Genomic DNA, 52808 nt, shown 5'->3' on the forward strand with positions numbered 1-52808 from the left:
AGCCCCAGCCACAGCCACAGCCCAAGCCCCAGCCACAGCCACAGCCACAGCCAAAATTATGTACGGAGCGTTAGACACTGCTAACAAGTAGCCTATCAATAGGTAGCTTAATAATACACCAATCAACCAGCCCCAGGGAATAAGTCTAGATGATTTAGTACTTGGTTTACTTGGAATTGGCTCTAATAGCTTGGCTTTGGAACGAACAACTTCTTTTTTATGGACTGAAGCAACAGACGGTGGAGGCGTTGCTTTTGGTGCTTCTAGCATATTCAACCATGCCTGCATCGACTGAGGGCGGTCTTTTGCCTCCAGCGCCATGCCCTTGAGAATTGCTTGATTTAATTGATCGCTGATGCTTGGATTAATTTGTTTAGGTGGAATCAGGAAAGTATTGTCTAGCTTGCGAGCCAGAGAAGTTGTAGGGCGTTGACCTGTCACCCCATAATAGAGTGTGGCAACTAGACAGTAAACATCGACCGTTGGATCTCGACTACCTCTGCTCATCTGCTCATAGGGCGCAAATCCCTCATTACCTGCAATACCCTTTGAACTCAAAGTTTTAGGCACGAGTTCTTTAGCAATGCCAAAGTCAATCAAAACCGCTTTGCCATTACTCCGCAACATGATATTTCCGGGATGAGCATCACGATGTACTAAACCTGCCTGATGCACCACCACTAAAGCTTCCCCAATCTGGCGGATACAGGGTACAATCTCTGCTTCTGGTAACGCCCCTCTACGTTTTACTGCCTCAAACAAATTTTCTCCCGGTACAAAATCCATCACCAAGCAGTGGATAGCACCTTCCTGAAACAAGTCAATCACTCCCACAATGTGAGGATGAGGGTCTTGAGACAAGTATACTAGTGTTCGCCCTTCTTGGATAAATCGGTCTATATACTTGTCATATTCTGGGTCATGGCTGAGATACTCATTGGGTGTCTTGATGACAACTGTCCGGTTTAGCTCAACATGCAATGCCTTATAAGTAATCCCAAATCCCCCTTGTCCAAGGACTTTATCAATTACATATTTGCCACCATGTAATCGTTGTTCTGCTATCCAGGGCATGAATACCTCTAAGTAAAAAATTACTTTAATGCCAGCGTTTTAATGAGAGTTTAGCTAATTCTACGGTGTTTTGCTAGATGACGGACTAGGAGATACTGATGATGGACTATTAGATGTAGGGGATTTTAATTTATCCATCACAGCACCCACCCCTGCAAGTAAGCCTCCTAAAGCTGCGATCGCCGCTATCACCACTCCCCAAAACTGAATTTTTTTATCCCAATTTGAGTTAGGTTTAGAGGGTATTGACGCAGGTATAGGAGTTTCCCCAGTCAGTCCCAAAGAATCGAGCCATTCTCGCATTGACTGCGATCGCCCTTTAGGATCTAGCTTCATACCTGTTAAAATTGCGCGGTTTGTGCGATCGCTAATCTGAGGATTATGTTTTTTCGGTTCCACTAAAGGAGCATTGTCCGCTTTACGTTTGAGCGCACTGACTGGTGTTTTTCCAGTCAAAAGCACATAGAGAGTTGCTGCTAGAGAATAAATATCGCTATATGCTCCAGTTGGTTTAGTATGTTGAGCATAAAGCTCAGGCGGTGTAAATCCTTCAGAAGTTTCCTTAGTTCTACTTGTGGTTAAGATATGGTCGAAATCGAGAGCTAAACCAAAATCTATTAGCACCGCTTCCGGCTGTCCTTCTCGTACTCGTAAAAAGATATTTCCTGGATGCACATCCCGATGAATCAACCGATTTTTATGTACTTCGATCAGCGCTTCTCCAATTTGTTGAATATAGCGTAAAGCCTCTGATTCAAAAAGTATTTGTTGGCGACGGTCAGCTAAACTCACACCATCCACATACTCCATTACTAAACACCAGTGTTCTCCTTCTTTGAACGGTTCTGCAACCTGCACAATATGTTTGTGTTTACATTGAGTAAGTTTGACCGCTTCTTGCCAAAACATTGTTTCCAGTCGTCCGCGTTCCAACTGGTTCAGGGAATTTAGTAAATCGTCATTTAAGGTTTTAATGACTTGGCGATCGCTATTCCTGTTTCTTACCAAATAAGTAATACCAAACCGCCCCCTTCCCAATTCTTTTTCAATAGTATATTTGCCACCTTGCAATTGATTACCTGCTGCCCAAGCCATCTTTGCAACTCCCAAAATATTTGTATTAATTTTCACACAATTGAATCTTGACAACCTAAGTTAGCTTTGAGAAAGAGAGCGATGTCTACGACGCGCTATGCCTACGCTCTTTTCTCCCACAGCGTAAAATTGCTAAAGTGAAGTCTAGAATAGGCTTTCACACTGCATAACTTTTATGACTACTGTCACCTTAGAGCTACCCGAAGAAATATTCTCTGCCCTGCGCCTGTCACCTAATGAGTTTGTCCGTGAATTGCGTTTGGCTGCGGCGATACACTGGTATGGACGCGGTGAAATTTCCCAAGAGAAAGCAGCTAATATCGCCGATTTAGATAGAACAGATTTTCTCTTGGCTCTATCCCGCGAACAAATCGATGCCTTCATTGTTGATTTTGATGACTTACAACGGGAATTAGAACGTGGCTGAACCACCTGTAATTAATGCTTCACCTCTCATATTTTTGTCTAGAAGTAGTTTCCTAGATTTGTTGCAGTTATTGGGTGAAGAAGTTTTAGTTCCATCAACGGTAGCTGTTGAAATTCAGCACAGAGGCACAGAAGACCCGACTGTTACAGCACTTTCACAAACAAACTGGTTAACAGTTGTGGAAGCACCTCCAACACCTGAGATTATCCAATCTTGGGATTTAGGTAAAGGCGAATCATCTGTTTTGACTTGGGCATATACACACCCTGGTACAGAAGCAATTATGGATGATCTTGCGGCTCGTAGATGTGCAGCAGTACTGGGGATTCCTGTGCGAGGAACACTAGGTATAGTTTTGACAGCAAAGCAACGTGGCAAAATAACAACGGCACGACCAATTGTAGAGAATTTACGGTCATCAGGAATGTATCTTTCTGACCGTGTGATCAATCAAGCACTGGCATTAGTTGGCGAGTAGTAAGCGATCGCCCCATCTCCCCTTCCACTGCTAAACTAAAAAACAACCCTTACTCCTGCAAAGGTAGTCTTATGACCTCTGCAACCGATCCATCCACCGCCCTCACCCCGTTCCCAGACCATACACAACTTCCTGAGTCTGACGGTACATTTGTAAGCCAGTCGCTTGCGGGGGTTCCCCCCGTTGTGCGAACTGGCGGGAAAAACTTTCAGGAACATCCTCAAAGCATTCTCCTAACCGACTCGATTAAACCGATATTACAAAAACGTCATCCTGATGGGCAATACTGTATTGGTCAAGATAGCGGTATCTACTGGCGGATAACTGACCCCCCAGAAAAAGGCGCAGAAGCTCCCGACTGGTTTTATGTAGGGAATGTACCACCTACTCTAAATGGGCAAACGCGCAGGTCTTATGTACTCTGGCGAGAGTTTATTGCCCCATTAATTGCATTAGAATTTGTCTCTGGCGATGGTAGTGAGGAGCGAGACAAAACTCCTTGGAAGGGAAAATTTTGGATTTATGAGCAGGTGATTCGTCCTCCCTTCTACGGCATTTATGAAATGAATAAAGCCAGTGTGGAAGTTTATGAATTAATTGGTGGACAATATCAGTTATTAACTGCAAATGAACGGGGACATTATCCCATACATCCTTTAGGAGTTGAGTTAGGTCTCTGGCAAGGAGAATATCACAACATGGAATTACCTTGGCTACGCTGGTGGGATTTGCAAGGTAATTTGTTGTTGACTGGCGAGGAAAGAGCCGATCGCTTGACTGCTCAATTGCGATCGCTCGGCATTGAGCCAGAAGCATAATATTGATCAAAAATCAACTACTTATTCACATCTAAGCTGTCGCGCCTACAAGTTGCATTATCATCTTTTAGGTAAAACCTGCAAACCCTCTCCTCTGCACCTGAAGCCCCTCTTCTGCTTCAAAGTGCAAATTAAAAGCACAACAGCTTATCAACCGCGAAGTTTGTAACCTAATTGGCTAATATTTATAGTAAAGTTATTTGTGATTAATTATCTTCTTTATGAGATTAAGAATATACGAAATAGCTGATACTGAAGAAATTATGAAATTGTTCTACGACACTATTCATGAAGTGAATATTCACGATTACACACAAGAACAAGTAGATGCTTGGGCACCAGCAAATATGGATATTGAAGTTTGGATTAAAAGTTTAGGAAGTAAGTTTACTTATGTAGCAGAAGAACAAAAGAAAATTATTGGTTTTGGAGAATTAGAGGCTAATGGTCATATCGATCGTTTCTATTGTCATTATGATTTTCAAAGGAAAGGTGTTGGTAAAAAAATTTTAGAACAGATTGAATTAAAAGCAAACTCTTTAGGGGTGGAAAAGTTATTTACAGAAGCCAGTATTACAGCTAAACCTTTTTTTGAGAGTCAGGGATTTATTGTTATTAAAAAGCAAGAAGTAGAGCGTAGAGGGCAAAAGCTGATAAATTTTGTCATGGAAAAACACTTCAAAAATTACTAAATTCATCGGATTCAAGCAATCTCAAAAAAGTTTTTCTAGCTTATGCTTTGTAACCTACAGCCAGCATCACAGAAGCGGGAATTTCTACACCATTTTCTGTAACATACTTTGAGGCTTCCTCGATAATTGCGTTTTCAATATTACGCCGTTGCTCATCGCTTTGCATTGCCAATATCGACCCCAGACGCACCGAACTTACAATAATCTTTGGCATCACATCTTCAGGTGTAGAGAAAGTCCACTTGATGGGCAGTTCGGTGACAGATACCTGAGTGAATCCCTCGGCGCTCAAAACCATTTCGCATTCAGTAGGGTCGCCAAAGCGAAACAGGGGTGGCCCAGAAGGTAAGTTTACATCCATGCTGCCATAAGTCTGCACCGAACCCAATATCAGAGCCATAAATGGATTGCGTGTTGGCGGTGTCCAGCAGGTGAAAGCGTAGCGCCCTCCCGGTTTGAGTACGCGAAAGGATTCAGCGATCGCTTTTTCTGGGTTTGGGAAATGGAGGATACCCAAGCTACAAACCACCGCCTCAAACTGGCCCGACTCGAAAGTTAGGTTTTCAGCGTCCCCATGATGGAATGACCCTTGAGGACATCGCACTCTGGCAATGGCCACCATATTCTCTGCAAAGTCTAATCCTGTGACTATAGCTTGCCGCTTTAGCGCTGCGGCACTAAGCCACCCAGTTCCGCAAGCCACGTCTAACAATCGAATACCAGACTTAGCTCCCACGGCATCCAGTATGGCTTCATCTACCTGAGAAGTCACAACAGCGATCGCGCGATCGTATTCTTGAGCTACAAGAGAAAATTTGTCGCGCTCGAATTGCTTGAATGCCTCGTAAGTAATGCTCGAATCATCTGTCATTTATTCACATCCAGCAACCGCGAAGTTTGTAACCGACTCATCCACTTCTCTAAATAAACTCGATTACCTTTTTCCTCATTTGGATCTTTAGTATCTAAAGGATAAGGCATCAGTCCCAAAATCGTTGCTGTCGTCACGCAAAACATTGATTTTTGAAAACTCATGCAAATTTGGACTCGCAAATCATCTTCACCCCGAAGACTGCAACGATAAATTTCGTGCAAATATTCTGGAAGATAATGACGCATATCTTGCATCAACAAGGTAGGAGGAATACCTGCACCACCGATGGGTAAAGGATCGGCATACAATGCACCATATTGAAATCGACTTTGATCTGGGGGAATTTGATATCCTTGGGCGTTGTATGAAACAGTACCGTGGAAAGGAGTTCCTCGGAAGAATACTGCTTCTACATAAGGTATTGCTGTATCTGCTAAGAAGGTCAAACCAACGCTTTTAGGAATTATTTCATAGACCTTACCTCGAATTTTGACAGCGTAGGTAATTGGGTTTGATGCATTTGCCACTAACCCTGCTTTAATATGGTCTACAACTTGAGGAATCGATTTAATTTCGCCTTGGTCATAGCGGTCTGATAAGTTGAGGAACATATCAGCCATGACTCGCCAGAATTGACCTAAACCGGTGTAGTAAGCAGAGACGCGCAACTGTTCTGTTAAGAAATCTGGAAACAGTTGGTTAATACCCAGAATCAAGGGATTATTTTTAAATTTTGCGGCGATAACGGCTTGCGCTCTTTCTTGAAATTCTTGTGTATCTAAATACGTATCTAGTCCGCCGCCACCGTGCCACATCATACCTTTCATGCAGTATTCGGCATATTCAAAATTAATTCGGTCATGCCACCAGTGACGGAGTAATTTCTGAAAAGAAACTTGTCCATTAAAGTATTTAAAAAATGGGAAAAATACTAAAAACTGATGCTCGGCAATATAGTTAAGATTTTTTGAATAGGCATCTAAAACTACCCCATAGCTTTTAAGAATACCAACAACTTCCAGCACATTCTCAGGACTATCGGGGAGTAATGCATCTCCTTTTTGTAGACGTTCAATATACTCAGCTAAGGGATTGCGAGTAGCTTTTTTTTTAATAGTTACCATTGCCATCTCTCCAAAAAGTTTAGGGATTGGGGCATTGGGCATTGGGCATTGGGCATTGGGCATTAGGAAAACTTTTCCCCATTCCCTACTCCCCATTCCTTACTCCCCATTCCCCATTGCTTTATCCAAAGACACTGCTAATACTACGTTTTGGGTATTCACCATTGCTGTAATTGTTGGTTCAGTCCAGCGCACTAACCAACCAGGTTGAATGCCGAAAATCACAATCAGCATAGCTAAAATTGCAGGTGGGATGCGATCGCTCCAATACACACGTGGTAAGTTGGTAACTGATGCAGATAGACGTCCAAAAAAGGCGCGGTTGACGAGTATTAGGAAATAAACTGCTGTTAAACCAGTACCAAGCATACATAACAGAGTTTGCACTGGAAAAACTGGAAAACTTCCTCGATAAACTACAAATTCGGAAATAAACCCTAGCATTCCCGGTATACCTGCGCTGGCCATAACTCCGACAATCATCAAGCTACCGATTACTGGCATACCCCGTTCTGGGTTCAGTAATCCTTGAATAATTGCTAAATCACGGCTTCCGGCTTTTTTATACACAACCCCTACCAACAAAAACAGCATTGCAGAAATCAAGCCGTGGCTAATCATTTGCATCACAGCACCCAATACACTCAAAGGCGTGGCCGCTGCCGCCGCTAAAAGCACGTAACCCATGTGTCCAATGGAGCTGTATGCTACCATTTTTTTCATATCACTTTGGGCGATCGCGCAGGATGAACCATACAGCACACTTACTACTGCCCAAGTTGCCAACCAAGGAGCTAGATAACTCCAAGCTTCTGGTAACAAGTTCATGCCAAAGCGCAGCAAACCGTAAGTTCCTAACTTCAATAGCACCCCAGCCAATAGCACGGAAATCGGTGTGGAAGCTTCAACGTGAGCATCTGGCAACCAAGTATGAAAGGGAACTAAGGGAATTTTAATCCCAAAACCTACCAAAATTCCCGCTAGCAGTAATAGCTGTGTTGCTAGAGGTAAAGTTGTCGTGTTCAAGGTTGCTAGTGCAAAGTTAGAGGAACCACTCAGCCAAACCATGCCGAGGAAACTTGCTAAAATCAGGATTCCTGAAACGGCTGTATAAATGAGAAATTTAGTCGCTGCATAACCCCGCTTCGCACCACCCCAAATGGCTATCAGCAAATACAGCGGAATTAGTTCCAATTCGTAAAACAGGAAAAATAACAGTAAATCCTGTGCTAGAAAGGCTCCTGTCACCCCAGTGCTTAATAATAGTATCAAACAGTAATAAAATTTAGGACGCTGTAGGGATTCATCGCTGCTGTAAATCGCAATACAAGTTAACAATCCATTTAAAACCAGCAACGGCAAAGATAAACCATCTATCCCAAGGTTATAGTTCAACCCTAAAGCATCTACCCAAGGGAGAGACTCAGCAAACTGTTGAGTAATTTCTCCGGGATGGAACTGAGTTACTAATAGGATTGTCCACAAGAAAGCGATACTGGCAAAGACCAAAGCCACCCCACGGGCGAATTTCCCACTGATGCCAGAAGGCGAAAAACCAATTAAAGCTGCGCCGATTAACGGCACTAGAATTAAAACACTAAGCATAGACTTTAGGTAAGGGGAACAGGGGAGCAGGGTAGCAGGGAGAAAATAATAAATTTTTAACTCCTTAACTCAGCACTCAGCACTCTTAAAAAGGCAATTTATCTAGTAAACCCAATGACCAACTGATGAAAAAACCCAGGACGCTGACAACTGCTAGGATGGTCAACATATAACCCTGAGATTGCCCAGAAATGCTGTACTTTAAGGTTTGTCCGCCGAAAATGGTCGCAAACCCAACCAAGTTTACTAAACCGTCAACCAAGTAGCGATCGCTCCAAGCAGAAATTTTAGATAGCAGTGCTACTACACTTACTACGGTTACAAGATAAACTCGGTCAATATAAAAATCATAACCTAACAGGTCTTGCAGAAATCTCCACGCCAAGATTCTGGATCTGGACCAAGCTTTGTGTAGATAAACTGTACACCCTAAACCTACGCCCACCACTGTAGACCCAAACAACGCTAAGGCTACATACCAATTAATACTTTCCCAATCTGGTAGTAAGTACCATTGCTGTAGCATCAGAGGTAGAAGCAGAGTCAGCACTGTCAGAAACACCATTGGCAAGGCCATCTGCCAACCAACTTCTGGGGTGCGACGGGTCTTTTGTTGCGGTTTACCCCAGAAGACTAATCTAAATACTCTCGTCAAATTCAATGCTGTCAAACCATTGACTAATAGTAAAACCCCAATTACCCAAGGGCTAATACTCACGAAACCGTCAGCCCACGCTAGCATTGCCCAGAAACTTCCTAGTGGTAGCAGTGTCACCATCCCGGCTGAACCGACCACAAAGGCTGTGGTAGTGGCTGGCATCCGCGACCACAAACCGCCCATTTCTGTTAAGTCTTGACTTTGGGTAGTCAAGATGACTGAACCTGAACTCATGAATAATAATGCTTTGGCGATCGCATGAGCTAACAGCAACATCAAGGCTACACCCCCTTGCTGTAACCCCACCGCCAAAAACACTAACCCCATGTATGCACTGGTAGAATGAGATAGCGATCGCTTAATGTCAATCTGAGCTATGGAGACTAATGTCGCCCCAATTGCTGTCACTGTACCCATGACTACCAAGGCATTCAAGGCAACTGGCGATAGGGCTAATAATGGTTGAAATCTATACAGTAAATAAGCACCACCAGCTACTACCAGCGAGTTCCGCATTACCGAGGCGGGGTTGGGCCCTTCCATTGCTTCATCTAACCACAAGTGCAGTGGAAATTGAGCACATTTACCAGCAGGCCCAGCAATTAACGCCAACCCTAGTAACGTCGATGTCATTGGGCTTAAATTAGCTGTTTGCGCCCACTCATATAAATCCGAAAAGTTCAAACTCCCAGCTAAGGTAGAAAGTGTCACTACAGCCATCAGCAGCAACAAGTCTCCTACACGTTTAGTCCAAAACGCATCTCGCGCCGCCGTTACTACTAGTGGTTGAGCATACCAGAACCCCACCAGCAAGTAAGTCGAAAGCGTCAGGACTTCTAAAAGGGCATAGCTGAGAAACAAAGAATCACTGATTGCTAGACCACTCAGCGCTGCTTCAAAAAATCCCAGCAGCGCAAAAAAACGTGCCAACGACCAGTCCTTTTCCATGTAACCCAGAGCGTAAACTTGTGCCAGTAAGCTTAACCCTGTAATTAAAACTGTTGCCCCAATGCTGACTGGAGACAGTTCCAAGGAAAAAGATAAGTCTAAATCTGCTGCTTTGAACCAATTGATTAGTAAGTTTACTGGTTCTTTATCCCAGATATTCTTAAATACAAGCAGGCTATGGAAAAAAGCTAAAACGGTCATCAACAAGTTGAGGTATGCCGCAGGTCTTGGCCCTGTTCGCTTAATTATTCCTATTCCCCACGGCAATGTCAAAATTGCGCCTGATAAGCTATACAAAGGCACAAACCAACTTGTTGAAAATAGAAATTGATCCATTTAAATTTCCCTTGATGACTCAGCCTTGATTTTTAAAAAATTCCGAACAATCTTATATTTAATAAAATTAATTTATCAAGATATCGATGTTTTTTTACTATTATTTTAACTACACTTTCAGAAGTACTTTTCCCTAACGCTACTCTATTAAATATAAGTAAAATATAACTTTACATAAGCAAAAGCATTTACTTGCCTTAATATCACCGACCTTTTTACATTTGTATTTCTACTTTAACCAAAGTAATTTATACGATATATTTGAAAAATTTATATGTGTTTCACCTAGTCCTTCTACACTTAGCAATATTTAACTAAAGATAGATACAGCAAAGCATACAGCCGCTGCTTACCCCTCGTCCGATAGGATTAGCCTTGGTTATGAATGTCGTTTTGTAAATGTGATAAAGAAATTATAAAGCATAAGTGGCTGCTCAAGGAATCAGTAAACTTTAATTGCTCAGAAGCCTAGATAAACTTTTGTTAAGTTTTTTAAAACTTTCTTATCATAAACTATTATAGTAATTTATATTGCTAGGAACGCCAAGATTTCCTATGCTTAATTTGGAAGTGTTTTCTTAGCTATAAGATCAGGCTCTCCCCGTCAAAAAATTCAAACGACAGTACAGATTGCATTAATTTTGTAGGAGTTCTGCGATGCCAATTGCAGTTGGAATGATTGAAACGAAGGGCTTTCCAGCAGTGGTGGAAGCTGCTGATGCGATGGTGAAAGCCGCCCGTGTCACCTTAGTAGGGTATGAAAAAATTGGTAGCGCTCGCGTCACCGTGATAGTTAGGGGAGATGTATCGGAAGTGCAAGCTTCTGTAGCAGCTGGAGTTGAAGCGGCAAAAAGAGTCTTTGGTGGTGAAGTGTTATCCACTCACATCATTGCTCGTCCTCACGAAAACCTGGAATACGTCTTGCCGATACGTTACACAGAAGCGGTCGAACAATTCCGTACTTAAAAGCTGTTTAAACAAAGTAATTAAAGCTCTTTATCTGATTGAGCATCACTTTTGTCCAAGACTAAAAACTTTGAAATAGGGATTAAAACTAATGTCAATTGCAGTGGGAATGGTTGAAACGTTAGGCTTTCCAGCAGTCGTAGAAGCTGCTGATGCGATGGTGAAAGCTGCCCGCGTCACTTTAGTAGGTTATGAAAAAATCGGTAGTGGTCGGGTGACGGTAATTGTTCGGGGTGACGTTTCGGAAGTGCAAGCTTCTGTGGCCGCAGGAGTTGAATCTGTAAAACGAGTCAATGGTGGACAAGTTTTGTCTACTCATATCATTGCTCGTCCTCACGAAAACTTAGAATACGTTCTCCCAATTCGTTATACCGAAGATGTAGAGCAATTCCGGGAAAATGTGAATGCAATTCGTCCTTTTGGTAGAAGACCGTAATTTGTAATGCAAGTTGCCAAAGTTCGCGGCACAGTAGTTAGCACCCAAAAAGATCCAAGTCTTAGAGGTGTAAAACTACTGTTGTTACAATTAGTGGATGAAGACGGAAACATCCTGCCACAATATGAGGTAGCAGCAGATAGTGTGGGAGCAGGAGTAGATGAGTGGGTACTTGTCAGTCGTGGCAGTGCTGCTCGTCAAGTGCTTGGAAATGAACAACGTCCATTAGATGCAGTAGTAGTGGCGATTATAGATACCATTCACGTTGAAGATCGCCTCATTTACAGCAAAAAAGATCAATATCGGTAGTCATTGGTCATTTAGTCATTGATCATTAGTCATTAGTCATTAGCTCTCGACAAATGACAAATGACAAATGACAAATGACAACTGACAAATGACAATACAGGAGGAATCTTGCGATGGCAGTCCGCAGCACGGCGGCACCCCCAACCCCGTGGTCAAGGAATTTAGCTGAACCCAAAGTCCATGAAACTGCCTTTGTACATTCATTCTCCAATGTAATTGGGGATGTACGAATAGGTGCAAATGTAATCGTTGCTCCGGGGACTACGATTAGAGCGGATGAAGGCACACCTTTTTATCTGGGTGAAAACACCAATATTCAAGATGGTGTTGTCATTCATGGGTTGGAGCAAGGCCGAGTAATTGGTGATGACCAAAATAAATACTCGGTATGGATTGGTAAAAACACTTGCATTACCCACATGGCTCTAATTCACGGGCCAGCTTATGTAGGTGATAATTCCTTCATTGGCTTTCGCTCTACGGTGTTTAATGCCAGGGTGGGTGCAGGTTGCATCGTGATGATGCACGCTTTGATTCAAGACGTAGAGATTCCCTCTGGTAAGTATGTACCTTCGGGAGCGATAATTACCAGCCAGCAGCAAGCTGACCGTTTGCCAGATGTGCAAGATCAGGATAAAGAATTTGCTCATCATGTGGTTGGAATTAATCAGGCATTACGAGCTGGTTATCTCTGTGCTGCGGATACTAAATGTATAGCACCCATTCGGGATGAGAACGCTAAATCTTATACAGGTAATGGTATTACTGTTTTAGAGTTGGAAAGGAGTAGTGAAGTGTCGAGCAATAGCTTGGGTGCAGAAACAATAGATCAGTTGCGGTATCTATTGGGGCAAGGGTATAAAATTGGTACGGAACATGTAGACCAAAGACGTTTCCGCACAGGTTCTTGGACTAGTTGTCAACCAATCGAAACAAGATCGCTCGATGAAGCGATCGCAGCATTAGAAGGCTGTCTACAAGAGCATAGCGGCGAGTATGTCCGACTATTTGGGATTGATAAAGGTAGACGGCGCGTGTTAGAAGCCATCATCCAACGTCCCGATGATGATCCAAAACCAGCTACCAGCTTTAAAGCGCCAGCTAGTCGTGGTAATAGCAGTTACAGCAGCTACAGTAGTAATGGTAACGGTTCTAGCAGTGGCAAAGTCAATGGCGAAACTCTAGAGCAAATTCGCCAACTCTTGGCAGGTGGTTACAAAATTGGCATGGAACACGTAGATGAGCGTCGTTTCCGCACTGGTTCCTGGACTAGTTGCAAGCCAATTGAAGCAACTTCTACAAATCAAGTCATCTCCGCTTTGGAAGAATGTATAGCAAGTCATCAAGGCGAGTATGTACGTTTAATCGGCATTGACACCAAAGCCAAACGGCGGGTATTAGAGACCATTATCCAACGTCCAAACGGTCAAGTAGCTTCCTCTGATGGTCACAAATCATTTACTAGTAGTGCAGCATTCTCTGGTACGGGAACAGCTAGTAGTAACCACTTGAGTTCTGAAGTAGTAGACCAACTTCGGCACTTATTGGCTGGCGGGTCTAAAATTAGCCTCGAACACGTAGATGAGCGCCGCTTCCGTACAGGTTCCTGGACTAGTACCGGTCAAATTCAAGCCTCCTCAGAAAGAGAAGCGATCGCAGCCATAGAAGCACATCTTGGCGAATACGAAGGGGAATATGTACGCTTAATTGGTATCGATCCTAAAGCCAAACGGCGGGTATTAGAGACTATTATCCAACGTCCAAACGATCAAATAGCCTCCTCTGGTAGTCAGAAATCATTTACTAGCAGTGCATCTTATACTACTGCTACAGCAACAGCTACCAGTACCCGCTTGAGTAGTGAAGTTGTAGACCAACTCCGGCAATTATTGGCTAGCGGCTCAAAAATTAGCATTGAACACGTAGATCAACGGCGATTCCGTACAGGTTCCTGGACTAGTACTGGTCAGATTCAAGCCTCCTCAGAAAGAGAAGCGATCGCAGCCGTAGAAAGACAACTCGGCGAATACCAAGGGGAATATGTGCGCTTAATTGGTGTTGACCCCAAAGCCAAGCGTCGCGTATTAGAAACGATCATTCAAAGACCATAGCAGTGCTGAGTTAAAAGTGCTGAGTGCTGAGTTAACACTTTAAAGACATCAGTCATATCAACTGTAAACTCAGATTTTGAAACATACTAATTATTCAGCACTCAGCGCTCACCACTCACCACTCAGAACTACATCCGGCTTTCGAGGTTAAAATTTCCATGTCTGTGCCGCTACTGCGCCTCAGCAATAACTTTGATACTTACATTAGTGGTGAGGTGACTATTCATCCAAGCGCGGTACTTGCACCTGGGGTGATCCTCCAAGCGGCTGTAAACAGCAAGATCGTCATTGGTCCAGGGGTCTGTATTGGCATGGGAGCAATTCTCCAAGTCCATGAAGGCACCCTAGAGGTAGAAGCAGGTGCAAACCTGGGAGCAGGTTTTTTGATGATTGGCAAGGGCAAAATTGGCGCAAATGCTTGTATTGGTTCTGCGACTACAGTTTTTAACTATTCGGTAGAACCTGGACAAGTAGTAGCGCCTGGTTCAATTTTAGGAGACACCAGTCGGCAGATAGCCCCGATAAAGCAGCCAGAACCATCTACAAATAACTCAACTTCTACTACAAATGCACCATCACTGAAGGAAGAGGAAAATCGCTCAGGTGGAGTTAAAGAAAAGGAAATTTCCTCAACTAATTTCTCAGCTTCGGCTTTTGTAGATTTCAAACAAAACAAGTCGATTTCTTATTTTAAATCTCCCGCGACTCCAGAAAGTCAGCCTCCTCCTGTGGAGGAACCAACGAATTATGCTGACTCCACTTTGGCAAAAGCCGCCCAACCGTCTACAGAACAGAACTCAGACCCCAGTCAGCCAGCCGCAGAATCCCCTAACGGTTTTGGGACTCAAATTTATGGACAAGGAAGCATAAACAGACTGTTGACTACACTGTTTCCTCATAGACAATCCTTGAGCGACCCAAACTCTGACGATTAGTCCGAGTAAGTGTTAATTGTAAGTTGTCGGCTTTTTCCGTATTTTGGAGAATTGATCATGGAAACATATAATCAACAGTCTATTCGCACCATTCAGGGAGTGAGTAATCAAGAAACCTTTCAGGATACTGCTTTGGGTTTAGTTTCTACCCGCAGCTTTCCGGCGATCGTTGGTACAGCAGATATGATGCTGAAATCGGCGGGAGTTCACCTCGTTGGGTATGAAAAAATTGGTGGCGGTCATTGTACTGCGATCATCCGGGGTGGAATTGCTGATGTGCGTCTGGCGGTAGAATCAGGTGTGCAAACGGCTGAACAGTTTGGTCAGTTGGTTTCTAGTTTGGTGATTCCCCGACCTTATCCCAACCTAGATATAGTGCTTCCCATCACAACTCGTTTCACTAAATTAATGCAAGAGGGCAATTCCAGCCGTCTGAGTAACCAAGCAATTGGTTTGGTAGAAACGCGAGGATTTCCCGCGATGGTAGGAGCGTGTGATGCCATGCTCAAAGCTGCTGATGTTCATTTAGCAGCTTATGAAAAAATTGGTGGGGGTTTGTGTACAGCGATTATTCGGGGTTCCGTAGCAAATGTGGCGGTAGCAGTGGAAGCGGGAATGTTTGAAGCAGAACGCATTGGGGAATTGAATGCAGTGATGGTAATTCCCCGACCGCTGGACGAAATGGAGTTAACCTTGCCACTAGCAAGCTGCTGGATAGAAGAACGCGAACCTTTAAACTTGCCAGTGAATATTAAAGAACAAGTTGCGGAACTTGAGGTACTAAGATTACCAGACTTAACCAAGCTACCTACAAAAGTTCAAGAAGAATTATGGAATGATGAATGATGATAGATGAATTTTGAGAAATCATTATTCAACATTCATCGTTTAGATGGAAGGCATCTTACGCTTAAGCTATTCTGAATAATAGCTTTTTCAATCCATAAATAAAATACCTTTATTCCAATAGAAGGTATAGAGTTTTATCTATGATAAACCTCGTAACTTTCTGTGAGCATCACTATATCATTTGCCAGTATTCAGCAATACTAGTTTTATATCTATTAATCGCTATATATAGGAGAATCACCCTTGAACCAAGCGACGCTGCACCAGTTAAAGGTGTTCGAGGCGGCGGCACGGCACAGTAGCTTTACTCGTGCTGCTGAGGAATTGTTTCTCACCCAACCTACCGTTTCTATGCAGATCAAGCAACTTACCAAATCGGTAGGTTTGCCATTATTTGAGCAAGTGGGGAAGCGATTGTATCTGACGGAGGCAGGACGGGAATTATTTGCTACTTGTCGGCAGATTTTTCACAATATAGCCCAGTATGAAATGAAGGTAGCAGATTTAAAAGGGCTAAAACAAGGACAATTACGTTTGGCAGTGATTACAACAGCAAAATATTTTATCCCACGTTTGTTAGGGCCATTTTGCGAACTTTATCCAGGGATTGATATCTCGCTGCAAGTTACAAATCACGAACAAATTTTGGAACGGATGAGTCAGAATCTGGATGACTTATATATTATGAGTCAAATTCCAGACAATATAGATGTGACTTGTGAACCATTTCTAGAAAATCCTTTAATAGTCTTTGCACCGACTAATCATCCTTTATCCAAAGAAAAAAATATTCCTATACAACGTCTGTCTAACCAACCTTTTATTATGCGGGAACCAGGTTCAGGAACTCGTCGCGCCGTCCAAAAGCTATTTGAAGAAGAAGCGGTGACGGTAAAAGTCAAGCTAGAATTGGGAAGTAATGAAGCAATTAAACAAGCGATCGCAGGTGGTTTAGGAATTTCTGTTTTATCTCGTCATACCTTACTATCAGACGCTTCAGAGTTCAGCATTTTAGATGTGCAACACTTCCCCATTCAGCGGTATTGGTACATGGTTTACCCATCTGGCAAGCAGCTATCTATCGTTGCTCGTGCCTATTATGAGTATCTACTAGCTGCGGCAAAGAATTTTGTCGAGCAAAAAGCTGATACTGCTTATAGTACGTTTTAACCAACTCACGGTTAAAATAATTCCTAATTACGAATTACGAATTCCCTAAAGGGGTTGACTGTTAGACCGGTAAACATTGACAATTAACCAGCATAATCATTAAAAATGGGGGAAAACTGGCAGTGGTTAACCCGGAAATACCGTCTTGGCGCAAAACAGTACAAAGCGAGATTGTAGCTGTTACCGTGTATTCTGACAGAGCATTGGTTACACGGCGGGGTGTAGTTGATTTAACAGGAATTGAACAGGAATTAGTAATTACCCCAGTGCCAATGACTCTAGAAACTGAGTCTGTTCGGGTTAGCGGTACAGGTACGGTAGGGGTGCGCTTGGTGGGAGTTAGTAGCGATCGCATCTACACTACTGAACCTGTAGCGGAGCGAGTCGCACATTTGACAAGGCAAATTCAGCAATTAGAAGCAGAAAAACGCCACTTGCAAGCCCAAGTGGACGCTTTAGCATTGCAATCTAGTTTTATCGCCGGCTTACGTGAAAAAACAGAAGAACCCTTTGCACAGAGTTTGTCTCGGAAAAATCTCAGCCTCAGCGAAACTTTGGATTTCCTCAACTTTCTCGGAAGCCAGTATAGTGAATATGCGATCGCATCTGGAGAGTGCAAAACCCAACAGCAGGAATTAGACAAACAACTGCAAGCACTCCACACCTCATTGCAAATAATTCAAACACCCCATCCTAAAGAAAGTTTTAGCTTAGTTGTAGCCGTTGAAGTCGCGGGTGAAGGCAAATTTGAATTAGAGGTGTCTTACATAGTAAATCGCGCTAGTTGGAATCCCCTTTATGACTTGCGCTTTAGCACTACCAGCAATATTGTGCATCTGAGTTACCTTGCAGAAATCACTCAAAGCAGTGGCGAAGATTGGGTTGGTGCAAATCTCACCCTTTCTACTGCTAAACCGGGATTAGGTACACTTCCACCAAAACTTGAACCCTGGTATATTGATACCCCACTTCCCCGAATAGCGCGACAACGACGAGCTCGATTTGCTGCCCAGCCACCACTGCTGCCTAGCATAGCAGAACCGCCTGCTTCTGTTGCCAGAGCAGATTGGCAAGGAGAAGAGGAAGGTGCAGAGGATAGTCTCATCCCAGCAGAAACTGTTATAGCAGAAGTATCTAAAGAAGGGAGTGTAGTTACCTTTAAACTGAATGCTGGTGGTAATATTCCCAGTGATGGCGCACCCCATAAAACTACGATTTTCAATGATGATTATCCTTGTAGCTTCGATTATGTAGCAATGCCGCGCTTGGTAAGCTTCGCTTATCTACAAGCGAATGTGAAAAATAATCCCAACGGCGCGACTTTGTTACCAGGCAAAGCGAATATTTTCCGCGACAACGTTTTTGTCGGTACTACTGGATTAGGGAATATTGCACCAGGGCAAGAATTCAAACTGAACTTAGGAATTGATGAAGGTTTAAAAATTGAGCGGGACTTAGTTGAACGTCTAGTAGACAAAAGATTAATTAGCAACCAGCGCCGGATTACTTATAGTTATCGGTTGATAATTACTAACTTACTCGACAAAGAAGTAAATCTGAAACTAACTGAACAATTGCCAGTTAGCCGCAACGAGCAAATTAAAGTACGTCTCAATCGCAGCAATCCACAAATTCAACTTGGTGAAATGGGGATTTTAGAATGGCTGTTAACTCTTCCAGCCCAAGAACGACAAGAGATATATTACCAGTTTAATGTTGAACATCCGCCCGACTTAATGCTAGTTGGGTTAGATACTTAGGAAATCCTAAAAAATAAATTCTCCAAGTTCCATTTTCTAATTCACCATTTTTTTACCCGTTATGACAATGCGATCGCTATTTTTCCTCTGTCTAGAGTGGTAAAAAATACCTAGAACCGCTTCCCCAAAATCTGCGATCGCTGATAAGTCACCTTTATATTTACCATCAGTCTTTCTTTGTCAAGTACTATTGACGATTTGTAACGAAATTGTTATATTCAGTTACATAAATAAACAAAGAAGAGAAAAAACTATGTACACCACCACTAACGAAGACGGCATTCTCAACAACTACGCAGCAGAACCCAAGATTTACTACGCTGAGTACCCAGCAATTTGGGAACAACGTAAATACGTTTTACAGGGTCTTTTTGCAACTTTAATCGTCACCGCTTTAGTTCTGGTTGGTTTTAGCGTTAGCTAAGATTTTTTGATTTCGTATCGCTGTATCTCATCGTTAATCTCACTTCTCGACTTTACCTCGGCTAATTTAGTCGGGGCTTTTTGTGTTTTAGAGGCTATTTATAAAGTAAATCTAAAGGATAGCCATCAGATAAAAAGGTAGTAATAAGATACTGCTTGGCAGCATATTTACATAGAAAAAATGAGACGGAAGTCTTATTCTACAGAGCTTAGTGACTATCAGTTCTAGGTCTAGTAGCATGACGTTATCGATGATCGCTTTACCATCTTTTGCACCGAAGCCTAGAAAGTTATGGCTATTAACCCAAGCTGCTAGTTAAGCGATCGCTAGCGCTTCGGGGTGGTGTATGGGGTTAATATGTATAATAAAATCCCCTCCAGGAACAAAAACAGACGGGAAGATGTTAAACGAAATAATTGCTATCTATGCTATCACTGATGACTTGTTGAAAGCGATTGGGCATCATGAAGATGGTCGCACAGAGATGATTTATGCAAAAATTATAACAACGGCACTGATTGCAGCAATATTTTTCAGTGGTAATCAGAGCGCGGCTTGTAACTAGATGAAAGACCACAATCTGATTTCTACAATGTTAGAAAAATCACGTTTTAACCGACGATTACATGGAATCTCGATGCTGATGAATGATTTATTCCATCAAATAGGGATGATATTAAAAGAAAGTAGTGATTGTACGGAATATCTTTTAAACTCATTCCCTGTAGCATTCTGCGATAATATTCGCATCTTCAATGTGAAAATGGTCAAATCAGAGGATTACAGAGCAAAGCCAAAGACGCCCCGCCTTCGGGTTACATAGCTTCAAAAAAACGCTATTTCTACGGGGTTCAAGTTCAGTTATTAACAACTAAAAGGTTAATAGCCTATCTCTTTATTCACAAATTACTTTTTGATCTTCGCTAAAACCATACTTTGCTTTGAGTAAAGGTTAATAGATAATCTTAGCAGAAGCAGAGACATAAATTGGTTTGCCTTTAAGATCGGCAAGAAGTTTAATTGCTGAGTTGGGATGTGCAATCAGACACAAGGGTCTTTCTTGAAAATTGCTGTAACTGTAGCTATGGCATTCACGCATTGATGCTATAAATCATAAAGAAATCTACCGTACCCCCATCAACAATTGAGTACCACTGAGAAGCTAGAGACCACTCCGCCTTGATAGTTACATCAGTCTTTGTAAATACCAGTGGCGTAAGCGCAGCCTGTCGTAGACATCGCTTAGTAAAATCCACCGCATTCTGCTTGTGCTATCTAGTTTGTACTAAAGTTAACTTTATTCAACCGAGAATTGCTAGTTGACGGTTGGTTGCTGTTAGTACAAGCAGCAATGACGCTGCTATTAATTCACATAGAAGCTTATTGAATAAAACTATGGTGACTAAGGCAATGAATTGTTGTTGATGAGGATAATAACGGATTCATAAAACAGTATGATGCTCTCTCCTATCTGCCGTTGTAGCTAAATCTAAATGTACATTCTAGAATCAACTTTTGATTCACTAGCGAATAGGGCTGAATTTCTAAAGCACGTTGAAAAGCTCGGATAGCTTGACCATACTCTCCTATTGCTGCATAACATAAGCCCATACCATGAAGCGCCCCAAAATGTATTGGATTTATCTGTACAACCATCTGACAATCTGCCAGAGATTTTTGATAATCGCCAATACTGTAATAGAGGAAAGCTCGACGATTCCAAGCTTCAGCGAAATCTGGCTGGTCTTTAATTAATGCCGTCAGCGCTGTTTCAGCTTCAGCAATTTCACCTGCATCCAGTAACTTTTGACTGCGGTCAATTATTTCCAGCCCATAGATTCCCTTTTGCTGAAACCATATCCGCCAGATTTTTCTGGTTGCGTTGTCGCGCACTGCGGGATCCGGGTTTTTCAACTCTTCAAGTAAGGAATTGATAAATAAAGAATCCATGAATTTGAGATCAGTGAATATACCTTTGTATTAACTTTCTCACAAAATATATCGATTAAATCATTTTTAAAGTCATCTTTAAATTAGCCGTGATTAATTGCCAATTATGAACTTTCTGTATAATTGATTGTGTTCAACAATACGACTAATGCCACACTAGATATTTAAAGTCATAAAAATAAAAACTGATTAGAGGTAGCTAACACATCCCTTTGGCGACATCAATATACCAGAACTGCAAGATGCAGCAAACAAAGGTTATTTGCAGGTAGATGGCAAGATTATGAAACCAGGCGGTAATTTGGTTATTACCAAAGCAGCAGTTGAGCCAGTTCGGTATTTACCAGGAATTACTAAGCGCTTTGACATTGCAGAATCACAGTTGCTTTGCTCGTAAAGAATGTGTTACCAGAGTGGAAGATATGAGCTTCTAAGAATTAATGCCAAATATGTTGTATTGGTTTTTCACAAATTGTCTTAGTGACTAACATAGTCTTTATTAGAACCTAAATTTATCTGCTTACTAGCTGCACCGCAAGGTATAGAAAGTTTTGTAATTTACATTACATTCTGATGTGGTACTATATGTATATGTCATTAATCACTATTTGGATAAACATGACTAATTAAGTATTGGATTGTGAGAGACAGTTACGGTGGGCTACGTCTAAGCTAATTAGCCATGAACAAATGACGTTGAAATCCAGTTATTAACCTAACAGTATACAAATTGTGAGTTACCAAATTTTACTTCATCAAATTTGGTAAGATTCTTAAATAAATACATACTAAATACATCACATTGATACAGGAACTTTATATAAAATAGTAATTAATTTTCTTAGCTATTCTATAATCATTTACTATAATGTTGGATATTCCAATTCCTTGATTATAAAGATAAATATTACATAGTAGCACTAATGATACAACAGACTATAGGACAATTAGAAATAGAAATATCACAGCGAATTAAAAATTTATATAATGATAAACTAGGAAAGTCTCCTAGCCAAATCATTTGTCATTTTTTTGATACTGAAATCGTAATTTCTATAGAAAACTCTGTTACCCAAGCTGAACAAACTCTACTAAAAGGAGGTTATGCTACTTTAGCCGAACAAGTACGATTATATTTAGAGAAAATAATTAAACCAGATTTAAAAAATTTGATTGAGGAAATTATTGGTCAACCTGTCCTCTACCTGATGACAAACACAAATCTAACAACAGGTCGTTCTGGGATTGTTGTAATTCTCAAGGAATTATCTGAAGTTCGTAATCCTGAATCTATTCCCAAGATAAATGTTAGGAATTTAGCTGAGTGATGTGGCGACTGATTACCACTTCTAATTGATTAAAATCATAGGGTTTAGTAATGCAATCATCTGCTGTGAGCATCGTGGAGCGATCATCTTGTACCGTTGTTAGAGGTGTGACTGCAATGATTGGAATGGTAGCAGTTTTTGAGTCATGTTTGAGATCGTCAATGACTTGGTTCGCACTCAAATTAGATAGTTTCATATCTAGCAGGATTAAATCTGGTTGATGAGTTTGTGCCAACATCACAGCCCTCACCCCTTGTTTGGTACAAATACATGAAAAATTTAATATTCCTAGATGAGAATTAAGTAGCTCTAAATCATGTAAACTCTGTTCTACAACCAAAATTAAAGGCTGTCCATTCATAAGCAGTTAGTCCTGTCCAAGAAAAGCTGGGCATAAAAACTCTATCCATCAGGAAAACCTGAAAGTCTTTGTTTATAGTATGTGTTTAATTCAATGTACGAACGACCAACTCAGGCATAAAAATGAATAGGTTAGTGTATAGTTCATTCGGTTATCCATCGGCGCTAAATTTTAGGAAATAACATAGCAAAGCAGTCATAACATCAAGCAAATATTAGCATAAGTGATGCATGGAATTGCCAGGATTGACTATAAAGATCAGTATTTTATGGTAAGTAGGGGATACTTAAAGTACTTAAAGTTGCATAAAGTACTTAAAGTTGCAGATCTACCAGCCTTAGCCAGAAGTGCCAAAATTGCGTAGGCATCGCGTTTGTTACATTACGATAAATTAATTAAGTATATTTAACCATCAATTAACTGACGTGCATAAGCGATCGCCTCTGTTGATGTTGAAACTTTCCCCTCAGCTTGTGCTACGGCAATTTCTGTCAACAGTTGACCGATGATTGGCGAAGCTGGAATATCTAATGCTATAATTAATTCCTTCCCGCTTACTAGTGGAGTGGGATGAGCGATTGCATCATCAGGGTTGAGGTAGCGGTCGATCAAAGGTGCTAAGACTTGGTAGCTCATTGCTTTATTTTCCACTGCTGTGTGTAGTGGCTTGTCACTAGATATTGCCTCTCCCAAATTATTAATTGCTACAGCTAGCACTGCCGTAGCGGGGAACACAATATCTGCGTCATGAAACAAAAAGTATTGTTCTCGCAACGACATATCAACTACTTGAAACTGCGGTAACAGTTTCAGAGCAGTAGTTACACCTCGGATTTCGGCACGACTATAAGTTAGTTCCTGTAACTCTATTTCTGCTAATTCTGGATTTGGGTTGACGAGACAAGCAAGTTTGGCAATACCTAGCCAAGTAGTTTTAATACTATCGCGGACATATTCTTGCAGTTGTACCCCTAGTTGTTGCCACTTTTCTGTGAGTAAAGCGGCGGCTGTGTCAACTGCTGCTAATTTGAGTAAGCTTTCACGGGTGGCATTTTTGAAAAAAGGGGCAAGTAAACCATCTTCCCAAGCCATTGTTATCCAAGGAGTACCCTGAGAATTGCTGAGTAGATAGCCAATTTCTACCCTAACTCTTTCGGTTGCAACTTTGCCAAGATATGATGCCAAAGAACGAATTGCAGCTTGGGTAGCTGGTTCAATAGTAAAACCTAGTTGGGCGGCTTGGCGATAACCTCGCATTAACCGCAAAGGGTCATCTTCTAGGTTCGCGGATGATACCATTCGCAAAATGCCCTGTTGTAAGTCTACATAACCTTGCAGAGGATCGATAATTTCTTGCGTGTGGGGATTATAGGCGATCGCATTTACTGTAAAGTCTCGTCTGTGCAAATCAACTTCTAAACTATCTCCTTCCTGTTGGGCAAAGTCAGCCGTGGCGTGGGGAAAAACCACACGCGCAATTTGTCGTTCTGCATCGAGTAACACAAAACCAGCTTTGTAATGATGAGCGATCGCTCTCGCTACCTTTACCGCCTTGGATGGTATAACAAAATCTAGATCCAGATATTCGCGAGTTCTGCCAAGGATCGCATCTCGGACAGCGCCACCTACCATGTAAGCTGGTTGTGGCAAGAATTCCAAGCTGAAAGGCCAATTATCGGGAGCGAGGGTAGAAGGAATTGATTTATGCATTGTAATAAAAATCAACCCAGCAACTCATGAATAACAGTTGGGCTTAAGTTAGATTAACAATAAAGGCCCCTGGAGTTGGTTCTATTATGTGTATTTGCGTGAATTGCCACTATGTAGACAGCTGTGTTACCTATCATGCCGTAGAAGGGCAGCACCAACAGCCTCACTTGACTGAAACACCAAATTTTGATCCGAATGAACCTTCTATCAATGTCAACATTCGGACTCAAGATGACGTGATTGAAATGGAATGGGATGTTGTTGGTTGTCTGAGTTTTAAGCGGGAAACAGGTAAGTGGTCGAAATTGCGTCCTGGTGAATTAGTGCCGACTTGATAGAAAATGAACAAGAGTGGCAGTACTTAGAACGATGGGCGGCAAAAGAATTTTTAAGCGTCCCATAACTAACAAAAGTTATTGTCACTCAAGCGATCGCAGAAAATAAAAAAGCCAGCCAAAAGACAACAGCATGATCAACACACAACGACTAGACCATGTAGAAGATGAACTTGAAACTGTTAAGCGATTGCTAGTGTCTACTGCTAGCTACGCAGAATCAGCAAACAGGCGGCTTGATGAGTTGACCATAAAACAAGACCTTACTCAATCTCACCTTAATGAGTTGACCATAAAACAAGACCTTACTCAATCTCACCTTAATGAGTTGACCATAAAACAAGACCTTACTCAATCTCACCTCGATCAACTAGGGGCACGTGTTGACCAAGTAGGGGGAAAGGTTGACCAACTTTCTGATAAGGTTGATAGTTTTATCACTCACACACAACGTCTATTTACAAAGACAGGCAGTGAGATAGAGCAAACAAAGGCACGAACTGAGCGATTAGAAGCACTTATGCTAAAGCTTGACCGAAACTTTGAGGAACAAAAATCTCAGTTTCAGGAGTTTCAACTCACTACTGGTGCTGCCTTGGAGCGAATTGACCGAGTTTTGGACTATCTATTGAGACAGCAAGGCGGTTATCAAAATCCCCCATCTTAGCAAGGATTGCACAGATAAAGTGAATAGCAAGCGAACATTTGCGATGCCTGCGGCGGGCTACGCCTACGCGTTCTGATTTTGTTGAAACAGCAAAACGTTTACCCTAATAATTCTGTCCATAACATAAGAAAAGAAGTGTAATCGATTTAATTAAGAACTGCTATGTTATATGCTTGAATAAATTACGTTAACTCTATAAAAATAGATATTTTAAATAACTTTGACAATAGAACTAAAACACCTCACAACCAAAAAATACGCTTTAGCATTGCATACCACCACTCCCGAATTAGGTCTAGCAATTAGTAATTTTGCAGGCGAGACTCGCTCTCAAATTTGGAATTTAGGGCGTGATTTATCTAGTTTAGTTCATCAATATTTAATTGAATTTATCAAACCGCAAACTTGGGCAGATTTATCCTTTATTGCAGTTGCAAAAGGCCCCGGCGGTTTTACTGGAACTCGGATTGGCGTTGTTACTGCTCGTACTTTAGGGCAACAGTTAGAGATTCCTGTATTTGCGATTTCAACTTTGGCTGCCGTAGCTTGGTCAGAAGCAGGCAAAAGTCAAAATATAAAAACTATTGCTGTGGAAATGCCAGCACAACGAGGTCAAATTTTTGCTGCTATTTATCAGTTTGAGCCAGATACTTCTAAATTAAAAGTGTGTTTGTCAGATAGAGTGTTGACACCAGAAGCATGGCAGGAAACTTTAGCGAATTGGAACACTAATTATCAGTTGATTCAAGCTCAATCTGGGCTAGCAGCAACGGTGACAAGTATTTTGGAACTAGCTAATCTCGATTGGCAAGAGGGTAAGTGTCCTAATTGGTCAGAGGCTTTACCATATTATGGGCAACATCCAGTACAGGGTGCGTAATGCTTCTAAACTAGTTATATAATGACTAATTTACTCATTTTGAGTATGGTTTAAGCATTATAATTTAAACAGTGCCAAAACACCCAAAAATAAGGCTCAGAAGGGTCAAATAACAGTCAGACTTGACACTTAATTGCCCTTACTCTGAAATCATTTCCAAAGCCACCTAAACATACCCCTGTAACTGAATTAATATTGACTGAATTTATAAATGCGATCGCGTCACAGTGCATAAATCCAAAATCAAAACAGCCACAGCCAAACTGGGAGAGTAACCAACAATACTATAGCCCCAGCAGCTAAGGCAGTAACTGCCAAATCGCGATCGAGATTGAATGTCTCAGCAATTACCAGTGTGGCGAAAGCTGGAGGCATAGCTGCTTGTAGCACGATTATCTTTGCGATCGCCCCAGTTAATCCAAACAAGGGTAAGATGCTGCCCAATATCAAGGGAACTAGCAGCATTTTGATTCCCAAGCTCATCCCTACTTGTGGTAGGCTACGCCAAGATTTGAGCAGCGCCAGTAGCATTCCAATTAATACCAGCGATAAAGCTACACTACTCCAAGCAAATTTATCCAGGCAAAATTCCACGACTGTGGGAATTGTCACCTGCCGAAACAGCAAGCCAAATCCGAAACCCCACAGCGCAGGATTAATTAAGATAGGACTAGCAATCTGCCAATGATTATGGATACCACCGCCAAAACGCGCTGCTAGTAACACACCCAAGCCATAAGCTCCTGGGAATGAACCTAGCAAATTGTAAAATAACGCCCAAGCAAAGTATTCCTTGCCTACCATTGCTAAGGTAATCGGAAAGCCAAGATAACCAGTATTACCCAACATTGCTGCTAATATCAAGCTAGCCTGAGTTGGTGATTGGGGGACGGTATTTCTAAAATAGGCTTGTGCTTTAATCCCTAAGTAAGCTAAAAATGCTCCTAGAAAAATGGCTAAGTAAGCGATGTCTACGACGGGCTGCGCCTACGCAGGTGCAATCCAAATTTGCCCCGACAAGCTAGATTGACGCAAAAACGATACTATGCTTATGGGTACTCCCACCCAAAAAAGAAACCGTCCTAAACGTGTAGGAACTGTTACAGGTAGTTTGCGTCCCAGAATAAAACCTACCAGGACTAATCCTCCTAGCTTGACGTATAGTTCTAAAAGGTTTGTCAAGGTTGCGCCTAAGAACCACAGATGTAAAATGCTACCTGTTACGTCTACTTTTGTCCAGTGAAAAATCTGTTATGGCTATTCCACAAAAACAGGAGTTTACCCTTGAATAAGGCAGGCTTTTCTGGAAAACCGCAAAACTCATCGAATGACCTTGGCGATGATATTCCAGTGGCTGTACGCGATACCCCTGTTGCAGCACCTAAAATTTGGTTGCAACCCCGAATTATCCTTATTGGGGGAATTACAGGATTTGTCTTGCTGGCTTTAATTAGCGGTTTTTTGTTTTTCGTCACAGCATCCAAAAAAACTGCCGATTCTCAACTTTTACCAGCTACTTCTACTCCTACAACTCCAACAGCATCTAATAATTCCAGCGATACTGTATTAGGGCATTTTCCATACCCAGAAGCCCCTGAGTCAGAACTAGTAACCATCTCCGCAAATAGGGGCATTAGAATGCGAAAAGCTGCTGCCCAAAAGTTTGAGGAGATGGTAGCAGCAGCGCGGAGTTCAGGTGTAATTTTAGTACCAATTTCTGGCTTTCGCTCAGTCAAAGACCAAGAGCAATTGTTTTTTGCTGTCGGTGCCCAACGAAATCAAACGCCAGCAGAACGAGCTGCCCTCAGCGCTCCTCCTGGTCATAGCGAACATCACACAGGTTATGCTGTGGATGTTGGAGACGGAGCAGTACCAGCAACTAATCTTCAAACTAACTTTGACAATACCAAGGCTTATCGGTGGCTGCAAGCAAATGCAGCACGTTTCAGCTTTGAAATGTCTTTTCCTAAAGATAATGTTCAAGGTGTGAGTTATGAGCCTTGGCACTGGCGTTTTGTAGGCGATCGCAATAGTTTGGAAATGTTTTACAAAGCCAGAAACTTGAAACCCGCTAAGATATCGCCATAAAAGACAGCAGTCAAAATAATTCGGTCAGGAGTAATTAGTTTTACTCTCTTTGTGCTAATGGAGGCTGAAGAACTAGTTCTGTAAGAACTGGACAGTAGTATTCAGCAATTCTCTTAGCGATCGCATCTGGTCGGGAAATTTTATCTAGATTGCAAAGTAAAATCACGGTAATTTTGTCATCAATAAAGCGGGTAATGTTACTTGCAAATCCTAATATCGAACCATTATGACCAACTACTCGGCGATCGCCATAATTAAATACCCACCAACCTAAACCTGCAACATATCTTAACTTTTCCCAATCATCACCCTGATTTGGAGGATGAGGAGTCCACATCAAATCCAGGGTTGATTGCTTTAGCAAAGTTGCACCACAAAGCGCTTTTTCCCACTTCACCATATCTTCTACGCTGGAAAGTTGACCTCCAGCAGAATAGGTGACTGAGGGACTGTAATAAGGTTTGTTAACAAGCTTGCTGTTTAGCCAGCGATAGCCAGCAGACCGGTGTGGCACTATGTCACTGGGATTATTCATCACGGTTGCATTCATTCCCAAAGGAGCAAAAATGCGCTCTTTTAACAAATCTCCATAAGATTGTCCAGTTACCTTTTTTAGGATCAAACCCAATAGATAGTAGCCTGTGTTATCATAGGCGCTAAACTCACCCGGTTGGAACTTGAGGGGTAAGTGAGTAACTAGAGCCAAAATTTCAGATTTCGATAAATTAAGATGGGTAATTTCCCAGTAGTTTGGGGCATCGGTATAGCTGGGAATTCCAGACTGATGAGACAAAATATGCCCGATTGTGACATTTTGCCATGTTAGGGGTAGACAATCGAGATAGTTTGCGATCGCATCTTCTAGCGAAATTATCCCTTGTTCCACGAATATCATTATGGCTGTAGCGGTAAAAGTTTTACCGACAGAGGCAATTTCATAAACTGTATGTTCAGTCGCTGGAACAGAGTGTTCAACATTCGCCAGTCCATAGCCCTGAACTAAAACAGGTTCACCTTCCTGTACTACTGCAACAGAAAGTCCAGGAATCTGGTTTTGAGTCATTATGGCTCGAATATAGTCGTCAATCACGATTTCCAACCTTCTGCCTCCTGCCTCCTTCTAGTCTCCAGTGCCATGTCCTGAACTTTGAGTTTTAGCTTCTGATGGGTCAGGCTGAGGTTTTTGATACTTACCTGGATATTTGTGCTGAAAATAAGCTTCTAGTACTTGTAAAACCATCGGCCCGCAAATAGTACCGCCATGTTCGCCAGTATTTTCCCCAAAGGCCACAACCACAATTTCTGGCTTATTACTGGGCGCATAAGCACCAAACCATGTATGATTTGGGCGACCAACACCAGCTTCAGCAGTGCCACTCTTCCCAGACGCTGGAGCAATTGTCGGTACGTCCAAGCGCTTACCAGTACCCTCACTCACCACCTTCCGCAGTCCGTCGCGGAGAACTTTGATAGTTGTCGGCTTCATATTTAAGGATTCTCGCCAACTTTTTGCTTCTTCGTTATCTTTAAGCAAATGCGGCTGAACTCGATATCCGCCATTAGCAGGGACAGAAAACATAATCGCCGATTGCAGAGGTGTCACTTGCAAAGCGCCTTGACCAATTGACATATTAATGGTGTCGCCAACAGTCCAAGGCATTTTCCAAGCTTTCTGCTTCCATGTTTCATCTGGAACTAAGCCTATTGATTCTTCATCACGAAATTCAATACCAGTTCTTTGACCAAACCCGTATTTGCGACTCCATTTGATTAAAGTTGGGCCGCCAACTTTTCTGCCAACTTGATAGAAGAAAGTATCACTACTCATAGCGATCGCTTTCGGAAATCCCAATGGCCCGAATCCGGCGTGGTTCCACTCACCAAATGTCACCCCACCCACGGTAAGAGAACCAAAGGTTTGTAGTATTGAGTCAGGAGAAAATTCACCTGATTCCAGTCCAGCTGTTGTAGTGACAATTTTGAAAGTACTGGCGGGTGGAAAGGCACTCAAGGCACGATTAACCAAGGGATGATCTTTACCTTGCACGCTTTCCCAATCTTTCTGGGAGAGTTTTTGTTTAGAGAAGATATTCGGATCAAAAGTGGGATAAGATACCAACGCTAAAACAGCACCATTATTCGGATCGAGTGCTGCGATCGCACCTCGGTGATTTCCCAAAGCTTTTTGGGCTGCCTTTTGCACATCCAAATCTATGGTCAGGTGCAAATCGTTACCAGCTTTTGCCTGTTTCTCTCCAATAACCCGGATTGGTCTACCCGCACCATCCACTTCCACTTGCTGACCGCCCCATTCGCCTCGTAGAGCTTTCTCATAAGCCTTTTCCACGCCCATTTGACCGATTACATCTCCCAATCGGTAGCCTTCCTCCTTCTTGCCTTTTAACTGGTCGGCGGTCAACTCTCGCGTATAACCTAGTACGTGCGCTAATTCCTTGCCGTGGGGGTAATAACGTACAGAATCTGTATTTATTTCCACTTCTGGAAGTTCATTTTTATACTCCTTTAATGCCGTGATTTCTGCTTCATTTAAATCGCGAGCAACCCGGATGAGTGAAGAAGAATTAGCACCTGCTTGTTCTAATTTCTTTTCCATCTCATCTTGGGGAATGTTGAGAATTTGCGCTAGACGCGGGCCGACTACAGACCAGGAAGGCTTAGTATGTGCCATCGGCCATAAGTATACAGAGCTAGGATAGCGAGTACTGGCTAAAAGTTTGCCATTCCGGTCAAAAATATTGCCCCGTTCTGGTTGTTTGGGAATCATCCGAATTCGGTTTGCTTCGGCTCGTTCCCGGAGTTTTGGCCCTTCAAATATTTGCAAGTAAGCCAAACGAGCCTCAATCCCAGTGGTCATTAATAGGGTAAATCCGATTAAAAATATTGATTGGAAACCACGTCCAACTGTACGTGTATCTTTTTTGCCGCCAATTGATGGGAATAAAGACATAAGTATTAATTCAAAATTCAAAATTCAAAATGACTAAACGCAATTCTAGCCAGCCTTTTAGCAATTGGTAATATGCAATTTTAATGCATATTAACTCAATCAAAGAATATCTAATTAGTAAAATTAGTATATAAATTTACTATAATCTCCTTGTCAGTACTGAGTATAAAAGAATCGGGCGAGTATATTCTTGAACAATTGTTTTTGGCGGATACAATAAACCAAAGTGTCAAACATAGTCTGCCCAAAAGACTAGAGCAATTGACAAAATAACGTAAAATCACGGCATTCTACTGAGGATTATGGCTCAAATTGTCATGCAAAATCAGAGGGGGATAACAAGTTTTCAGCCACTTGATGTTGAACTGCGTAACGTCTTCAAGTTTTTTAACCAAGAACCAGCAGTAAATGGAATTGACTTGGATGTTAGACAAGGAGAATTTTTTAGTATTTTAGGCCCCTCCGGTTGTGGTAAAACAACAACACTGCGCTTAATTGCTGGGTTTGAAATTGCTGACGCTGGTAAGGTGTTTATTCAGGGTCAGTCCATGACTAATGTGCCTCCTTACCGCCGACCCGTCAATACTGTATTTCAAAGTTACGCTCTATTTAACCACCTGAATGTCTGGAATAACATCGCTTTCGGACTGCGGTTAAAAAAAATACCCAAATCTAAAATTGAAGCTAGAGTTCAAGAAGCTTTAAAACTCGTGAAAATGGAAAGTTTGCGATCGCGCTTTCCCAGTCAACTTTCTGGTGGTCAACAGCAGCGAGTTGCTTTAGCAAGGGCTTTAGTCAACCGTCCCACCGTCGTACTACTGGATGAACCTTTAGGGGCGTTAGATTTAAAACTACGTAAGGAAATGCAGGTTGAGTTATCAAATTTACACAAAGACTTGGGGTTAACCTTTGTGATGGTGACACACGACCAAGAAGAAGCATTGTCTTTGAGCGATCGCATTGCTGTAATGAATCAAGGCAAAATTGAACAAGTTGGCACTCCCAGCCAAATTTACGAACGTCCCTGTACATCCTTTGTTGCTGATTTTATTGGTGATACTAATTTATTCAGTGGTGAAATAGTCGCGGTAGACTCCTCTAATATTAAAATTTCAACAAAAATGGGACTCTCAATTGTTATTAGCCGCGCTGAAGATACACCAACTGAATTATCACAAGCTGTAGTAGTGAGTGTGCGTCCAGAAAAAATACAGCTTTCGCTGTATCCACCTAATTTGCCAGTTAACTGCTTTGAAGGACGGCTTGTCAACGTTATGTATTTGGGCACACACGTTAATTATGTTATGGAATTAACAAATGGCATTAGCATTAATGTGTTGCAACCTAATATTTTTGGTACTTTACCAGACCGCGACACACCTATTTACGCCTGGTGGGCAGAAACTGATTGTTTAGCTATTAGTCAATAGTCAACCCCTTTGGGGAAGTCAAAAGTCAAAAGTCAAAAGTCAATGGTCATACAAAGCGGTGGCAAAGCAGTACAACTTCGTGCTTAAAAAGTAAAAAGATAATCCTGATAAATAAATTTAGAGGCTGACAACCATTCTTTATTTTTTACTTTTGCCTTGTTCGGTCAATGCTGAATTGGAATTGTAATTACAAACTCTGTTTTGCTGCTGGTGTTGAATGACACTCCAGTTTGCCACCATGTGTTTCTGTAATGATTTGATAACTGATAAACATTCCCATACCTGTTACCTTACCCACAGGCTTGTTAATGAAAAAGGGATTAAAAACTTGTTTTTGAATCTGTTCTGACATACCTATTCCATTATCAGCGATCGCAATTTTTACCCAACCGGAATCTATCACTGAGGTACGAATGGCGATCGTGGGAGTTAACAACCCAAATGTTAAATTGTCTATTCTTAATTGTGCATTCTCAATTGTCCATTCTTCTAAAGCATCAATGGCATTCGCCAATATATTCATAAACACCTGATTGAGTTCTCCGCCATAGCATTCCACTAAAGGTAATGTGCTAATGTGCCGTAGTCTTTGATGACTTGAATGGCTGCAAGCTTTGTTGTTTCTTGAAAGCGATGTTGCAATACCATTAGGGTACTGTCGATGCTTTCGTGAATATCTACTGCTTTAAACTCGGCTTCATCTATGCGTGAGAAGGTTCGTAACGACAGCACAATAGTGCTGTTTGCGGATAGCTAGGGTTGAGCCAGTCCTGAATCAGGCAGGACTTACGCAAAAATTGCTCAAAAGCTTAATTTATCGAACCGCCAAGATGCCTTTCCTGCGTGAACGCTACGCGCCCATCAGCAAGTGGGGTGGCAGAATCTTCTTAGCTAGAGTTGGTCTACTCAGCACTCTTCATTGCCGCACTGGAATTGCAATCACAAATTCTGTACCTTTTCCTGGAGAGGAGTTGCAGTGTATTGAACCCCCGTGTTTTTCCACAACAATTTGATGAGCGATCGCCAATCCTAAACCAGTGCCTTTACCGACAGCTTTTGTCGTAAATAAATGGTCAAAAATCTTTTGTTTGACTGATTCATTCATCCCCTGACCATTATCAGCAATGGCAATTTTGATCTGATTATTTTCTTTTGAAGTTGTAATTGTAATTTGGTTGGGATAGGCTTTAATTTCATCAAAACTTCGTCCCGTATTTGATTCATCTAAAGCATCAATAGCATTTGCCAGAATATTCATAAATACCTGATTTAATTGACCAGGAAAACATTCAATCTGAGGCAAATTGCCATACTCAGTTATCACTTCAATGGCTGGACGTTGTTCGTTAGCTTTGAGACGATGTTTGAGAATTAAAATCGTGCTATCAATGCCTTCATGGATGTTAAATGGTACTTTGTAATCTTTGTCAGCGCGGGAGAAAGTGCGGAGACTGGTGCTGATATTTTTCAGCCTGTCGCAGGCCATAGTCATGGAATCAATCATCTTGGGCAAGTCTGATAAGCTATAGTCTAAGTCAATTTCTTCGGCATGGTCAATGATTTCCTCGCCTGGATTTGGTAGAGTTTCTTGATAGAGCTTCAGGTGTTCGCTAATATCTGCGACGGTAGGTTGAGCAAGTTTTAAAGTAGCAGCAATAAAACCGAGAGGATTATTCATTTCATGAGCGACACCAGCAACTAAGTTACCCAAAGCTGACATTTTTTCACTTTGAACAATTTGTAATTGTGCCTGTTGTAAATCAAGTAATGCTTGCCCGGCTTTTTGATAAAGTCTGGCATTTTCTAGAGAAATTGCTGCTTGGGAAGAAAGTAAGTTAATTACTTGCAATCGTTCCTGGGTAAATACTCCAGAAGTGATTTGGTTTTCCAGATATAAAATCCCCACTAAATGCCCTTGATTAATAATTGGTGTACATAATACACTCTGGGGTTGATATGAGTGCATATATTCCCCAATCAACCCCCTGATTTCGGTTTGGCAATTATCTATGACAATTGTTTCTTGGGTATTTTTGACATAGTTAATAATTTTTCTGGGGATATCTTGACAAGTGTCTAATAATTGTGGTTCAAGGATGGTTTGTATTTGAGCGTTCGGATTATTAATAAAGGTAATTGCTTTAACTTCCCAAATGTCATTTTCGGGAAGAATTAATGCAGATTTTTTGGCACCGGAATTTTCCAGGATAATTTGGGTGAGACTGGCGATTAGTTCATCTAATTCGATGCTACTAGAAATAGTTTGAGCAGCTTTGAGTACGCTTGTAAAATCTAGGGCATCGGAAATACTGGTGCTACCTGTGGTCGAAGTGCGAGTGGATGAGGAAGTTCCACGAAAGGCGAGGGTTTCTCTTGGGTTGAGGTTGATGAGTTGCTGTTGCAGGATTAGTTGCAGTAGCTGAGGATAGGTTTTTTCTAGGTGATTCACCTTGGCTTTGGCTCCCCAACGGGCGTAGCAATAGTAGGCTTCTTGCATATAGCCGGAGGCAACTTTTTCTTTACCCCAATCGAGGTAGAATTTAGCAGCCAGTTCGTTAGCTAAGGCTTCTTCTTGGATATATTCGTTGGCTTTGGCTCCAGATATTGCCTTATCATAAAACTCAATGGCTTCGGCTTTTTGTCCTAACACTCGACATTTTTCGGCTTCTACTAAATCAACCTTATGTTGGTAATTCATCGGGGCATGGTGCGCCCAGTGCTGTAACTGGGTTTGGTTTTGTGCCACCCGATCTAAAGCGGTTGAACCCTCGCCTGACGGTTGATTTAACTGTGCTAGAGCAATCAGAGAATCATAGAAATAAAATGCAGAGTTGCTGACTTGTCCCGTAGCCGCCATTAAATAGTTTCTGCCCTCAACTGCATAATTGTTCGCTGGCTCCACTTCCCCAAACAAGAAGCAAAGGGTCAGCTTATACAGATAGAAGTGATACAACCCAAATAGGTCATTAGCAGACCGCAACCGGGGTAGAAATTCTGTCTCCTGGAGAGCTAAACCAGACAAAGTGGTGGGATGCTCTGCCAAACCCAGTAAATTTAAAACAGGTTGCCAATAAAGTTGGCAGTAATTGGCGCTTGATAATTGCTTCAGTTGCACCAAGCCATTGTAGTAGGTGCGCGTCTCCTGCTCTAAGGTGGCAAGGGGCTGACCGCACCAAAAAGCATTTAGACAAAAACTGTGGCCACTATATCCGCCGAATGTCAAGTTTCCGACTTCTAAAGCGGTCGTGTAGCTCTCCCTCAAGAGTGGTAATGTTTCTTTGAGATGAGCTTTGCGGTGGATGATGATCGCTCCCAGCGCTACTGATACTTCAGGTTTAATCGATTTAGCATTCAGCTTGGAAACGACATTCAACGCCAACTGACTAAACTGGACGGCTAAATCCACATTTTGCAAGAGATTACAGACAAAGCAGCTATAGCAAGCATAATTAAAAGCAGAAAACGCGATGTTTCCGTGCTGCAAAGACAGTTTGACTGACAAGGCAGTCAGTAATGGGAACAAGGGAGAGCCACAGCTGGAAACCGCTGGCAGGAGGCTGGTGGCAATCTGGACAATAGCAATTGTGTTGGCATCGGTCATCATCGGCAGGTGAACAAAGTCTTCAATTTCCCTGTCGCCAATCAGTTCGCTAATCTCTTGGATTGACTGTTGAATATCGGCTGGTGTAGGTGATTCGGTCAAGGTGACACCCAACTGTTGTAGGAGCTGGATGCCGATCGCAATCGCTTCAATCAGTTTATTCTCAGAGGCCTTGACTTGAATTTTTATTCGGTAAACATTGATCTGTTCCAGTAAAGAGTGGGACTGAGCGATGACAGTTTCGATCACCTGCTCGATCGCCTCAAAGTCACCGCACAGCATTGCCAATTCTGCCGCCTCGTCATGGAAGGATAGCGTCATTTCATATTGTTGCTGCCAAGCGTTTTCCCCCAACAAGGATAATCCAGTGCTGGCATATTCACGACCCGCTTGATAGGCAGTGGCATTTTTGGCTTTGCGACAAGCAATCAGATTGAGTCTTGCTAATTCTTCTCGTTCTTTGGGTTGGGTAATTAAAGCAGTTCCGTAATTTAATTGATTGACTATTTCAAAAATCCGGTCAACTCTAGCTTCTGGGGAAATTTGTTGTAAAAGTAGTTGCCCGATTTGATAATGAGTCGCTTTTTTTTGGTCGTCAAGAATCAAAGAATAAGCAGCCTGTTGAACGCGATCATGCAGAAATTTATACTTAGCTATGGAGCGATCGCTAATTATAATTTGAGTTTCTTCGCCACTATCTTGATAAAACTTATAAACATCACTTTGAGGCAAAATCAAATCTGACTGTAAAGCCTTCCACAAACAAGCAGCCGCTTCTACCTCAGATAATTGGCAAACAATCGCTAATGTTTGCAAATCAAACTGATTACCAATACAAGCTGCCAGCTTTAATACCTGTTGAGTAGATTCTGGTAATCTTCGTAATTGAAAGACCATAAACTCAATCACATCTGAGGTGAGTGTTTGCTGATTTATTTGGGAAATATCACATTGCCAGCATCCCTCTGAAAAGTCGAATTCAATCAGTTTATCTTGATGCAATGACTTGAGAAGCTGCGTTGCAAAAAAAGGATTACCTTGAGTTTTTCGCTGAATCAATTCTGATAGAAAAAACGCCAAGTTCTCCGTACATTTTAACGTGTCAGCTACAAGTTGATTCAATTTTAATTGACTAAGAGGTTGTAAGGTAATTGTATTTACAATTGCCGCTGCTTTCCTAATTGCATCCAATGTCAATATCAAAGGATGTGCAGGTGATACTTCATTATCCCGATATGCCCCGATTAATAATAAATATCCTTGATTCGCATCACTCATTAATAATTGAATAAGTTTCAATGAAGCCGAATCAGCCCATTGTAAATCATCCAAAAATATCACTAAGGGATGTGGCTTTTGAGTAAATAATTGCAGGAATTTTTGGAATAATAAATTAAATCTATTTTGTGCAGCAATACCAAATAATTCTGTTGCGGGTGGTTGAGTACCAATAATCCGTTCTAATTCGGGAATGACATCAATAATTACCTGTCCGTTTTCACCTAACGCTTGAATAATTTGACTTTTCCATTGCTGGATTTGGACATCACTTTCTGCGATCAATTGTCCCATTAAATCTCGGAATGCTTGGACAAATGCTGAAAAAGGAATGTTGCGATTAAACTGGTCAAATTTCCCTTTAATAAAATATCCCCGTTGTTTGACTATAGGTTTGTGAACTTCATTAACTACCACAGTTTTACCAATGCCAGAAAACCCGGCAATCAATACCATTTCGCTGTTTCCTTTGGATACTCTATCAAATGCTTCTAGTAGTTCATTGACTTCCTTTTGTCGACCATATAATTTTTCCGGTATGGTAAAGCGATCGCTAATATCTCGCTCTCCAATTGCAAAATATTCAATCTTTCCAGTGGCTTTTAATTGATTAAGACAAATCTCTAAATCATGCTTTATTCCTAATGCACTCTGATAGCGAGCCTCGGCATTTTTCGCCATCAATTTGCTGATGATTTCCGATAAAAGTAACGGAATTTCCGGAATTATCTGATGTACTAAAGTAGGGGTTTTGGCAAGATGACAATGCACCAATTCCATTGGATCGTTGGAGATAAATGGTAATTGTCCTGTAAGTAGTTCGTAAAATGTGACACCTAATGAGTAGAAGTCACTCCGATAGTCAATACACCGATTCATCCTTCCAGTTTGCTCTGGTGAAAGATAGGACAGAGTTCCTTCTAGGGTGTTGGCATTTTGGATTTCTTGAGTTTCTCGTGCTAGCAGAGATGCAATACTAAAGTCAATTAATTTAACTTGTTTTGTTTCCGGATTAATTAAAATATTCGCGGGTTTGATGTCTTTATGAATAGTACAATTCTGGTACAATATATCTAAGGCATTGCACAGTGCGATCGCTATTTCTAAAAACTCCATCAGAGATTCTACACTTTCCCCCACTCCCCACTCTTTTAGAGAAATCCCGCCAAAATCTTCCATCACCAATGCATAGCCATTTTGATACGCCTCCAGGCTGTAGGTTTGGATGATTAGCGGTGAGTTGAGATTTTTAGCAATGGTGTACTGATTGCGAAACGACAAGAGTTCGCTGAAACCCGGATATGGATTTTTCAGCAGTTTAATCACTACGGGTAATGAGTCGGTTTCTCGATCCCCTCGATAAACTAGGGTTCTGGAACCATTGTAGAGTTCTTCATTGATGCGATATCCAGGAATACTGACTAGAGTGCTAACCATATTGCGCTCATCCTAACGATTTTCAGATTTAGTATTCCCAGATATCTGAAGTTGTTTAACACAAATAGCTAAAAACTATACCGGAATTTCAATGATAAATTCTGTACCCTTACCCACAACAGAGTCAAAACTCAGTTTTCCGCCGTGGGTTTCTTCGATAATTTGACGAGCGATCGCTAACCCTAAACCTGTGCCTTTTCCAACGGCTTTTGTCGTAAATAAATGGTCAAATATTTTTGATTTTATTTGTTCATTCATCCCCTTACCATTATCTTTAATCTTAATATTTATTTGTTGTTTACAATCACTAATTTTAGTAAAAATTGTGATACAATTGGGATTAGTTTTTATCTCTTCAAAACTACGTCCAATATTTGACTCTTCCAAAGCATCAATAGCATTAGCCAGAATATTCATAAACACCTGATTCAACTGCCCAGCAAAGCATTCTACTAATGGCAGCTGACCATATTCTTTGATAACTTGAATTTCTGGGTGAGTTTCCGAAGGTTTGAGACGATGTTTGAGAATCAAAATGGTGCTGTCGATGCCATCATGAATGTTACAAGCGATGGGGCGATCGCTATCAGCACGAGAGAAGGTTCGTAAAGAAGTACTAATATCCCGAATTCGCTTCACCCCTTCTTGCATAGAACCCACTAACTTCGGTAAGTCTTCGCGGATGTAATCGAGATCAATTACTTCGATTTCGTCTTGTATTATTTTACTGGGAGTAGAATATTCCTGTTGATACAAATCAATTAAGCCAAATATATCCTTGATATAATTTAAAGCAGGTTGAATATTGCTACCCAGGAAGCCAACAGGGTTATTAATTTCATGTGCCACCCCCGCGACAAGGTTTCCCAGTGCTGACATTTTTTCACTTTGCACCAATTGCACTTGAGTGCCTTGAAGTTCTGCTAGTGCTTCTTCTAGATTTTGTTTTTGTTGTTTAAGTTCTTCTTGTGCCAATTGACGTTCGGTAATGTCTTCTGTTACTAATAAAATGCCGAAGACATTTCCCTTGGCATCGCGTAAAGGCATCTTGCTCGTATCCAACCAAATTTGCTGACCATCCGCCCGTTGCCATTCTTCAATTAGGTGGAGTTCTGCTTGACCAGACTCCATGATGCGGCGATCGCACACACGATACCAATCGGATTCTTCTTTGCTCGTCTGTAAGTCATAATCGGTTTTACCCACAATTTCATCAGGCGAACTTAAGTTTAGTGCATCAGCCAAGCTTTGATTACAGCCCAAAAACACTGAATTGATATCTTTCCACCCTACCCAGTGGGGAATAGTATCAAATACTAACCGCATCAATTGTTGAGTTTGCTTGAGGGTTTCAATCGATGCAAATAATTCTTGGGTTCGTTCAGTAACTCGTTGCTCTAGTTGCTCAGTAAGTTTTTGCAGTTCTGTATTTCTGGCTTCAAGAGACTGGCTCAATTGGTTAAGCTTTAAGTGAGTTCGCACCCGTGCTAAAACTTCACCTTGTTGAAACGGTTTGGTGATGTAGTCAATAGCTCCAAGTTCAAAGCCTGTGACTTTATTTACCGATTCAGACAGGGCGGTGATAAAGATAATCGGAATATTTCGAGTTTTCGGATTGGCTTTGATGCACTGACAGGTTTCAAAGCCATTCATACCTGGCATCATTACATCTAGTAAAATCAAAGACACTGAAGCATGTTCCAATTGCTGTAAAGCACCCTCACCACTGGTGGCGATCGCAACTTCAAAACCAGCTTGGGCTAAGGTGTCTGAAAGCACCTTCAAGTTATTTGGCACATCATCGACAATGAGGATAATACCATTATCAAATGGGTTTGTAACAGGATTGTTAAATGCAATGGAATTTTCAGAAAATGCCGTCATAGCGAAAATGGTAATGAGATAACAAAGGGTTTATCAGACTGAACTAGTGGATTAACTCTTAAGATTGGGAAGATACTGTTCAAGTAATGTTCGGATTTTTTCAATTTGGAAATTATCTGCATACTCACGTACTGCTTTAACAAATGGTTGGTACTGCTCATCTGCTTTTTCCAAAGTTTTTAGCTGTTGCTCAATCGCCATCAAACGTCCCTGCAACGCCAATGTGTGCAACTGTGACAAAACTTGATCGGTTGGGGGAATGATCTCATCTGAGGTGGATGAAGATATTGCCTCTGAGTTGGCTATCATCGGCTCTACAGTAATGGAGTTTTGGTCATAAATCCATTTCAGATTCAGGTATTTTTCCAACAACTTCAGCAGCGCTGCGGCTTCTACAGGTTTGGGTAAAAACGCATCGGCTCCGGCTGTGATACTCTCATTCTGGTTACTTTCAAATACACTAGCTGAAGAGGCGATCGCTGGAACATTCTGCAACTCAGGAATCTGTCGCAACTGTCGCAGCATCTCGTAACCATCCATTTCTGGCATCATCAAGTCTGTAATAATCAAGTCAGGATGAATCTCCTGCGCCTTTGCCAATCCTTCTCGACCATTGCTGACATCAATCACTGTAAAACCCCAAGGTTCCAGTAAACTCACCAAAACCGAGCGATTCTCCCAACGGTCATCGACTACCAGCACTTGGCGCTTACTACCTTCAAATCCGACAATCTTGCCTTGGTTAGTTGTTCGCAAAGTTGCTGCCCATTCTTGAGCTTCGGGAAGTTTGACCTCAAACCAGAAAATGCTACCTTTTCCCAACTGGCTGTCCACATTTAGGGTGCTACCCATCAGGGAAACGATTTGCAGACTGATTGCTAATCCTAGTCCAGTACCTTCTGCTTGTTTCTTCACATCACCTACTTGTTCAAAGGGTTGGAAGATTTTCGTGAGTCCTGTTGGCGATATCCCAACTCCTGTATCTTCCACCTCAAAGCGAATTTGATAGGTTGCAGTTTCCAGTTTGTGAGTTTTTACGCGAAACGTCACTCCGCCTTCGTCAGTAAACTTAATGGCATTGCCTAATAAGTTAATCAACACTTGGCGTAGGCGTTTTTCATCGACTGTAATGCCTACGGGTAAATTAGAGTCAGGTTGATAGGTGAAGGGAATTCCTTTTTGACCAGCACGCACGCGCATCATCTCCGCAATGCCTTCGAGAAGTGCTGGGAAATTCGCATCGCTAGGATATAATTCCAACTTCCGGGCTTCGATTTTGGCAAGATCGAGGATATCGTTAATCAGATTGAGCAAATGATTGCCGCACTGATAGATGATATCTATACCTTTTTTAACTCGTTCTGTTAAGGGTTCACCATTTTGGAGAATTTGGGCATAGCCCAGGATGCCATTGAGTGGAGTTCGCAGTTCATGGCTCATGTTAGCGAGAAACTCACTCTTGGCAAGGTTGGCAGTATCGGCTTTCTCTTTTGCTTCTGCTAGTTCTAGTGTGCGTTCTTCTACCTTTTGTTCTAAGGTGGCAAAGGAGGTTTGCAACTGCTTCGCCATACTATTAAAAGATGCCGAGAGTTCTCCAAGTTCATCAGTGCGGTTGCTTGCTAGAGTGGCATTCCAATTCCCCGTTTCTAATTGCTTGGCGGCGCTATTGAGTTGTAAAATTGGTAGCACTACCAGCGATCGCGATAGCCAACGCACTAAAAATACAGTTAATAACAACACAGCCAAAAAATTTACCAAAGCAAATACGGCTACCGTATATTCCTGGCGTACCACAGAACTTGCATCCAATTCAACCACCAAGAATCCATTCACCCGACCCTGGAGATTGGTAATTGGGGCATAGCCGTAAAGAATGGTTTCACCATTGGCGGTTTGGTCAAATTCCTGCTCAACATACGGTGCATTGTGGGCAACAACTGCATACAAATCATTTAATGACTTTGTGTAATCCATGCCAGTCAATACAGTTTTGTCTCGGTCGGCAGGGTCGTAGTTTAAGACATAGACAAATTTCTTATTTGGTTGTTCGCGTACCGTATAGATACGCAGAATATCTTTACTGGTTGCTTGAATAGCTACAAGCCTATCTTGATTGATTTTGTAAAAGGCGGAGGTGCGTAGGCGTAGCCCGTCGTAGACATCGCTTGGTTTACCAATCAATCCGTGATAATCGCTATCGATTTGGGGAACTGCCAGACTGACAATCGCCAAAAGACGATTACGGATTGCCTGCCGTTGACTAGAGTACAACTGCCAGTACATTCCTGAAGCTATTGTTCCAGCCATTACCGCAATTAGCACTGAATAAGAAGCAATAATTTTTGTGCTGAGGTTCCAATTTCGCACGCTCTGTGGCTCCTTTTACAGCCCCAAACTACTGAGATGGGCAGTGCATTGTTAGTCACTCTCAATGTTATTTTTGCCCAATTATTTCTAAGATGCCCACTTCATCTGTCAGATGAACAGTTGGATTAAGGATTGGAGATTTCTCTGGCTGTCCTCTTTATGGGGTTAGCCCAAGGCTGGCGCGGTAAGCGGCGTGTTGAGACTCCCGCCCTACTTTGTTAGTAATCTGCTCCCATCTTTGTTCAATCTGCTGCATTGCTTGCTCGGTTGTAATTTTGTTCCCTAAGAACTTAGATACAACGGCATCAAGAACTTCAAATTGATATTGTTGATTATGGGGAATGGTCAAACTCAAAACCATATTGGGACTATTCAAGCTGACGCCGAGCGCTGCGAGATAGTTGTTGGCTGCTTCAGACGACATCCCAGATTTAATCCAGGGATCTGAGTTTTTAAATTGCGAAATTCGGTAGGGGTTCAAGCCCGTTGCCCCAATCGTCACATCCACATTAGACTGAGCAGGTTGACTCATGTAAGAGAAAAACGAGTATGCGGCATCCTTCACTTTTGGTGCTGCCTTGGCATGAATTACACTTGTCCAACCGATATTGGCGGCGTAGGGTGCGTGATTGACACCATCAATGGCGTAAGGACAGGTAAACTTATTGCAGGCAACCAGTTTGTTAGTCTGGCGATCGAGGACTTGAGTACTGCCTGGAGTGATCACAGCCCCTACTTTATCCATCACTTTAGACACAGATAGATCGATGGCTAAGGGCCCAACATCGCCCCAATCAATGGTCAGGGCGCACCTGCCAGTAATAAATAATTCTCTAGCTTTGACATTACCTAGATTCTCATCCTGGGGAATTCCATAGTCCATCGCTTGTTTATAAATATTCAGTGCTTTGGCAAAGGCGGGATTGTTCACCAGAGGCTTCATTGTGTCTGGGTCAAAAAATGTCCCTTGTGCGGTTCCCTGAGATTGCAAAAAAGGAGTAGCAATGGATATCAACAGGCTTGTGTTATTATCAGCAGCACCCTTGGACATACAAGAGCCATAGTCTGGTGTACCGTCACCATTCAAGTCTTTGCCGTGAAACCGTTTGGCGATCGCCAGATATTCATCCCAGTTTGTCGGAGGTGTTAACCCCGCTTGCTTTAACAAATCAGTGCGGTAATAAACCATGTGAAAGTCCCCATCCAACGGAATACTATAGATGCGTCCTTTATAAGTCGCACTAAAATTCCGAAAGATCGGTGCAATATCTTCCCACTGGATGGCTGCATCAGACTTGACTCGTGCCGTTAAATCTTCCACAAAGCCAGCATCGATAAAGTCAATCTGCCATGAAGGTAAAATAATTGCCATATCGTACTTTGAAGCACTGCTAGACCAGTTCTTTTGCAGCGTGTTGTATAAATTTTGAAAAGGAACGCCTGTCAGATTGACCTTCGCTCCAGTCAAGGCTTCAAACCCAGCAATCCGTCTCTTAGTACCTGTACGAACGGTTTCATCCTGAGTGATGACGTTAATCGTCACGCCGTCAAAGCGTTGTGCAGTCTGGTTGATTTGGGTTGGACTAGGAGATGAAGCTGTTTGAGAATTGGGTGGGGAACTGCAACCTGGAACCCCTAAACTCAACCAGAGGGCAGCCAGGAAAATCAGATAATATCGAACTCGCTGCCACACAGAGCAAAAGTTTTGCCAATTAGACATTTTATAATTCTCTTCCTCTGGCTTTTAATTGCCAAATATTGACGATTTTCAGATTTATTATTCCCAGATGTATTAATTTTTTATAGGGTTAGCCCAAGACTGGCGCGGTAGGCTGCGCATTGATACTTACGCCCCACTTTTCTTGTTGTCGCTCGCTTTGTTAATTTTTATAACTCAAGCTTGATTAAAAACTGTGCCTAACACTAGCTGACACCAGTAACTTATTAACAGTTGCAGAGGTAGATACACTTAAGTTAATCTTTAAACTACCTATTGGCACTCTAATTAAAGGCATATTTAGAATCAATCGGCAAAAATACAAAAGATGATTAACTATTAACTTAATGACTAACAGACGCCAATTTTTAAAAGGGGTGGCAGCACTTTCTAGCTTATCTTTAGGTGGTTGTGGCTGGAGGCTGGCTGAAGTACGTGCTAATTCTAATGCCAATAGTCAGCGTGACCAACTTTATATCTTTACCTGGACGCAATATACTGACAACCAATTATTGAAAACTTTTAGCGCCCAAACTGGCATAAAAGTGCTGGCAGATGTGTATGATTCCAATGATGTCATGCTGGCTAAATTGCAAGCTGGAGGCGGTGGCACTTACAGCATCATCAACCCATCTGATTACATGGTGCAAAAGATGGTAGACAAAGGCTTGTTAACAGAAATAAATCACGATCGCTTAATCGGTCTAGAGAATTTATTTCCCCGGTTTAAAAATCCTAGTTACGACCCCAATAACCGCTACAGTATCCCTTTTAACTGGGGGACAACAGGTTTACTTTACAATTGTGAAAAAATCAAAGATGTACCACAAGATTGGGATTATCTTTGGAAAAATCAAGAGCAACTTAATCAGCGAATGACCTTGCTCAATGATGTTCGAGAAGTTATGGGTGCAACCTTACGAATGCTCGGTTATTCTTACAACTCAAAAAATGAACAAGAAATCAAACAAGCTTATGAAAAATTGAAGGTGCTAAAACCTGCGATCGCCCGTTTTGACACTGACGCTTGGCAAAATCAAATTCTCGCAGGAGATTTACTACTAGCAATGTGTTATTCAGCAGATGCAGTGAAAATCTCTCAAGAAAACCCTAAACTCAAATATGTGATTCCTCGTAGTGGTTCTTCATTATGGACAGACACTATTGTAATTCCTAAAACAGCCCCAAACCAGCCTGGAGCTTATGCTTGGATTAACATGATTTTACAACCAGAAATAGCAGCCCAAATCACTCAACGTCTGAATATTTCTACACCGAATATTGCTGGATTTGAGCAATTACCAAAAACAATCCAAAACAACGCTAGTTTATTTCCGCCAGAGTCCCTGTTAAAAAATTGTGAACGTGTTACACCCGTAGGAGAATTTGAAGAGGTTTACGATCGTTATTGGACTCAATTAACTAGTAGCTAAATAAATCAGGACTTACGCAAAAATTGCTAAAAAGCTTAATTTATCGAACCGCCAACTCTTGGAGAGGCTGACGCCAACGCGTAGCGTCTCCAAGAGTTGGCGCCAAGATCGCCAAGTATTCGTAGAGTGTGCGTAAGTCCTATAAATTTTGGATTTTAGATTTTTAATTCAATCCAAAATCCAAAATTAAAAATCTAAACTTGATAGAGTTATAAGTGATGAATTTTCAAAAAAATGAGATTTCCAAAATAGAAGAATTGCAGCGCCCCGTCAACAACTGGCTCCAACCTTTGGTATTGCTTGCACCATCTGGGATTTGGTTATTACTTTTGTTGGTGTTGCCAACTTTGATAATTTTCGAGTTAAGTTTAGTTGCAGACATCCGACCGGGAGATTTGGTCAATCCCAACGGATTTAAAAACTACATCCGAATATTTGACTCACTTTATGTGCAAGTAATTGGGCGATCGCTATTTTTTGCGTTTGGTACTACGATAATTTGTTTAATTTTGGGCTTCCCCGTCGCCTATTGGATTGCTCAGATAGCGCCACAGCGTTGGCGAAATTTGCTGTTGTTAAGTTTTGTTCTACCTTTGTGGACTTCTTCATTACTCCGTTCTTATGCTTGGATTACAATTCTTCGTCCTACTGGTTTATTGAATAGTTTATTCAGCAATTTAGGCTTGCCTACTTGGGAATTACTCAACAATAGTCAAGCTGTATTGATTGGCATGAGTTACAGCTTGTTACCCTATATGGTTTTAATTTTATATGCTTCTCTGGAAAAGCTAGACAAGCGGTTACTAGAAGCCGCGGCTGATTTAGGTGCAAATCCAGTGGAAACTTTTTTCCAAATAACCGTACCACAAACTTTTCCAGGAATTGCGGCTGCTTCCATGCTTGTATTCATCACAGGCTTAGGGGATTTTGTCGATCCAGAATTACTCGGTGGTGCTTCTAGTATGACGGCAGCGCGGTTAATTTATAACCAGTTTCTTGGAGCAACGCAAAATTGGGGATTTGGTTCAGCTTTGAGTATGACGTTAATTTTGCTTGTTAGTATTGCGATCGCATTTTTGATTAAGTTTGGGGAAGCTACACCCAAACGTTAAACTTTTGGTCACTCACTTATAATAAAGGCATCAAACGCCAGCGAGACAAAGGTTATGCTCTCACCCGATCTCAAAAATGCGTTACCAACTACCGACGAACTTCCCTGTTCAGACGATACACCAGTGGATAACGAAGACCAAAACTTTTTGCCCAATATTTTACTCTTCTTACTTAACTCTATTTGGGCAAATCGCATGGATTGGTACTTCGGAGTAGATATGGGAGTGTATCACACCACAGGAGTAAATCCTAGAGTACCTGTAGTGCCAGATGCTTTTTTAAGTCTGGGAGTAGAACGGAAAAAGGGTGGCAAATCACGCAAAAGTTATGCAGTTTGGGAAGAAAATGAGATAGTTCCAATATTCACATTAGAAATGGTATCCCATACTCCAGGAGGTGAATATGACGAAAAGCTAGATATATATAGAAAACTCGGTGTATTGTACTACATAATTTATAACCCTGAGTTTTGGCGACGCGATCGACATCAACCCTTGGAAGTGTATAAGTTGATTGATGGAAACTACCAACTACAAATAGGTGAACCCTATTTGATGCCAGAGATAGGGTTAGGTATTGGGCGACACCAAGCTGTAATTGGCGGCATACAACAGGAGTTTTTATGTTGGTATGACGAGCAAGGAAAGCGCTATTTGACAGATGCAGAACAGGCACAACAAGAGCGGCAAAGGGCTGAACAGTTAGCGCAGTATTTACGTTCTCTAGGTGTAGATCCAAATAATTTACCTGGTAATTCGTAATTACGAATTATGAATTTTTAATTATTTTTTCACTATGAGTAAACGATCTAAATCATCTGCATTACTGTTCATTAACTCTTTAATTTTAGCGATGCTGCGAGAAGTAAGAATAACGACAGGTATTTTTGCTAAATTGGTATATTCGCGGAAATTGCTTAACAACTCAAAACCATTTATTCGTGGCATCTCTAAATCAGATACAATAACTTTAATTTCAGGATGTAACTGCAATTTTTATAGAGCTTCTACACCATTTTGAGCTTGTATGACCTGATAGCCAGATTTTTGTAGAGTCAGAGAGAGTTTGCCGGAGACTAATTGCATCATCTACTACTAAAACAACTTTTGGTAACTTATAATCTGGCTCTTGAGAATAACTAAGGGCGTGCTACTAAAACAAGTAGCAGCCAGATTAAAAAGTATTTAGAAAATTTCTTTAAGGTTGTTTATGGTTTTGATAGCTCACAACAGCAGCCCTGAGATTACTTTGGTGTTCTGAAAGTAGTCGATCGCCTTCGTCTTTTTCCAAACCAGTCCAGTGCATCAATAGCGCCAGCTTAACCCATTTACCACTACGTTCTAGTAAAAAACCAGCAGTTTCCCGACTTAAACCTGTGAGGTCTTGTAAAATTCGCAAAGCGCGATCGCGTAATTTTTGATTTGTTACTGCTACATCCACCATACGATTGCCGTAAACTTTGCCTAGCTTGACCATTACGCCGCTAGAAAGGATATTTAAAGCTAATTTAGTGGCTGTACCAGCTTTGAGACGAGTTGAACCGGCGATTATTTCTGGCCCTGTCAATAGGCGAATGTCAATATCGGCATCAAAGCTAACTTGTTCAGCAGGAACACAGGCGATAAAAATAGTTGTAGCTCCTCGCTGACGAGCAGCATGAAGCGCACCGTGGACATAAGGCGTTGTCCCACCAGCAGTAATGCCAACTACGACATCTAATTGGGTAATGTGTCGCGCAGCGATCGCAGCCTCACCATCTTCAATGCTGTCTTCCAAATCTTCAGAACTGCGTACTAATGCGCCAGCACCACCAGCAATAATCCCCTGTACTAACTCTGGGGGTGTACAAAAAGTAGGTGGACACTCAGCAGCATCTAACACGCCTAAACGACCACTTGTCCCTGCACCGATATAAAATAGGCGTCCTCCGTGGCGCAAACGCTCTGCGGTGCGCTCAATTGCCTCTGCTAACTGAATTTTCGCCGCTGCAACTGCTGCGACGGCCTTTTGGTCTTCGTCATTAAACAACTCCACCAATTCCAGAGAACTGAGCTGGTCTAAGTTCAGACTGTTAGGATTTACCAGCTCAGTTAAAAGATGCCCGCGTTCTTGCAAATTTGTCATTATGTCCTTTGTCATTATGTCCTTTGTCCGTTGTCATTTGTCAGTTAGCGACCAGTGACCAATGACTAATGACCAATGACCAATGACCAATGACTAATGACTACTTACAACAATCCTTCCAATTTGCGACGAATCTTCTCTAGTTCAGAATCAGACAATTCTGGTTCTTCTAGTGGCTGTTCATTGAGAGGGAAGGTGTCTTCAACAGTATCCTCCTTCTGGGCATCTTCTTGCCAGTCAGTTTTTTCAACGTTAAGTTCTGGGGGAGTTACAACTAAATTGCTGTTTTCTGGAATGATTTCCCATTCATACCCAGCACTTTCGCAAAATTCCTTGATTTCTTCAGCATCGATCGGCTCCGGTGTGGGTGCGGGGAAATCCTGAGCTTCTAACATCAAGGCAAAGCGCGTGGCATCGTCTTCTGACTCGAACATCAGAATTTTATTGCGATCGCCCTCCCGAACCGTGTGAATCCCCTCATTTTCCGTTCGAGCATTAAAAATTAACACAAAGACACGCATTGGTGTAATCATCTGTCCTTTTTAAGGTTTATTCATATTAAAGTTCGAGATAGTGTCTCAAGGAAAGTCACAGGAATAATTTTCACTCTATTCAGATTTTCCTGAAAACGCCAATATTATTAAGCATAAGTATTGGATCGAGTAAATACCGTAACTCAACCAATAAGGTCTTGGGTTTCGTTGGCGTATCCTGGAAATGGCATACTGAATCAATGTGCCAGTTAATGCTTGTGTGTGCCAGCGATATCCGGCAATTAATACAGTGAAAGCAAATGACTAAATATCCCGATCGAGATCCTTACTACCTTTCTCCTAATCGCAAGCGTATGTGGTTGCTGGTGTTGAGTCGGGGTAGCATTGCTTTGAGCGGACTTTTACTGTTAGGAGTGATTGTCGGTATTTGGCGGTTGTGGACTTTTGTTCAAACAGAGCTAACACCCTTGGCACAACAAAGTCTCACTACTACACTCAACCGTCCGGTAAACCTGGGAAGAGTTAAACAATTTTCGTTGACGGGAGTGCAGTTTGGGGCTTCAGCTATCCCAGCCACACCCACAGATCCAGACCGGGCCACAGTCGAATCTGTAGAGGTGGGTTTCGATCTGTTGCAACTAATCTTTAACCACCATCTAAAGCTAGATGTCACCCTAGTCAACCCAGATATTTACATTGAACAGGATGACCAAGGACGCTGGGTTTCCACTACTATAACGTCGTCTGGTGAAGGCGCTGCCATTAAAACTGATTTGGACAACCTGCGGTTTCGCAATGCCAAGCTGGCATTGATGCCGCAGAGGAGAGCAGGGGAAGCAGGGGGAGCAAGGAGAGCAAGGGGAGCAGGGGGAGCAGGGGGAGGAATATCTTCTTCATCTTCCGCGTCTCTCTTATCCCCTGTGCTATTTTCTCAACTCAACGGCTCTGCTCAACTTTTAGCAAACAACCAGTTGATACGGTTTGAAGTCGGGGGTCAAGCAGACAGTGGTGGCAATATTTCCATACAGGGAGAGACTCGTTCTAAGGTGCTAGCAGGGAACTTCCAGGTGCAAGCACAAGATTTTCTGGCTGAGAATATTACTCGGTTGATTAAGTTACCGGTGAACTTACAGGCGGGTCGAGCCAATGGCGACTTGTTAGTTCGGTTGACACCAGGACAGCAGACTTTATTGTTTGGCAACGCTACTGTGCAAGGGGTAACACTTCAAATACCCAAAGTCCCGCAACTGTTGAGCAATAGCCAAGGAAACCTCCACTTCCAAGGAACCGAGTTGCAGTTAAATAATGTTACTAGCACCTACGGCAAAATTCCTTTAGTGGCTACGGGAATCGTCGACACGAAAGCAGGCTTGAAGTTGGCAGCGCGTGTAAATGCGGTGAGTTTGGCGAATGCCCAGGAGACTCTCAAGGTAAAATTACCTATACCGATCGCTGGACAAGTACAAGCTTCTTTGCAAATTACTGGATCAACTAAAGAGCCAATTCTCTCTGGCTCAGTTGCCACGATTCAAACTGCCCGAATTGACAAAGTTGATTTTAATAATATCAGTAGTAAGTTTGAGCTTGTTACTAGTTCCTCTTTAATTACCCTAAAAGATATTCAAGGTAAAGCTAAAGTTGGTGGTGAGATTACGGGTGCTGGTACAATTCAACTTGGTAAAAGCCCGCAACTGGATTTAAATTTCGCTGCCAAGAATGTTCCAGGAGATGCGATCGCCAAAGTTTATGAAATAACACCTACCTTTAAAATCGGCAATGTCTCAGGTACAGCTCAACTAACTGGCGCTCCTACCAATGTCCAAACGTTCGTACAGTTTCAAGCTCCTAACGGAGCTTACCCCGGAACTGGTGAAGTTGCGATCGCCCCAAATCGCACCGTTTCTTTCCGCAATGTGGCTCTGAATATAAGTGGTGGTACAGTTCGGGCAACTGGTAGTTATGCCAATCAGCGTTGGCAAGCTGTGGCTGTTGCCTCTGGGGTAAAATTAGAACCCTTTGTAGACAAAAGTCAACTGCAAAATGTCTCTTTGGCTGGGGCACAATTCAATGGTCGTCTCATCCTCTCAGGCAGCACAGCACCATTTGAAATTGCCACAATTCGCAGTGATGGCGCAGGAGTTCAAATTGGTGGCGGCACAGTTGCAGTTTCTAATATCCAACTGCAAAACCAAAGCTTCTCGGCTCAAGTTGTGGCTAATGGTGTGCGGTTGGGACAAATATTGAAACAGTCTCCCCCAGCTTTAAATAATCCTTTGGCGGGAACGTTCCAAATCGCAGGTAGCAGAGATAATTTCAGCCTGAAAACCTTCCGTGGCAGTGGTGAGGGCCGCCTTACTGTTGGTGATGGTACGGTTACAGCCTCTAATATTCAAGTGGCGAATGGTGTCTATCAGGCGCAAGTTCAGGCTAAAAATGTGCCTGTGCAGCAATTGGCAACAGTACCAAAGCAGTTTCAGGGAGCGTTAACTGGTCAATTCAATGTAGCGGGTTCTGTTGATTCTTTTAAACCGCAAACTATTCAAGCCAACGGTCA

At 42.0% G+C, this 52808-nt stretch carries 39 protein-coding genes and 7 pseudogenes; 26 read left to right on the plus strand and 20 right to left on the minus strand.

Annotation, left to right across the window (positions count from 1 at the left end; all coding sequences use genetic code 11):
* On the minus strand, positions 1 to 1074 hold a 1074-nt coding region (locus ACFE93_RS16010), incomplete at its 3' end, for a serine/threonine protein kinase (RefSeq protein ID WP_375474229.1).
* A 60-nt stretch (positions 1075 to 1134) separates the two neighbouring features.
* The gene (locus ACFE93_RS16015) at positions 1135 to 2169 is read right to left on the minus strand and encodes a serine/threonine protein kinase (protein WP_375474260.1); all 1035 of its coding nucleotides are present in this window, start codon (positions 2167 to 2169) and stop codon (positions 1135 to 1137) included.
* A gap of 175 nt (positions 2170 to 2344) precedes the next feature.
* Here ACFE93_RS16015 and ACFE93_RS16020 point away from each other — a divergent pair, with 175 nt between their 5' ends.
* The 4 genes from ACFE93_RS16020 (at position 2345) to ACFE93_RS16035 (ending at position 4584) form a co-directional block, all read left to right on the plus strand.
* Positions 2345 to 2596 carry a UPF0175 family protein gene (locus ACFE93_RS16020; protein ID WP_163930595.1) on the plus strand — a complete coding sequence of 84 codons (252 nt, stop codon included), beginning with the start codon at positions 2345 to 2347 and terminating at the stop codon, positions 2594 to 2596.
* A complete protein-coding gene (locus ACFE93_RS16025) occupies positions 2589 to 3074 on the plus strand; it encodes a DUF3368 domain-containing protein (protein ID WP_375474230.1) in 486 nt (161 codons plus the stop codon). The genes ACFE93_RS16020 and ACFE93_RS16025 overlap by 8 nt, the downstream gene beginning before the upstream one ends.
* Before the next feature lie 71 nt (positions 3075 to 3145).
* Positions 3146 to 3892, plus strand: coding sequence for a Uma2 family endonuclease (locus ACFE93_RS16030; protein ID WP_375474231.1), 747 nt, complete (start codon positions 3146 to 3148; stop codon positions 3890 to 3892).
* A 221-nt stretch (positions 3893 to 4113) separates the two neighbouring features.
* Positions 4114 to 4584 carry a GNAT family N-acetyltransferase gene (locus ACFE93_RS16035; RefSeq protein ID WP_375474232.1) on the plus strand — a complete coding sequence of 157 codons (471 nt, stop codon included), beginning with the start codon at positions 4114 to 4116 and terminating at the stop codon, positions 4582 to 4584.
* 40 nt (positions 4585 to 4624) lie between these two features.
* Here ACFE93_RS16035 and ACFE93_RS16040 read toward each other — a convergent pair whose 3' ends face one another.
* From ACFE93_RS16040 to ACFE93_RS16055, 4 genes are all read right to left on the minus strand, one after another.
* Positions 4625 to 5455 (minus strand): class I SAM-dependent methyltransferase, encoded by an 831-nt coding sequence (locus ACFE93_RS16040; RefSeq protein WP_375474233.1) that lies wholly within the window; start codon positions 5453 to 5455, stop codon positions 4625 to 4627.
* Complete coding sequence (locus ACFE93_RS16045; RefSeq protein WP_375474234.1) at positions 5452 to 6582, minus strand: CO2 hydration protein; 1131 nt, start codon at positions 6580 to 6582, stop codon at positions 5452 to 5454. Before ACFE93_RS16045 ends, ACFE93_RS16040 begins: the two co-directional genes overlap by 4 nt.
* 99 nt (positions 6583 to 6681) lie before the next feature.
* A complete protein-coding gene (locus tag ACFE93_RS16050) occupies positions 6682 to 8187 on the minus strand; it encodes an NADH-quinone oxidoreductase subunit M (protein WP_375474235.1) in 1506 nt (501 codons plus the stop codon).
* A gap of 85 nt (positions 8188 to 8272) precedes the next feature.
* Positions 8273 to 10129 carry an NAD(P)H-quinone oxidoreductase subunit F gene (locus ACFE93_RS16055; RefSeq protein ID WP_375474236.1) on the minus strand — a complete coding sequence of 619 codons (1857 nt, stop codon included), beginning with the start codon at positions 10127 to 10129 and terminating at the stop codon, positions 8273 to 8275.
* Positions 10130 to 10786: 657 nt separating this feature from the next.
* Here ACFE93_RS16055 and ACFE93_RS16060 point away from each other — a divergent pair.
* The 11 genes and pseudogenes from ACFE93_RS16060 to ACFE93_RS16110 all read left to right on the plus strand — a co-directional run bounded on the left by ACFE93_RS16060 (position 10787) and on the right by ACFE93_RS16110 (position 19654).
* Complete coding sequence (locus tag ACFE93_RS16060) at positions 10787 to 11095, plus strand: carbon dioxide-concentrating mechanism protein CcmK (protein WP_012410633.1); 309 nt, start codon at positions 10787 to 10789, stop codon at positions 11093 to 11095.
* Positions 11096 to 11186: 91 nt separating this feature from the next.
* Positions 11187 to 11531: a carbon dioxide-concentrating mechanism protein CcmK gene (locus tag ACFE93_RS16065; RefSeq protein ID WP_010995041.1), complete on the plus strand. Its 345-nt coding sequence runs from the start codon at positions 11187 to 11189 to the stop codon at positions 11529 to 11531.
* 6 nt (positions 11532 to 11537) lie between these two features.
* Positions 11538 to 11840, plus strand: a complete 303-nt coding sequence (locus ACFE93_RS16070) for a EutN/CcmL family microcompartment protein (protein WP_229460483.1) — start codon at positions 11538 to 11540, stop codon at positions 11838 to 11840.
* 113 nt (positions 11841 to 11953) lie between these two features.
* Positions 11954 to 13603 (plus strand): annotated as a pseudogene (locus ACFE93_RS16075) (ribulose bisphosphate carboxylase small subunit); the annotation flags it as partial.
* Between the two features lie 102 nt (positions 13604 to 13705).
* A pseudogene (locus tag ACFE93_RS16080) lies at positions 13706 to 13951 on the plus strand (ribulose bisphosphate carboxylase small subunit); the annotation flags it as partial.
* A 158-nt stretch (positions 13952 to 14109) separates the two neighbouring features.
* Positions 14110 to 14886: a transferase gene (locus tag ACFE93_RS16085; protein WP_375474237.1), complete on the plus strand. Its 777-nt coding sequence runs from the start codon at positions 14110 to 14112 to the stop codon at positions 14884 to 14886.
* A gap of 57 nt (positions 14887 to 14943) precedes the next feature.
* A complete protein-coding gene (locus tag ACFE93_RS16090; protein ID WP_375474238.1) occupies positions 14944 to 15732 on the plus strand; it encodes a BMC domain-containing protein in 789 nt (262 codons plus the stop codon).
* A gap of 246 nt (positions 15733 to 15978) precedes the next feature.
* Positions 15979 to 16905: a LysR family transcriptional regulator gene (locus tag ACFE93_RS16095; protein ID WP_104904702.1), complete on the plus strand. Its 927-nt coding sequence runs from the start codon at positions 15979 to 15981 to the stop codon at positions 16903 to 16905.
* A 122-nt stretch (positions 16906 to 17027) separates the two neighbouring features.
* Positions 17028 to 18665, plus strand: a complete 1638-nt coding sequence (locus tag ACFE93_RS16100) for a mucoidy inhibitor MuiA family protein (RefSeq protein WP_375474239.1) — start codon at positions 17028 to 17030, stop codon at positions 18663 to 18665.
* Positions 18666 to 18918: 253 nt separating this feature from the next.
* Positions 18919 to 19089 carry a photosystem II assembly protein Psb34 gene (psb34, locus tag ACFE93_RS16105; RefSeq protein WP_375474240.1) on the plus strand — a complete coding sequence of 57 codons (171 nt, stop codon included), beginning with the start codon at positions 18919 to 18921 and terminating at the stop codon, positions 19087 to 19089.
* 400 nt (positions 19090 to 19489) lie between these two features.
* Positions 19490 to 19654: a hypothetical protein gene (locus tag ACFE93_RS16110; RefSeq protein ID WP_375474241.1), complete on the plus strand. Its 165-nt coding sequence runs from the start codon at positions 19490 to 19492 to the stop codon at positions 19652 to 19654.
* A 902-nt stretch (positions 19655 to 20556) separates the two neighbouring features.
* Here ACFE93_RS16110 and ACFE93_RS16115 read toward each other — a convergent pair.
* Complete coding sequence (locus tag ACFE93_RS16115; RefSeq protein WP_375474242.1) at positions 20557 to 21039, minus strand: tetratricopeptide repeat protein; 483 nt, start codon at positions 21037 to 21039, stop codon at positions 20557 to 20559.
* A gap of 220 nt (positions 21040 to 21259) precedes the next feature.
* On the opposite strand from ACFE93_RS16115, the pseudogene ACFE93_RS16120 reads away from it, so the two are divergent.
* Together ACFE93_RS16120 and ACFE93_RS16125 are read left to right on the plus strand one after the other, a co-directional pair.
* A pseudogene (locus ACFE93_RS16120) lies at positions 21260 to 21424 on the plus strand (hypothetical protein); the annotation flags it as partial.
* Between the two features lie 538 nt (positions 21425 to 21962).
* Positions 21963 to 22367, plus strand: a complete 405-nt coding sequence (locus ACFE93_RS16125; protein WP_375474243.1) for a DUF2294 domain-containing protein — start codon at positions 21963 to 21965, stop codon at positions 22365 to 22367.
* Here ACFE93_RS16125 and ACFE93_RS16130 read toward each other — a convergent pair.
* Together ACFE93_RS16130 and ACFE93_RS16135 are read right to left on the minus strand one after the other, a co-directional pair.
* Positions 22348 to 22728: a PleD family two-component system response regulator gene (locus ACFE93_RS16130; RefSeq protein WP_375474244.1), complete on the minus strand. Its 381-nt coding sequence runs from the start codon at positions 22726 to 22728 to the stop codon at positions 22348 to 22350. The genes ACFE93_RS16125 and ACFE93_RS16130 overlap by 20 nt on opposite strands.
* Before the next feature lie 405 nt (positions 22729 to 23133).
* Positions 23134 to 24438, minus strand: coding sequence for a CCA tRNA nucleotidyltransferase (locus ACFE93_RS16135; RefSeq protein WP_375474245.1), 1305 nt, complete (start codon positions 24436 to 24438; stop codon positions 23134 to 23136).
* 86 nt (positions 24439 to 24524) lie between these two features.
* Between ACFE93_RS16135 and ACFE93_RS16140 the strand changes: the two genes are divergently transcribed.
* From ACFE93_RS16140 to tsaB, 3 genes are all read left to right on the plus strand, one after another.
* The gene (locus ACFE93_RS16140; protein WP_292726771.1) at positions 24525 to 24773 is read left to right on the plus strand and encodes a Ycf34 family protein; all 249 of its coding nucleotides are present in this window, start codon (positions 24525 to 24527) and stop codon (positions 24771 to 24773) included.
* 133 nt (positions 24774 to 24906) lie between these two features.
* Positions 24907 to 25440, plus strand: coding sequence for a 6-aminohexanoate hydrolase (locus ACFE93_RS16145; protein WP_375474246.1), 534 nt, complete (start codon positions 24907 to 24909; stop codon positions 25438 to 25440).
* Between the two features lie 220 nt (positions 25441 to 25660).
* The gene (tsaB, locus tag ACFE93_RS16150; protein ID WP_375474247.1) at positions 25661 to 26320 is read left to right on the plus strand and encodes a tRNA (adenosine(37)-N6)-threonylcarbamoyltransferase complex dimerization subunit type 1 TsaB; all 660 of its coding nucleotides are present in this window, start codon (positions 25661 to 25663) and stop codon (positions 26318 to 26320) included.
* Between the two features lie 243 nt (positions 26321 to 26563).
* Here tsaB and ACFE93_RS16155 read toward each other — a convergent pair.
* A pseudogene (locus ACFE93_RS16155) lies at positions 26564 to 27502 on the minus strand (AEC family transporter).
* A gap of 102 nt (positions 27503 to 27604) precedes the next feature.
* Between ACFE93_RS16155 and ACFE93_RS16160 the strand changes: the two are divergent.
* A complete protein-coding gene (locus ACFE93_RS16160; protein WP_375474248.1) occupies positions 27605 to 28408 on the plus strand; it encodes a D-alanyl-D-alanine carboxypeptidase family protein in 804 nt (267 codons plus the stop codon).
* Positions 28409 to 28448: 40 nt separating this feature from the next.
* On the opposite strand, the gene ACFE93_RS16165 is transcribed toward ACFE93_RS16160, so the two are convergent.
* Entirely contained in the window at positions 28449 to 29498 is a 1050-nt protein-coding gene (locus ACFE93_RS16165; RefSeq protein WP_375474249.1) for a serine hydrolase domain-containing protein, read from the minus strand.
* Positions 29499 to 29528: 30 nt separating this feature from the next.
* On the minus strand, positions 29529 to 31376 hold the full coding sequence (gene mrdA / locus ACFE93_RS16170; protein ID WP_375474250.1) for a penicillin-binding protein 2: 1848 nt from the start codon (positions 31374 to 31376) through the stop codon (positions 29529 to 29531).
* A gap of 302 nt (positions 31377 to 31678) precedes the next feature.
* On the opposite strand from mrdA, the gene ACFE93_RS16175 reads away from it, so the two are divergent.
* On the plus strand, positions 31679 to 32806 hold the full coding sequence (locus ACFE93_RS16175) for an ABC transporter ATP-binding protein (protein ID WP_375474251.1): 1128 nt from the start codon (positions 31679 to 31681) through the stop codon (positions 32804 to 32806).
* 164 nt (positions 32807 to 32970) lie between these two features.
* Here the strand turns inward: ACFE93_RS16175 and ACFE93_RS16180 are convergent.
* The 5 genes and pseudogenes from ACFE93_RS16180 to ACFE93_RS16200 form a co-directional block, all read right to left on the minus strand.
* Positions 32971 to 33541, minus strand: a pseudogene (locus tag ACFE93_RS16180) (sensor histidine kinase); the annotation flags it as partial.
* Between the two features lie 181 nt (positions 33542 to 33722).
* On the minus strand, positions 33723 to 39122 hold the full coding sequence (locus ACFE93_RS16185) for an AAA family ATPase (protein WP_375474252.1): 5400 nt from the start codon (positions 39120 to 39122) through the stop codon (positions 33723 to 33725).
* 75 nt (positions 39123 to 39197) lie between these two features.
* Positions 39198 to 41006, minus strand: coding sequence for a response regulator (locus ACFE93_RS16190; RefSeq protein ID WP_375474253.1), 1809 nt, complete (start codon positions 41004 to 41006; stop codon positions 39198 to 39200).
* A 51-nt stretch (positions 41007 to 41057) separates the two neighbouring features.
* Positions 41058 to 43373 (minus strand): ATP-binding protein, encoded by a 2316-nt coding sequence (locus ACFE93_RS16195; protein ID WP_375474254.1) that lies wholly within the window; start codon positions 43371 to 43373, stop codon positions 41058 to 41060.
* A 157-nt stretch (positions 43374 to 43530) separates the two neighbouring features.
* Positions 43531 to 45093, minus strand: coding sequence for an ABC transporter substrate-binding protein (locus ACFE93_RS16200; RefSeq protein WP_375474255.1), 1563 nt, complete (start codon positions 45091 to 45093; stop codon positions 43531 to 43533).
* 344 nt (positions 45094 to 45437) lie between these two features.
* On the opposite strand from ACFE93_RS16200, the gene ACFE93_RS16205 reads away from it, so the two are divergent.
* From ACFE93_RS16205 to ACFE93_RS16215, 3 genes are all read left to right on the plus strand, one after another.
* Positions 45438 to 46523 (plus strand): PotD/PotF family extracellular solute-binding protein, encoded by a 1086-nt coding sequence (locus ACFE93_RS16205; protein ID WP_375474256.1) that lies wholly within the window; start codon positions 45438 to 45440, stop codon positions 46521 to 46523.
* 218 nt (positions 46524 to 46741) lie between these two features.
* Positions 46742 to 47635, plus strand: coding sequence for an ABC transporter permease (locus tag ACFE93_RS16210; protein ID WP_375474257.1), 894 nt, complete (start codon positions 46742 to 46744; stop codon positions 47633 to 47635).
* A 54-nt stretch (positions 47636 to 47689) separates the two neighbouring features.
* A complete protein-coding gene (locus tag ACFE93_RS16215; protein WP_375474258.1) occupies positions 47690 to 48397 on the plus strand; it encodes a Uma2 family endonuclease in 708 nt (235 codons plus the stop codon).
* 21 nt (positions 48398 to 48418) lie between these two features.
* Here ACFE93_RS16215 and ACFE93_RS16220 read toward each other — a convergent pair.
* The 3 genes and pseudogenes from ACFE93_RS16220 to ACFE93_RS16230 all read right to left on the minus strand — a co-directional run.
* Positions 48419 to 48761, minus strand: a pseudogene (locus ACFE93_RS16220) (response regulator); the annotation flags it as partial.
* 72 nt (positions 48762 to 48833) lie between these two features.
* Positions 48834 to 49760, minus strand: coding sequence for an N-acetylmuramic acid 6-phosphate etherase (murQ, locus tag ACFE93_RS16225; RefSeq protein WP_375474261.1), 927 nt, complete (start codon positions 49758 to 49760; stop codon positions 48834 to 48836).
* 104 nt (positions 49761 to 49864) lie between these two features.
* Positions 49865 to 50293, minus strand: coding sequence for a DUF3110 domain-containing protein (locus ACFE93_RS16230; protein WP_375474259.1), 429 nt, complete (start codon positions 50291 to 50293; stop codon positions 49865 to 49867).
* 260 nt (positions 50294 to 50553) lie between these two features.
* Between ACFE93_RS16230 and ACFE93_RS16235 the strand changes: the two are divergent.
* Positions 50554 to 52808, plus strand: a pseudogene (locus ACFE93_RS16235) (hypothetical protein); the annotation flags it as partial.

Origin of the sequence: uncultured Nostoc sp. (assembly GCF_964247315.1) — a bacterium.
GTDB lineage: Bacteria > Cyanobacteriota > Cyanobacteriia > Cyanobacteriales > Nostocaceae > Nostoc.

Bases quoted from the DNA above. Each gene is read 5' to 3' on its own strand.
- ACFE93_RS16130 (WP_375474244.1), bottom strand. From the start codon at position 22,728: ATGAATGGACAGCCTTTAATTTTGGTTGTAGAACAGAGTTTACATGAT.
- ACFE93_RS16230 (WP_375474259.1), bottom strand. From the start codon at position 50,293: ATGATTACACCAATGCGTGTCTTTGTGTTAATTTTTAATGCTCGAACG.
- ACFE93_RS16020 (WP_163930595.1), top strand. From the start codon at position 2,345: ATGACTACTGTCACCTTAGAGCTACCCGAAGAAATATTCTCTGCCCTG.
- ACFE93_RS16185 (WP_375474252.1), bottom strand. From the start codon at position 39,122: ATGGTTAGCACTCTAGTCAGTATTCCTGGATATCGCATCAATGAAGAA.
- ACFE93_RS16125 (WP_375474243.1), top strand. From the start codon at position 21,963: ATGATACAACAGACTATAGGACAATTAGAAATAGAAATATCACAGCGA.
- ACFE93_RS16015 (WP_375474260.1), bottom strand. From the start codon at position 2,169: ATGGCTTGGGCAGCAGGTAATCAATTGCAAGGTGGCAAATATACTATT.
- ACFE93_RS16215 (WP_375474258.1), top strand. From the start codon at position 47,690: ATGCTCTCACCCGATCTCAAAAATGCGTTACCAACTACCGACGAACTT.
- ACFE93_RS16175 (WP_375474251.1), top strand. From the start codon at position 31,679: ATGGCTCAAATTGTCATGCAAAATCAGAGGGGGATAACAAGTTTTCAG.
- ACFE93_RS16070 (WP_229460483.1), top strand. From the start codon at position 11,538: ATGCAAGTTGCCAAAGTTCGCGGCACAGTAGTTAGCACCCAAAAAGAT.
- ACFE93_RS16205 (WP_375474256.1), top strand. From the start codon at position 45,438: ATGACTAACAGACGCCAATTTTTAAAAGGGGTGGCAGCACTTTCTAGC.
- ACFE93_RS16035 (WP_375474232.1), top strand. From the start codon at position 4,114: ATGAGATTAAGAATATACGAAATAGCTGATACTGAAGAAATTATGAAA.
- ACFE93_RS16145 (WP_375474246.1), top strand. From the start codon at position 24,907: ATGATCAACACACAACGACTAGACCATGTAGAAGATGAACTTGAAACT.
- murQ (WP_375474261.1), bottom strand. From the start codon at position 49,760: ATGACAAATTTGCAAGAACGCGGGCATCTTTTAACTGAGCTGGTAAAT.
- ACFE93_RS16140 (WP_292726771.1), top strand. From the start codon at position 24,525: ATGTGTATTTGCGTGAATTGCCACTATGTAGACAGCTGTGTTACCTAT.
- ACFE93_RS16055 (WP_375474236.1), bottom strand. From the start codon at position 10,129: ATGGATCAATTTCTATTTTCAACAAGTTGGTTTGTGCCTTTGTATAGC.
- mrdA (WP_375474250.1), bottom strand. From the start codon at position 31,376: ATGTCTTTATTCCCATCAATTGGCGGCAAAAAAGATACACGTACAGTT.
- ACFE93_RS16050 (WP_375474235.1), bottom strand. From the start codon at position 8,187: ATGCTTAGTGTTTTAATTCTAGTGCCGTTAATCGGCGCAGCTTTAATT.
- ACFE93_RS16115 (WP_375474242.1), bottom strand. From the start codon at position 21,039: ATGGATTCTTTATTTATCAATTCCTTACTTGAAGAGTTGAAAAACCCG.
- ACFE93_RS16135 (WP_375474245.1), bottom strand. From the start codon at position 24,438: ATGCATAAATCAATTCCTTCTACCCTCGCTCCCGATAATTGGCCTTTC.
- ACFE93_RS16110 (WP_375474241.1), top strand. From the start codon at position 19,490: ATGTTAAACGAAATAATTGCTATCTATGCTATCACTGATGACTTGTTG.
- psb34 (WP_375474240.1), top strand. From the start codon at position 18,919: ATGTACACCACCACTAACGAAGACGGCATTCTCAACAACTACGCAGCA.
- ACFE93_RS16045 (WP_375474234.1), bottom strand. From the start codon at position 6,582: ATGGTAACTATTAAAAAAAAAGCTACTCGCAATCCCTTAGCTGAGTAT.
- ACFE93_RS16085 (WP_375474237.1), top strand. From the start codon at position 14,110: ATGTCTGTGCCGCTACTGCGCCTCAGCAATAACTTTGATACTTACATT.
- ACFE93_RS16040 (WP_375474233.1), bottom strand. From the start codon at position 5,455: ATGACAGATGATTCGAGCATTACTTACGAGGCATTCAAGCAATTCGAG.
- ACFE93_RS16090 (WP_375474238.1), top strand. From the start codon at position 14,944: ATGGAAACATATAATCAACAGTCTATTCGCACCATTCAGGGAGTGAGT.
- ACFE93_RS16065 (WP_010995041.1), top strand. From the start codon at position 11,187: ATGTCAATTGCAGTGGGAATGGTTGAAACGTTAGGCTTTCCAGCAGTC.
- ACFE93_RS16210 (WP_375474257.1), top strand. From the start codon at position 46,742: ATGAATTTTCAAAAAAATGAGATTTCCAAAATAGAAGAATTGCAGCGC.
- ACFE93_RS16190 (WP_375474253.1), bottom strand. From the start codon at position 41,006: ATGACGGCATTTTCTGAAAATTCCATTGCATTTAACAATCCTGTTACA.
- ACFE93_RS16200 (WP_375474255.1), bottom strand. From the start codon at position 45,093: ATGTCTAATTGGCAAAACTTTTGCTCTGTGTGGCAGCGAGTTCGATAT.
- ACFE93_RS16030 (WP_375474231.1), top strand. From the start codon at position 3,146: ATGACCTCTGCAACCGATCCATCCACCGCCCTCACCCCGTTCCCAGAC.
- ACFE93_RS16060 (WP_012410633.1), top strand. From the start codon at position 10,787: ATGCCAATTGCAGTTGGAATGATTGAAACGAAGGGCTTTCCAGCAGTG.